A 56,989-nucleotide genomic window follows, 5' to 3' on the forward strand; every position below is an offset into this window, starting at 1 on the left:
TGGCGGCGCGTCTGTTCGTCAGCCGCCAGACCGTCGACTACCACATCGCCCGCATGTTGCGGCAGTTCGGCATGCCGAACCGGGCGGCGCTGATCGCACTCGCCTATTCGACGGGAATGCTGAAGACCGGCACCTGGCCGCCCCGGGTGGCCGACGGTTTCGTCAAGTAGAACCCGTACGCCCCTGCGAGAAGAGCGTTTCGAGCCACTTGAAGAACCAGGTTCGCACGACGCGGTAATTTCCGGTAGACCTCGACGGAGAACTAGTGCATTCACTAGGGCCGAGCGCCGGGCCGGTCGGGACAGAAGGCCGGTGAGCTGGACGTACAGGCCGGCGATTCACTCGTGCGCGAAGGCGACAACGGTGCGTCCGCCCGCGGGATCGTCGAATATACCGGGGATGAACCGCGTTTATGGTCCTGCGTGTGAGACTGAACATCAGCGGTCAGAACGTGCACGCAGAAAGCGGCCGCGGAGTTTTCGGTCATTCGGCTCCGCGGCAGCACGGACCGGACTCTGCTCTGAGGAGGGGTTTGGATGCCCAAGCCACGCGAACAGAAGGACAACCACCTGATCTACGCCGATGCGGTGGGATCACGCGGAAAGTCGGGCGTCTGGTTCGGCGAGCGCGAGGACTTCAAGACCAAGCAGGTCAGCGTCATGGACGCGGTCAAGGAGAAGATCGAGTGGGTGCCCGTCGAGGACGCGGTCATGGCGATCAGCCTGGACCCGCCCGGCATCGTGCTGATGGCGCCCAACCCGTCGCTGCCCGGCATCATCGTCCTCGCTGACGGTGCCACGGCCGAGAACAGTGAGCACCTCAAGAAGCACTACACGGAGATCGTTCAGGGCGTCCTGAAGGACGCGAACATCTCAGAAGAAGAGTAAGAGTAAGAGTCCCGTCCTGTTGCGGTGTTGTCGGCGATCGGCGATGACACCGCAACAGGCCCCTCACCGTGCGGTTCTTTCCGACGCACGGCTGGTTCCGCGCGTTTAGGAGGTCACCATGACCAATGATGCCGATCGGCTCTGGAACAAATACCTGCTTGTGGCCCAGGGCGCAGAGGGTATCGTTTTCGACCCTGTCTCCCTGGTGAGCGCAAGTCTTACCGCCGACGAAATGAAGCGGCTCGACGACTTCGACCCCGAGCTCATGGCGGAGATGAAGCAGCTGGGCTTCTCTCCGGACCCGCCGACCGCGCCGCAGCGTGATCGTGTCCTCGACCGGGTCCGCGGACTGGGCATGACGGGAGCGCCGCCACGGATCAGTGGTTACCGCATCGTGGTGACCGACCGTTGCAACATGACCTGCACGTACTGCTTCGTCGACACCAACACGGGCGCCGACGACATCACCATCCCCGAGCTGCGCGAGGGGCTCGAGTACCTCTTCGAGCAGAACGCCGGCCAGGACGAGGTCACCATCCAGTGGTTCGGCGGAGAGCCGACCACCCGGTTCGACCTGATGAAGTACGGCGACGAGTACGCCCTCGAACTCGCCGAGAAGCACGGTGTCGGACGGGTGCAGTTCACCGTCGTCACCAATGGTGTCCTGATCAAGGAACCCATGATCGAGCACTTCAAGAAGTTCAAGTACGGGGTCGGTGTCTCCTTCGACGGCGCTCCGGACGCCAACAAGATCGAGCGATTCCTGCTGTCGGGGAAGCCGGCCGACGAGCGGATCCACCGGAACATCCAGCGGTTGCGCGAGGCCGGCGTGCACGTGGGGTGCAACCTCACCCCCACGCCGATCAATGTGAGCGATCTTCCGAACACCGTCGAGTACGTGCTGTCGCTCGGCATCAACTTCATCTACGTCAACACACCGATACCGATCTCCGGCCGCTGGCACGTCGACGGCGAGGCCCTGTCCCGCGCGGTCTTCCGTTCGCGGCTGCTGGCCCTGTCCCGCGGCGCCATGCTGTTCTCCTCGCTCGACCGCATCTACCAGGCACTGGATACGCGCCTGCCGAAGCTGTACGAACACATCCAGCAGGACGGCGGCCTCAACGCCGCGCTGCTGTCGCGCGGGCGGATCTCCATCCTCGACCTCAACTGGCGCGACGAGTCGTTCATCTTCCCGATCAGCCAACTCCGCGATCACCCGGAGTTGTTGGCGGGGGCGGGGAAGGACCTGCTGCCGGTCAAGCAGTGCGGGGAGTGCCCTGCCGCTGCCGTCTGCGGTGGTCCGTCCCGCAACGACGTCGCCCTTCGCAAGAACCCCGAGCCCGACCCGCAGATGTGCGACTTCTTCCAGGTGGGCCTCCAACTCGCACTCACCGACCAGACGGGGTTGCAGTGACCGACCGGTATGGGGCATTCCGCGGGGTGCTGATCTCGACGGCCGACAACTGCGCGGTGAACTGCCGGTTCTGCTTCCGGGCCGACGTCGGACGCGACGTGCTGAGCCTCGACACCTACGCCCGGGCCCTGTCCCGTCTGCGCGAGGTCGGCGTCGAGGAGCTGTGCCTGTCGGGTGGTGAACCGACGGACCACCCCGAGTTCGGCCAACTCGTCCGCGTGGCCGTCCAGTTCGGTTTTCGGGCCTCGGCGGTCACCGCCGCCAGGACCGGGCCGCGGCTCGATGCGCTCGCCGAAGTGGCGGGCATGCTCAGTCACATCACCGTTTCCGCCGACAGCCGCAAGGCGGAGGAACTGGGCCGCACCGGCCGGACGATCTCCTCGACTCCTGCGGTCTTCGAGGCGCTGGGGCATCGTCGGGCGAGCCTGCACGTCACCGCCTGCGGCCTGGACGAGGACGATCTGAAGGCGATCGCCGCCGTGGCCGAGGCCGCGGAGGTGCCGGTCGAGGTCAGCCCGCTTCTGCCGTCGCCGACGTTCCGGTTCGAGAATCCCGAACTCGAGCGCGACCTGGAGCTGATTTCCACGTTCTTCGGCATGTCGGAGCAGCTGACCGCGGTGGTGTCGGACTATCACGCGTGGTTGCACGGCGAGGTGGCGCGCTCCTGCGAGTCCGAGCGGCTGTATCTGTCCGCCGACGGGTTCCTGCGCCGTTGCCCCTACGACAGCTCTCGGCAGGTGTCGGTCTTCGCGACGCGACAGGAGATCGGCGCAGCACTCGAGCGGTCGTTCTGCGAACCGCCCACCACCGGGCTCGCCTGCATGGCGATCTGCCGTCCGGAAACTCGCGAGGGATGAGGCGACCATGAACACGACGCAGGACGGGCCGGCAGTCGTCGTCGGCACCATGCGCTGCTCCGGATCGTTCAACGGCCTGATGGTTCTGGGCCGCGACACCGACGAGAGCCGGGACTTCATCGAAGGCGCGATCGCACAGGGGTTCCGTACCTTCGACACCGCTCCCGCGTATGCCCGCGGGAGGGCGGAGGAAGACCTCGGCGTCCACCTTCCCGGTGACGCCTCGGTGTGGACCAAGGTCGGCGTCGACATCACCACGCCCCTGCCCACGCTCGACTACAGCCGTGAGGGGCTGGTCAAGTCCCTGCAGGGAAGCCTGAAGCGGCTGGGGCGCGACCACGTCGAGGTCGCCTTCGTGCACAACCCCGAACCGACCCGGGTCTCGGACATCGACTTCGCCGCGTTCGCCAGGCACTGCTCCGAAACGGGACAGGCGGACCACATCGGCGTCAGTGTGCTCCTGCCGGAGGTGAGTCTGCCTCAGATCGCCGGCCGGCTGCCGGCCGGAAGCCTGATCATGTGCGAGGCGGACCAGCTGGATCCGCAGGACACGAGCACGCTCGCGCTGCTCGCCGACTACCGCCTCGTGATCCGCAGCCTCTTCTCGGGCGGTTCGCGGCTGCACGCCGCACCAGCGGGCAGCGAAGCGGAGTCGATCGCCGCCAGGATCTCCGAGATACACGAGATCTTCGCCCCCGAGGCCGTGGTCATCGGTCCCCGGGACAGGGAGCAGATGCACGACTACGAGCCGGGGCCGCTCTGGACGTCGTTCCCCGGTCAGCGTCCTTCGCCCGGGGGAGCCCATGTCGCCGCGTGAGGTTGAAGTGGCCCGCCAGCTGGCGGTGTTCGGCTTCGCCCACCTCCGCGGCGCCGCCTCGGAAACCGTCGCCGAGCTGCGAACCGCGTTCGACCGGACGATGAGCCTGCCGGCGGACGGCGTACCGGACGAGCGGGTGACGAAGTTCGACGTCCTCGCCGAGATGCCCGAACTCGGGCTGGTCTGCGGGTCGGACCTGGTACGCGGAATCTGCGGGGCGTTCTTCGAGCGCGACCATCAGATCATCACCAGCGACGCCAACATCCTTGTGGGTGACTCGTACTGGCACTCGGACGGGTTCTACGAGACGCCGTTCCTGCGCTTCGTTCTCTACCTCGACGCCACCACGCACGACACGGGAGCGCTGCGCTTCGTCCCGGGATCGCACCGGGCGGACAACGGCTGGCTCGGCGAGCCGACCCGGCACGTCATCCGGCACGAGGAGGATCTCGGCCTCGCCGGCGGTGAGGTTCCCGCGGTGGTGGTCGAGTCCCGGCCCGGTGACGTCATCGTCTTCGACACGAACGTCCTGCACGCGGCCTGGCACGGCAGTGTGCGTCGACAGCTGGCGTTCAACTGTGTCGGTGAGCCGGTGACCGCGGCCGAACAACGCGACACCCGCCGTTACTTCCTCAACCGCTACGTCTCGGGATCGGTGCCCATCGGATGAGCCTCACCACTCTGTCAGTGACGGACGCCGAGGTCGCACGCTTCAGGACGTTCGGGTTCCTGCACCTGCGCGGTGTGCAGAACGACGTCGTGCCGGCGATCTCCGATGCCTTCGAGGACGTCTTCGCGAACTTTCCGGTGGTCGGCCGACAAGGACGCGCGGGCGTCGCCCGGATCGCCGAGCGCAGCGAGGTGCTCCAGGAGCTTCTGCTCGCGGACGGCCGTTGCCCCCGGCTGGCACGCCGGCTGCTGGGCGGCGACGTGGCCTACGTCGGCGGGGACGGGGTCCGGTACGACGGTGCCAGCTACTGGCATCGGGACGGCAACCACCGTGCGCTGCGGCTGCTCAAGATCGTTCAGTACCTGGAACCGCTCGGCAGCGGCACCGGAGCGCTGCGGATCATCCCGGGCACGCACCGGCGGGGCGGGAGCTGGGACACGGTCGCCGCGGAGCTGGCGAATCCGCTCCATTTCCTCGGCTTGGAGAACACCGAGGTGCCTGCTTTCGCCGTCGAGTCCGCCCCGGGTGACCTCATCGCCTTCGACCCGCACTCCTACCACGCGTCGTTCGGTGGTCGCGACCGACGGCGGCAGATCACCACCACCTATGCCGCCGCGCCGGAATCGACCGAGGCGCGCCGGGAGTTGGGCAACTACCTGCTCGCCGACCGGTCGGTGCTCTAGGAGCCCGGCAGTGGGCCGGCTGCCGAAAAACCCATGGACGGGAAAGGATGGACGGAGATGACCGACCCCACGACAGGGGCTGGGGTGATGCCGGCTCGCACGGACCGGGAAGTGTCGCCGATCAAGTGGTTCGACGAACTGCGCGAGTCACACGGTGTGGCCTGGGACGAGAGCACGAGCACCTGGTACGTGACGCGCTATGACGACGTGTACGAGCTGCTTCGCGATCCCCGGCTCGGTGCGCAGGTCGAGACCTACTGCCCACCCGGCCTGACGGAGGAGCAGGAGGACACGTACTGGCGAGTGACGGAGTTCATCGACCGCTGGCCCGTGTTCTCCGACCCGCCGCGGCACACGGGCATGAGGCGTCTGCTCCTGCCCCTGTTCACGTCCGACGCCGTGCAGCAGGTGGTCGCCGCGGTGGCGGAATCCGTCGCGGCGACCGGTTCCGCGGTGGCGCCCGACAGGCTGTTCTCCGCCGTGGTCAGGCCGGCGCTGGAGGCGGGTCTGTGCCGCTTGCTCGACGAGCGGCCGGACGCCTTGGCGGAGCTGGCCGACTGCGCCGGCCGCATTCTGGAGGTCGGGCCGATCGAGACGTACGACACTGCCATCGGACTCCGCGCGGAGAAGGCTCTCGACGAGCTGACCGGGCTCGTCGCGCAACGCTGTCGGGAACCGCGGGGAGTCCTCGCCACGGCACTGAGCCGTGCCCTGTCCGACGGATCCCTGGACCTCCTGGACGCCACCGCGGTGTACGCCCAGCTCGTCAGCGGGGCGCTGGAACCCACCGCCTCGGCTGTCGCCCGCCTGCTGGAGGCGGTGACCGGGCCGGAGGGCGTCGAGATCGACTTCGAGGCGGACTGCGACGGCGCCGTGGACGAGGCGCTGAGGCTGGTCACGCCCTTCCACCTGGCCACGCGACGCGCACTGAACGACATGACCCTCCACGGCCACACCGTACGGGCCGAGTCGCGGGTGGTCCTCGTACTCGTGGCGGCCAACCGCGACCCGAGGAGGTTCGCGGAGCCGGACACGTTCCGCACCGACCGGACCGGGGCTCGCCATGTCGCGTTCGGGCGCGGTCGGCACGCGTGTCTGGGCGCCGCGCTGACCCGCCAGGTGATGACAGAGCTGCTCCTCGCCCTCGCCGCGGCCGGGGTGCTGGAGGGGCTGCCGCCGCTGAGCGCGGTGTGGAAGGGAGACTTCGGGGGCCGCTTCGTCGACGACGTCGTGGTCGCGGGGAGCAGCTGAGACGATCTGAGAGAAGGCGCCGGGCCGGTGCGCGTACGGGACGGGCGGTACGGAACGCGGTTTGTGACCCGCGTCGGAGCAGCCCTGCGGACAGCACCCGGCCCCCGGCTCGCCGGCGTCATGGGCAGATGTTCCGGTCCGCCGTCAGATCACTGACCAGTTCGGCGTCGTCGGCCAGGATCGCCTGGTGCAGCGCCTCCAGCCGGCGTCCCGGAGTGATTCCCAGCTCGTCGGCCAGGAGCTGATACGCCTCGCGGTAGGTGGCGAGCGCGGCGTGGCGCTGCCCGGACCGCCACAGGGCCAGCATGAGATCGGCACGCAGTCGCTCCTGGTAGGGATAGGCGGTGACCGCGGCAAGGAGTTCGGGAATCACTTCGACGTGCTGGTCGTCCGCGAGCTGTGCCTGGAAGTACTTCATCAGCAGGCCGAGCCGGAACTGTTCCAGCCTCGCGGCCTCGGCCTGCATGACCAGGGTCCCGGTGAGGCCGCTGAGGGGCCTGCCCCGCCACAGCTGGATCGCTTCGCGCAAGTGCCCGCGCGCCTGCGTGAGCGCGCCGTTGTCGAAACTCTCCTTGCCGAGCCGCCACAACCGCTGGCACCGCTCCAGGTCCACCTGGCCGGCTTCGGCCGAAAGCTGGTAGCCGTCGCCCGTCGTGACCAGGTGCACGTCGGCCGCGTCCTCGACCTGCCTGCGCAACCGACTGACGTACAGCTGCACGTTCTTCCTCGCGCTCGTCGGCGGCTCCTCCCCCCAGGTGGCCTCGATGATGTTGCTGATCGAGACGTGCCGGTTGGCATGGAGGCACAGGTAGGCGAAAAGGATCTGCGACTTCGCTCCTCCCGGTGACATGGCGACGCCCGACACGTGGATCTCGAGCGGCCCCAGGAGGTTCAGCTGCGTGAGACCGGCCTCGGGGACCGTGCACCGGTCAGCACCCGGACGAGGCGTTCCGCTGTGCGGTCGTGTCCTGTACGCCGACTTCACCCCAACTCCCTCCCTTGAACCGGCGGCATGCCGGGGAAACGGCAACGCGCCGTCGTCATGGACGGTTGGGGGATCTGGCCGGACGAAAAGCTGCGCGGGAGTGTCCATACAGCCACCCAATTCTTAGTGCAATCCATGAATGACATCGGCGGGAAAGCTCACGAGAGAGATCGGCGGCCGAGCGCCCGATGCAGTGAGTCGTGCCACCAACCGGTGGCTCCGCCATAGTGGCTCACGGCGATCAACTGCTGATCAACGGGACATCGATACGCGCCGGACACCGTCCGGTTCCGTCCGGTTCCGTCCGGTGTCACCGGTACCGGACGGAACCGCTCACCGGTCCACCGGTACCGCGATAGGCACGATCGACCCGCGCCCGCCGTCCCGGTGTGGTCCACCGCGCCCGCGCTCCGGTCACACGTCCTGACGAGACATCAAATGCACCGCCCGACCTGCGTATTGATCGCGTATTGACCGCGATCTGCCAGGATGACGCATCGCGGCGGCCTTCCGGCGGCGCGCAGCTCGGAAACGGACAAGAATGGATATTCCCCGTGATCCTTCGCAACTCAGCCATGTCCTTGCGCCTGTGCTTTGTTTTCGCCACGCTGACACTGACGTTCATCCTGAGCGGGCCCCCCGGAAATGCCCTCCCGAACGGAGCGCCGGTCCGTTCGTCCGGCAGCTCCGCACAGCGCCACGCACTGGCCGACGACGCAACGAACTGGAACGGCACGGGGTCGAGCGCGACCCCCGGGTAAGGAAAGCCGTCAGGCCCGCCACCGCACCAGGCCGGTGGCGGGCCCCTGCTCCAGGCGCACGGTGCAGCCGACCGATACTCCGGCCGGGTCAGCCGCCCGGCCTGGCCCCGACCGAGGTAGCCGAAACCGGTCGCTCGATCTGCCGTCAGCGCTGGGGGAGTTGACCGAGGTCGAACTCGGCGGTCACCGGTGCGTGGTCGGACCACCGCTCGGCGTGGGAGGCGGCGCGCTCGACGCGGGCGGAGACGCAGGTGTCCGCAAGTCCCTGACTGGCCATCAGATAGTCGATCCGCCACCCCGAGTCGTTGTCGAAGGCGCGGCCGCGGTAGGACCACCAGCTGTAGGGGCCCTCCTGGTCGGGGTGGAGACGGCGGACCACGTCGACGTAGCCGGCCTCGTCGAGGACGCGGCCGAGCCAGGCGCGTTCCTCGGGCAGGAAGCCGGCGGACTTCTGGTTGGCCTTCCAGTTCTTGAGGTCGGCCTCCCGGTGCGCGATGTTCCAGTCGCCGCAGACCACCACCTCGCGGCCGTCGGCGGCGGCGCGGGCCCGCAGGTCGGTGAGGTGGACGAGGAACTCCGCCATGAAGCGTTCCTTCTCGTCCTGGCGCTCGGTGCCGACCTCGCCGGAGGGCAGGTAGAGGCTGGCGACGGTGAGTCCGGGCAGGTCGATCTCGGCGTACCGGCCGGAGCTGTCGAACTCGGTCGAGCCGAACCCGATCCGGGTGCGCTGCGGCTCGGTGCGCGACAGGACCGCCACGCCGGCCCGGCCCTTGGCCGCGGCCGAGGCCCAGACGGCGTGCCAGCCCGGCAGTTCGCGCAGCTCGGGCGGCAGTTGGCCGCTCTCGGCGCGCACCTCCTGCAGGCAGAGCACGTCCGCCTCGGTGGCGGCGAGCCACTCCAGGAAGCCCTTCTTGGCGGCGGCTCGAATCCCGTTCACATTCACAGTCGTTACCACAGTCACCTGGGCAGCCTACCGGGCGTCGGCAGGGGATCACGGCAGCTTGGGGGAGGGGCGCGGGAGGTGGGGTGGGTGGGGGTCGTGAGGCCTGAGAGTTTGCTGGGTGTTTCGGGCTCGTCAAGGCTTGTCATTGGTCTTGACCATCTCCCGGCGGGCAGCCTAGGGTCGCTTACTGCAAAGACCTTTAATAAAGAAGGACGGATAAAGTCCGCGCCCCCACCTGGTGATACGCGCCGGTGTGGCCGGGGCGCACCCTGTCCTTCAGGATGCCGGCGGTCCCGTCCACAGCGGCCGATCGCGGGCCAGGGTGGAGGACACGGTGGGGACAGCTCAGCTCACGGCGGTACCGGAGCCGAAGTACTGGCACCTGCGCACGGTGCTGCTGCGCGCCATCGACTCGGAGTTCTCCATCGGTGAGGTGATCCCCAACGAGCGCGAGCTGTCCGCCCGTTTCGGCGTGGCCCGGGCCACCCTGCGCCAGGCCCTGGACCAGCTGGAGCTGGAGGGCCGGCTGGTCCGCCGCCGCGGCATCGGCACCCTGGTCGCCGCCCCGCGGGTGGGCGTGCCGGTGAGCCGGCGCGAGGAGGGCTGGCCCGGTGGCAGCCGCGAGCAGTCCTGGCACACGGTCGACTGCGTCAGCGGCCCCGCGGCCGAGCGGCTGGCCAAGGCGCTGGGCGTCCCGGTGGGCGAGACGGTGCACACGGTGCGCCGGGTGCGGGTCGAGCAGGGGCAGACGGTGGCCACCGAGTCCCTGCACGTGCCGGAGTCGGTGCTGGCCCAGCTGCCCGAGATCCGGCTGTCGGGTGCGCCGGCGGAGTCCGAGGACCAGGCCCGTTCGGTGCTGCGCCGGCTGGAGCGGCTCACCATGGACGGCGATTCGCGGGCCGTGGAGCTCGGTGTGGCCGAGGCCGAGGAGGCCGTGCTGCTGCAGCGCCCGCCGGGCACGCCGGTCCTGGTGGTCACCACCCAGTACGCCTCGGGCGGCCGGCTGGCCGCGCTCGCGGTCTCGACCTACCGTGCCGACACCTGCCGGCTGACCTTCGGTGAGACCGGCCTGGTCGAGGTCACCCCGGTGGCGCCGGTGCGCACCGCCTCCTGAACCTCGAAGCTCCATGAGCCTCGAAGCTCCATGAGCGAGGCCCGAGGGCCGGACCCCCCAGGAAGGGGCCCGGCCCTCGGCCGTTCGCGTTCAGCCGCGGGAGGTCGGCTGGTCCACCGCGAAGAGCTGCTCCTCGACCTGGTCCAGCGCCACCCGCAGCGCTCCCAGGGCCACCACGTCCTCGCCCAGCGTGGAGAGCGCCACCTCCGGCGCCCGCAGGCAGTACAGCGCCAGCTGCTCGCGCAGTGGCGAGAGGACGTCGTCCAGCCCGGCCGCCCAGCCGCCGATCACCACCAACTGCGGGTCGATGGCCAGGACCAGGGCCGCGACGTCGTGCACCAGGCGCTGCAGGAAGCGGTCCATCGCCACCTGGGCCACCGCGTCGCCCTCCCGGGCCAGGGCCAGCACCCGGGCCACGGCCGCCTCGTCCAGCGGGTCCAGCGGCTTGGCGCCGGTGGAGAGCAGGCGCTCGGGGGTGGCCTCCTGGCCGAGCAGGTGCAGCGCGCCGATCTCGCCGGCCGCGCCGCCGAAGCCGCGGTGCAGCCGCCCGTTGATCAGCGACCCGGCGCCGGGGCTCAGGCCGGCCAGCACGAAGACCACATCGCCCATGCCGACCGCCGCGCCCTGCCAGTGCTCGGCGATGGCGGCCAGGTTGGCGTCGTTCTCGATCAGCACGGGGCAGCGGAACGAGCGGCGCAGCCGGGCGCCGAGGTCGAGGCCGGTCCAGCCGGGCATCGCGGTGCCCAGGCGCACCGAGCCGTCGCGGTCCACGATGCCGGGGGTGCCCACCCCGACCGCCCACAGGTTGTCGCGCGAGACGCCGGCCTTGCGCAGCACCTCGGCGACGGCGGCGCGGGCGGCGCCCAGGCGCTCCTCGGCGTCGAGCGTCTCGTCGACCAGGCGCGCGAAGGTGCCGATCTGGCGTCCGGTCAGATCGGCCAGCACCACGCGGATGACGTGGACCCCGATCTCGATGCCCAGGATGTGCCCGGCCTCGGCGCGGAACCGGAACCAGCGGGCCGGACGGCCGCGCTGGCGGCCGCTCTCCTGGGCCTGGTCCACCTCGGCGACCAGGCCGGACTCCATCAGGCCCTCGATCACGCCCTCGACGGTCGGCCGGGACAGGCCGGTGTCGCCGACCAGCTGGGTCAGCGTGACGGCCTGCCCGTCGCGCAGCGCGCGCAGGGTGACCGCGGCGTTGATCCGACGCAGCAGCGAGGAGTCCCCTCCGGTGAGCCGATCCGCCAAGTCGCTGCCTTTCCGCGTTCGCGCGACTGCAGGTGGCGCGCGGTGACAAGTGCGCGGTGAGCTCCGTTGCTCCGCGGCACGGGCCGTCCGGCGGCGCCGCTGGGAGCACCGCACGCCGGAGGGCGTCAGCCGGATCGTACCCGCGAGGCATCGTGGTCGCGAGTAAATGCGCAGCTCATGAATGGTTCGGTATCGAAAGTTGACCTAGCGGCCGCCACCGCCCGGGCCGGGCCGGGGCCGTGCGGGAACGGACCGGTGCGGAGCGGGGCTCGACCGGTGCGGAGCGGGGCCGGAGCGGGGCCGGAGCGAGGCCGGAGCGGGGCCGAGTGAGCTGACGGAGCGTCAGGCGATGCGAGGCGAACCCCGGGGTGTGCACTAGGGTCGGCTCAACCGCCGGGCGCCGCCGGGTGAGCGGCACTGCGCAAGCATGTCAGTAGCACGTCACGAGCAGAGGAACGCACCATGTCCGATCTCGTCAGCCCGCCGGCCCAGTGCCCGGAGCAGCCCGCCCTGTGCGCGAACGAGGAGTTCGTGCGCGCACAGACCCGGCTCGGAGTCGTCCCCTTCGTCCCGGAGATCAGCCTGCACATGGCGCAGGAGGCGATCGAGCTGTGGGAGCGGACCGAGTCGGCGCGCGGCCGGATCGGGCTGCCGCCGCCGTTCTGGGCCTTCGCCTGGGCGGGCGGGCTCGGGGTCGCCCGGTACGTGCTCGACCACCCGCAGGCGGTGGCCGGACGGGCGGTGCTCGACCTGGCGGCCGGCTCGGGGCTGGTGGGGGTGGCCGCGGCACGCAGCGGCGCGCGCACCGTGCGGGCCGCGGAGATCGACGCCTACGCGGTGGCGGCGATCGGGCTCAACGCCGCGGCCAACGGTGTGCGGATCGCGGCCGAGTGCGCGGACCTGCTGGACGGGGACGGTGCGCCGGCGGAGGTGGTACTGGCCGGGGACGTCTTCTACGAGCGCGCGATGGCGGCCCGCTTCCTGCCCTTCCTGGAGCGCGCGCACGCCCGGGGCGCGCTGGTGCTGGTCGGCGACCCGGGGCGGGCCTACCTGCCGCGCGAGCGCTTCACGGCCGTCGCCGAGTACGAGGTGCCGGTGCTGGCCGATCTGGAGGACAGCGCGGTCAAGCGCACCACGGTGTGGCGGCTCTCGGAGCCCTCGGGCTGAGTGGCCGGCCCGGACCGGCGCCGTCAGGGCGTCGGCGCCGTGCGGCCCAGGGGCGCGAGGGCGGGTCTACGCCTGGGCTGCCGTGAACGCCGCCGCGTTCCACCGTCCGCCGAGGGCCGGCGCCAGGCAGGCGGCCGCCAGCTCGGTGAAGTCCGCCGCCTGCGGCGCGCCCGTCGGCAGCGCGCCGAGCAGCGGGGCGCCGGCGGCGATCGGCAGGTCGGTGACGTTGCAGCGGGTGGCCAGGTCCGGCTCGCTGGGCCAACTGCCCACCACCACACCGGCGATGGCCAGCTTGCGGGCCCGCACCGCCTCGGCGGTCAGGGTGGTGGTGTTGAGCGTGCCCAGGCCCGGCGAGGCCACCAGGAGCAGCTCGGCGCCGTCCACGGCCTGCGCCAGGTCGGCCAGGGTCAGGCCGTCGGTGTCGTAGCGGACCAGCAGGCCGCCGGCTCCCTCGACCAGCACCAGGTCGTGGGAGGCGGTCAACTCCTCTACTGCCGCGATGAACTGAGGCACCATCAGAAACGGCAGCCCGGACCGCAGCGCGGCCCGTTCCGGGGAGAGCGGCTCGGGGTAGCGGACCAGCTCGCGGATGGTCAGCGGGGCGCCGGTCCCGACCAGGCGTGCCACCTCCTGCGCGTCCCCGGGCTCCTGCGGCGCCACGCCGGTCTGGCCCGGCTTGAGCACCGCGGTGCGCAGCCCGGCGCGCACCGCGAGCGCGGCCACCGCCGCCGTCACCGCGGTCTTGCCGACCTCGGTGCCGGTCCCGGTCACGAACAGCACCCGACTCACTGACCCACCTCGTTCATCCGTCGTGCATTCGGTCGCCGGCCGCTCCGGGCGGTCCGGCCGCTCTGGGCTGTCCGGCTCATCCCGCCACCGCCGCCGCGCGTACCGCCGCGCCGATCCGGGCGAGGTCCTCCTCGCCCGTGATGTAGGGCGGCATGGTGTAGATCAGGTCGCGGAACGGCCGCAGCCACACGCCCTCGCGGGCCGCCGCCTCGGTGGCCGCCCGGACGTCGACCGGGTGGTCGAGCTGGACCACGCCGATCGCCCCGAGCACCCGCACGTCCGCGACGCCGGGCGTCTCGCGGGCCGCTGCCAGGCCCTCCTGGAGGCCGGTCTCGATCCGCTTGACCTCCCGCTGCCAGTCCTGGCCGAGCAGCAGGCCGATCGAGGCGTTCGCCACGGCCGCCGCCAGCGGGTTGCCCATGAAGGTCGGCCCGTGCGCGAGCACCGGCACCTCACCCCGGCTGATCCCGTCGGCCACCCTGCTGGTGCACAGGGTGGCGGCCATGGTCAGGTAGCCGCCGGTCAGCGCCTTGCCCAGGCACATCACGTCGGGGCTGACGCCCGCGTGGTCGGCGGCGAACAGCGCGCCGCTGCGGCCGAAGCCGGTGGCGATCTCGTCGAAGATCAGCAACACGTCGTGCCGGTCGCACAGTTCGCGCAGCAGCCGCAGGTAGCCGGGGGAGTGGAAGCGCATCCCGCCGGCGCCCTGCACGACCGGCTCCACGATCACGGCGGCCAGTTCCCCGGCGTTGCGTTCGATCAGCTCGGCCAGGGCGGCCGCGTAGTGGGGGTCGACCTCGGTGTCGAAGCCGGCCGGCGGCTCGGCGGCGAAGAGCTGACGGGGCAGCACGCCGCCCCACAACTGGTGCATCCCGCCCTCGGGGTCGCAGACCGACATCGGGTGGAAGGTGTCGCCGTGGTAGCCGCCGCGCCAGGTGAGCAGGCGCTGCTTGGCGGGCCGCCCGATCGACTGCCAGTACTGCAGGCACATCTTCATCGCGACCTCGACCGCGACCGAGCCGGAGTCGGCCAGGAAGACGTGCCGCAGCGGCTCGGGGGTGATCTCCACCAGCGTGCCGGCCAGCCGGACGGCGGGCTCATGGGTGAGCCCGCCGAACATCACATGGCTCATCCGGCCCAGCTGCTCGCGGATCGCCTCGTTGAGAACCGGGTGGTTGTAGCCGTGCACCGCCGCCCACCAGGAGGACATCCCGTCCACCAACTCGCGGTGTCCGCCCGCCGGTTCGGCCAGTCGCAGGCGTACGCCCGCGGCCGACTCCACCACGTGGGGCGACTGCGTGCCGGGCATCGGTCCGTAGGGGTGCCAGACGTGCGCCCGGTCGAGGGCGAGCAGGGCAGAGGTGTCCATCACGGCAGGCCTCAGGCGTTCGGGGCGAGCTCGGTGCCCGCGCCACGCAGTCGGACCCGCACCAGGTCGGAGCGGAGCTCGTTCCCGGGTTCGGTCAGTTCGGTCTGCTCGGTCTGCTCGGTCCGCTCGGCCTCCCGGGCGTCCGGCGCGCTCTGCCCGCACGGCCCGCAGCCGCCGCCGGCCGCTTGGCCGTGGCTGCCGCAGCCGCCGCCCGTGGCCGTTGCGTCGTGGCCGCCGCAGCCGCCCGCCGCCGCACCGTGACCGCCGCAGCCGCCGGCCTGCGCGGCCTGTTCGGCCAGCTCGGACCGGTGGCGGGGCAGCGTCCGCTCGCCCTGGCCCTCGACCTCGAAGCCCGCGTCCTTGATCATGTCGAGGTCGGCCTGGCCGGCCTGGCCCTCACTGGTCAGGTAGTCGCCCAGGAAGATCGAGTTGGCGATGTGCAGGCCCAGCGGCTGCAGGGTGCGCAGGTGCAGCTCGCGCCCACCGGCGATCCGCACCTCGGAGTCCGGGTGGACGAAGCGGACCATCGCCAGGATCCGCAGGCAGTGCTGCGGCGTGAGGTGCCACTCCTTGGCCAGCGGGGTGCCCTCGAACGGGATCAGGAAGTTGACCGGCACCGAGTCCGAGCCCAGCTCGCGCAGCGCGAAGACCACGTCGACCAGGTCCTCGGGACTCTCGCCCATGCCCGCGATCAGGCCGGAGCAGGCCGACAGGCCCGCGCCGTGCGCCTTCTGCACGGTGTCCACCCGGTCCGCGTAGGTGTGGGTGGTGGTGATGTCGCCGTAGGTGCCCTCGGAGGTGTTCAGGTTGTGGTTGTAGGCGTCCACACCGGCCGCCCGCAGCCGCTCGGCCTGGTTGTCGGAGAGCAGGCCCAGGCAGGCGCAGATCTCGACGGCCGGCTCCTGCTCCTTGATCGCCGCGATGGTGTTGGTGACCCGGTCGATGTCGCGGTCCGTCGGCCCCCGCCCGCTGGCCACCAGGCAGACCCGCTTGGCGCCGCCCTGGACCCCGGCGGTGGCGGCCTCGGCGGCCTGATCCGGCTTCAGCCAGGTGTACTTGAGGATGCCCGTGTCGGCGCCGAGGCGCTGCGAACAGTACGAGCAGTCCTCGGGGCACAGGCCGCTCTTCAGGTTGACCAGGTAGTTGAGCTTGACCCGGCGGCCGAACCACTGCCGGCGCACCCGACCGGCGGCCGCGACCACGTCGAGCAGTTGGTCGTCGGTGGTGGCCAGGACGGCCAGAGCCTCCTCCCGGGTGGGGAGCTCGCGGTTCAGGCCTTTGGCGATGAGGGTGTCGAGCAGATCCATGGACCTGATCCTGCCCGGACGACCTTGAGCGGCGCCATAGCGAATCGGCCAGAAGATCGCCGTGCGGGTGTGCGAGTTGTCACAGTGGCGCCAAAAGGGATCGTTCGCCCCCGATCACTCGCCCGTGGGCTGCGGGTTTCCTGGCCGGAGGCTGGGAGCGGGCCCGGCGCGGAAGGCCGTGACCCGCCGCCTCCTGAGTGTCCTCCCGGGGACGCCGCCCCGCGCACCGTCAGCTCCGGCGCTCCGCCCTGCTTCTGACGGATCCCCGCTGACCTGCGCGGCCGAGCGGCTGCTTAGAATCTCGCCATGACCACGCAGGGGGACTCCCACCCGATACCCGCCGGCTCCGATGACGCGCCGAGCCGAGTCAGAAGCGGTGTGCGTGGCGGTCCCAGGCGGCTGCTGGTCGGGTCCGTCACGGTGGTCGCGCTCGGCGCCGGCGGTTGGATCGTCTCCACGCCGCACCCCGGCGACTGGCTGCCCGGGCTCGGCCCCTCCAGCAAGGACCTCCCGTCGCCCTCGGTGGTCGGCGGCCCGCTGCCGGCCTCCTCGGAGAACCCCAACCCGTTCGACGTGAACCGCCTCTTCCCGGCGGCCCGGCCGATCGACCTGGAGGCCTACAAGGGCCGGCTCGCCGGGGCCCGGCAGGGTCCGGACTGCGCGCAGGCCCTGCAGGACGCGGCCCAGAACGTCCTGCAGGACCAGAGCTGCCAGGGTTATCTGGCGGTCGAGTTCAGCCGTCAGGACGGCAAGGTGCTGACCAGCTCGACGGTGCTGCGGTTCGCCAGCGACCAGGCCAGCGCCAAGGTGGCCCAGCTGATGCGCGGGCAGGGCAGCGTGGTCAGGTGGGTGCAGGCGGACGGCACCTTCGCCGCGGCCTCGCCCGCTGCCGCCGCACCCGGCTCCGGAACCGCCCCGGCGCCCGGCGGGCCCACGCCCGTCGCCCCGCCGGGGGGCACGGCCAAGGCCGACCAGCCGCCCAAGGTGGAGGCGGTGCGGCACTACGTCACGGTGACCAGCTCCCGCTTCGTGGACGGGCACAGCCCGGTCACCACGCAGGATCAGCAGGACCTCGACCAGGCCACCCACGCGGCCTCCTACACGGTGGACGCCGCCTTCATCTGGAGCTGACCGGCCGGTGCGGCAACGCCGGAGCGGGGGCTGACGGATCGTCAGCCCCCGCTCGGCGTCAGGGCCTCAGCCCAGCCGGTCGACCGCGGTGACCCGCAGCACGGCCCGGCCCTCGGCGTCCGAGCCGAACAGGTCGACCACCGCGCTGATCCCCCAGTCGTGGTCGCCCGCCGGGTCGTCGAAGATCTGCCGCACCCGCCAGCTGCCGTCCGCCTCGTCCTCCTCGATCAGCAGCATCCGGGGACCGCGGGCGTCGGGCCCGGTGCCCAGGTTGTCGTGCTCCTCGTAGTAGGCGTCCATCGCGTCCGCCCAGCGGTCCGCGTCCCAGCCGTCCTCGCCGTCCAACTCGCCCAGTTCCCGGTAGCGTTCGAGCGCGCACAGCTCCACCCGGCGGAACATCTCGTTGCGCACCAGCACCCGGAAGGCGCGCGCGTTGGCGGTGACCGGCAGCGGCCGGCTCTCCACCTCGCGCTCGTCCTCGTCCTCCTCGGTGGGGTTGGCGAGCTGCTCCCACTCGTCCAGCAGGCTGGAGTCGACCTGGCGGACCAGCTCGCCCAGCCAGGCGATCACGTCCTTGAGCGCCTCGGTCTTGCTGTCCTCGGGGACGGTCTGCTCCAACGCCTTGTAGGCGCCGGCCAGGTAGCGCAGCACGATGCCCTCGGTGCGGGCCAGGTCGTAGTGGCCGACGTAGTCGGTGAAGTTCATGGCGCGCTCGAACAGGTCGCGCACCACCGACTTGGGCTGCAGCTGGTAGTCGCCGATCCACGGGTGGGCCCGCCGGTACACCTCGTAGGCGTGGTTGAGCAGCTCCTCCAGCGGCTTGGGATAGGTCACCTCCTGCAGGCGCTCCATCCGCTCCTCGTACTCGATCCCGTCGCGCTTCATCTCCCCGATCGCCTCGCCGCGCGCCTTGTTCTGCTGCGCGGCCAGGATCTGGCGCGGGTCGTCCAGGGTCGCCTCGACCACCGAGACCACGTCCATCGCGTAGCTGGGCGACTCGGTGTCGAGCAGCTCGAAGGAGGCCAGCGCGAAGGTGGACAGCGGCTGGTTGAGCGCGAAGTTCTCCTGCAGGTCGACGGTCAGGCGCACGATCCGCCCGTCGGCGTCCGGCTCGGCCAGCCGCTCCACCACGCCGCCGGCCAGCAGCGAACGGTAGATGGCGATCGTCGAACGGATGTGACGGCGCTGGGCGGAGCGGTCCTCGTGGTTGTCGGTGAGCAGTTTGCGCATCGCCTCGAAGGCGTTGCCGGGGCGGCCGATCACCGCGAGCAGCATCGCGTGGCTGACCCGGAACCGGGAGACCAGCGGTTCGGGCTCGGCGGCGATCAGGCGCTCGAAGGTCTCCTCGGTCCAGCCGACGAAACCTTCCGGCGCCTTCTTGCGCACCACCTTGCGCTTCTTCTTCGGGTCGTCGCCGGCCTTGGCGAGCGCCTTGTCGTTCTCCACCACGTGCTCGGGCGCCTGCGCGACCACCTGGCCCACCGTGTCGAAGCCGGCCCGCCCGGCCCGCCCGGCGATCTGGTGGAACTCCCGGGCCCGCAGCACCCGCACCTTGACCCCGTCGTACTTGGACAGCGCGGTGAACAGCACCGTGCGGATCGGCACGTTGACGCCCACGCCCAGCGTGTCGGTGCCGCAGATCACCTTCAACAGGCCTGCCTGGGCCAGGCGTTCGACCAGCCGGCGATACTTGGGCAGCATCCCCGCGTGGTGCACGCCGATGCCGTGCCGGACGAAGCGCGACAGGTTGCGGCCGAACTTGGTGGTGAAGCGGAAGTTGCCGATCAGCGCGGCGATCGCGTCCTTCTCCGCCTTCGAGCACATGTTGATGCTCATCAGCGACTGGGCCCGCTCCACCGCCTCCTTCTGGGTGAAGTGCACGACGTAGACCGGTGCCTGACCGGTCGTCAGCAACTCCTCCAGGGTGTCGTGCAGGGTGGTGCGCTTGTACTCGTAGAAGAGCGGCACCGGGCGGGTCACCGAGCGCACCACGGTGGTCGGGCGCCCGGTGCGCCGGGTCAGGTCCTCCTCGAACCGGCGCATGTCGCCCAGCGTCGCCGACATCAGCAGGAACTGCACCTGCGGCAGCTCCAGGATCGGGATCTGCCAGGCCCAGCCGCGGTCCGGCTCGGCGTAGAAGTGGAACTCGTCCATCACCACCTGGCCGATGTCGGCCCGGTCGCCGTCGCGCAGCGCGATGTTCGCCAGCACCTCGGCGGTGCAGCAGATGATCGGCGCGGTCGGGTTCACGCTCGCGTCGCCGGTCATCATGCCGACCTGCTCGGTGCCGAAGATCTTGCACAGGTCGAAGAACTTCTCCGAGACCAGTGCCTTGATCGGGGCGGTGTAGAAGGTCCGCTTGCCCTCCGCCAGTGCCGCGAAGTGCGCGCCCGCCGCCACCAGGGACTTGCCGGACCCAGTGGGGGTCGCCAGGATCACGTTCGCGCCGGTGAAGAGCTCGATCAGCGCCTCCTCCTGAGCGGGGTAGAGCGTGATGCCCCGCTCCTCGGCCCACGCGGCGAAGGTGGTGTACAACGCGTCGGGGTCGGCGGGCCTGGGCATCAGATCAAGGAGGGTCACCGCCCTATCTTGCCTGTTGCCTGTCGGGCTGGGCAAAGATCGGGTCCGCGGGCCGGCTGTCGCCACTCCACAGCCACCCGCGCCGTGCTTGTGCGCGGGCGCACATTGCCTGCCTCCCGCACACCGTGCCAGGCTGCCGCACATGATCCAGCACCCCGCCACGGCGAGAAGGACCAGCGCGCCCGCCGCCGTCTTCGACTGGCTCGACGAGGCCGCCGAGCTGCGCGCCCGGGCCGGCCTGACCCGCACACTGCGCGGCCGCCCCGCCCAGGACCCGGTGCTCGACCTGGCCGGCAACGACTACCTCGGCCTGACCCACCACCCCGTGGTGACCCGGGCCGCCGCCGAGGCCGCGCTGCGCTGGGGCGCCGGGGCCACCGGGTCCCGCCTGGTCACCGGCACCACCGAGCTGCACACCGAGCTGGAGGTCGAGCTGGCCGACTTCTACGGCGTGGAGGCCGCCCTGGTCTTCTCCTCCGGCTATGCGGCCAACCTGGCCGCCCTCACCGCGCTCACCGACCCCGACACGCTGATCGTCTCCGACGCCTACAACCACGCCTCGCTGATCGACGGCTGCCGGCTGTCGCGCGCGGACGTGCACCGGGCCCCGCACGCCGACCCCGGCGCGGCGGCCGCGGTGCTCGCCGAGCGCCACCAGCCGCGCGCACTGCTGGTCAGCGACACCGTCTTCTCGGTGGACGGCAACGCCGCCCCGCTGACCGGGCTGGCCGCCGCCGCCCGGGCCCACGGCGCCGCACTGCTGGTGGACGACGCGCACGGCCTCGGGGTGCTGGGCACCGGTGGGCGCGGCGCGCTGACCGCCGCCGGGCTCGCGGGGGAGCCGGACGTGGTGGCCACCGCCACGCTCTCCAAGTCGCTCGGCTCCCAGGGCGGCGTGGTGCTCGGGCCCCGCCGGGTGATCCGGCACCTGGTCGAGACCGCGCGCACCTTCATCTTCGACACCGGGCTCGCCCCCGCCGCCGTCGGCGCGGCGCTGGCCGCGCTGCGCCTGCTGCGCGCCGAGCCGGCCCGCGCCGAGCGCGCCCGCGAGGTCGCGCGGACCCTGGCCGCCCGCCTGACCGACGCGGGCCTGCGGGCGAGCGAGCCGGACGCGGCCGTGGTCTCGGTCCGCGCGCCCGGCCCCGAGCAGGCGGTGGCCTGGGCCGCGGCCTGCCGCGCGGCCGGGCTGGCGGTGGGCTGCTTCCGCCCGCCGTCCGTGCCGGACGGCTACTCCCGGCTGCGCCTGACGGCGCGGGCGGACCTGACGGACGACCAGATCGACCTCGCCGTCCGCACGCTGAGCGTGACCGCGCCCCTGGGCTGACCCGAGGCCCCGGGGTGTCTCACACCCCGGGACCTCAGACCCGCGCCGGCGCCGGCTGCTCGACGGCCGGTGCCGACTGCTCGACGGCCCGCCACCCGCGCCACGCCGGGGCGAGCGCGACCAGCACCAGTGGCGCCGCCGCGCAGGCGAAGCAGAGCGGCAGCGGCAGGCGCCCGGCCAGCGGCCCGGCCGCCGCCGTGCCCAGCGCCGACCCGGCGTTGAAGGCGGTGTTCACCCAGCTCCCCGCCCGGGTCCGCTGCTCGGCCGCCGCCCGCTGGTCCGCCAGCACGTACGCGGTGGCCAGCGTCGGGCTCACCAGCAGACCGACCGCCGCCACCGCCACGGCCACCGCGACCAGTCCGCCGAGGCTCACGGCGCCGCCCGTCAGCACCAGCAGCCCGCCGAGCCCGGCCGCCGTCGCGGTCAGCCGGGCCGCCACAGGGCGCCGCCAGCGCACCGCGCCGTGCGCCAGACCGCCCACCGCGCTGCCCGCCGCCAGCGCCGCCTCCAGCCAGGCGAGCGCGCCCGCCTGCCCGCGCGCGCCGACCGTGACCACCAGCAGCAGGCTGAGCCCGCCCAGCGCGAGCCCGAGCGCCCAGGCCAGCGCCACCGGTCGCCCGATCCCGCGCACCCGCCCGGCCCGGGCTCCGGTGCCCGTGCGCTGTCCCGCGCTCGCCCCGTCCCGCGGCCCGGCCGTGGCCGCCCGCGCCGGGGTGAGCCGGGCCAGCCCCAGCGCACCGCCGACCACCAGCGCGGCGCTCAGCACCAGCCCCGCGCCGCCGCCGACCACCCCGACCAGCAGCGGTCCGCCGACGTACAGCAGCTCCTCGGCCACCGCGTCCAGACTGAAGGCGCGTTCCAACAGCCCGTGCGGGCCCAGCAGTTCACTCCAGCGGGCCCGCAGCACCGGCCCCAGCGGGGGAGCGCACGCCCCGGCCGCCGCCGCCAGCACGACCAGCGCCCGCTCGCCGCTGACCAGCGTCAGCGCGAGCAGCAGCCCGCCGTACGGCAGGCTTAGCGCCGGCAGCATCCGGCGCGCCCCGTGACGGTCGATCAGCGCGGCCCGCACCGGCGCCAGCGCGGCGCAGGTCAGGCCGAAGACGGCCAGCACCACGCCCACGGCGGCGTACGAGCCGGTGCGGTGGCGCACCGTCAGCACCAGGGCGAGCGAGACGGTGCCGTAGGAGAGTCGCCCGACGAGGGCGGTGGCGAAGACGGGCGCGGCGCCGGGTATGCGCAGCAACGCCCGGTAGGAGGACGAAGACATGGGAGTTCCTCAACTCAAGTCGATCTGGGTCAGCGAAGCCTGCGGGAAGGACGAACAGCGAACGCCGAACAGCCACGGCCCGGGGTGACGTCACGGGTGTGGTCGGCGAGGGAGGCTACGCACAGAAGAGGAACATGGCCGCAGACTAGCAGCGCCCGGGCCGCTATCGTCAAGGGTTCACCGCCGTTAACTCATCTGGAGGCCCCGCCATGACACGGTTCGTCACCCTGGAGGTCGCGGACGCCGTCGGCACCATCCGACTGGCCCGCCCGCCGATGAACGCGCTGGACATCGCCATGCAGGACCAGCTGCGCGAGGTCGCGCAGGAGGCCACCGAGCGCCCCGAGGTGCGCGCGGTGGTGATCTGGGGCGGCGAGAAGGTGTTCGCGGCGGGCGCGGACATCAAGGAGATGCAGCGCATGTCGTACACCGACATGGTCGCGCGCGGCGCCGCGCTGCAGCAGGCCTTCACCGCCGTGGCCCGCATCCCCAAGCCGGTGGTGGCCGCGGTCACCGGCTACGCGCTCGGCGGCGGCTGCGAGCTCGCGCTCTGCGCCGACGTCCGGATCGTCGCCGAGAACGTCAAGCTCGGGCAGCCGGAGATCCTGCTCGGCCTGATCCCGGGGGCCGGCGGCACCCAGCGGCTGGCCCGGCTGGTCGGCCCGGCCAAGGCCAAGGACCTGATCTTCACCGGCCGTCAGGTCCGCGCCGAGGAGGCCCTGCGGATCGGGCTGGTCGACCGGGTGGTCCCGGCCGACGAGGTCTATCAGGCCGCCCTGGAGTGGGCCGGCAAGCTCGCCGCCGGCCCCGCCTGGGCGCTGCGCGCGGCCAAGGAGGCGGTGGACCGCGGCCTGGAGAGCGACCTGGACACCGGCCTGGCCCTGGAACGCTCCCTCTTCGCCGGCCTGTTCGCCACCGAGGACCGCGAGACCGGCATGCGCAGCTTCGTCGAGGACGGCCCGGGCAAGGCGAAGTTCCATTAGAGGGTCCCCCCTGCTGGCGGACCCTCTTGGGCGGGCTGACCGGAAAGGGGCCGGCTGAGCAGCACCTCCGCCCCCACAGGCCGGTAGCCCGCCGCCTGGAAGGCTCGCACGCTGGCCGCGTTGCCCGGCGCCTGCTGGGCCCAGATCACCTCGCCCTCGGGCAGCAGGTGGCGGGCGCCGATCGCCAGCGCCCGCCCCAGCCCGCGTCCGGCCGCCTGCGGCTCCACCTCGATCGCCGCCTCCCAGCGCCCGGCCACGCCGACCCCGAGCACCAGCACCCCGCCCGGTACCGTCCACACCCGCACCCCGTCGCGGAACCGCAGGGCCCGCACGACCCTGGGGTGTCCGAGGTCCGTGATCTCCACCAGCGGCAGCGGCGGCGGACCGGGCAGCCGCCCGGCCACCGTCAGCAGGTCGACGTTGCCGATGGTGCGCCCGGTGCGCTCGGCGAGGGCGGTCAGGAAGCCGGGGCTGAGCGGGGCGGCCAGCGGCTCGGCCACCGCCTCGGCGAGGGCCGTGTGCACCCAGGCCGGGTCCTCGGCGGTGAAGACCACCGCGTGCGCGCTGAACGACAGCACCCCCGCCGTCCGCGGCCCGGGCTGCGGCACGATGGTGACCTCGCCGTTCGAGGGCGGGAACCGGCCGCGCGCCGCGTCGGCCAGGAAGTTCGCCAGGGTGCGTCGCTGAGGGTTCGTCATGGAGTGGAGCCTAACGATCTCCCACCATCCGTGATCCCCCGAACGAGTGAGGACCGGCATGGTGCCGGGCCGCCCCGACCCAGCTCGGGCACGATCGTGAAGCCCTGCTGTCGCCGCCGTTAAGAATTCCTCGATGGACCACACCCCCTCCCACCAGGCAGATTGCTCCGTGCCCGGCACGGAATGGCGCCGTCGCCGGGCCTCCACCCTTTTGTCCCACACTGCCCCCTGTTCGTCCTGCACCGCCCCCGATCTCCCCGTCACCCGCGCGCCACCCCATCACCCGCGCGTCCCGCCCGTGCATCAGGAGCCCCGCCGTGAAGGCACTCGTCAAGAAGCAGGCCGAGCCCGGACTGTGGCTGACCGACGTCCCGGAGCCCGAGATCGGCCCCGCCGACGTGCTCATCAAGGTGCTGCGCACCGGCATCTGCGGCACCGACCTGCACATCCGCAAGTGGGACGGCTGGGCGCAGCAGACCATCCGCACCCCGATGACCATCGGCCACGAGTTCGTCGGCGAGGTCGTGGCGCTTGGCCCGGCGGTCGCCGACATCAGCGTCGGTGACCTGGTCAGCGGCGAGGGCCACCTGGTCTGCGGCAAGTGCCGCAACTGCCTGGCCGGCCGCCGTCACCTGTGCCGCAACACGGTGGGCCTGGGCGTCAACCGCGACGGCGCGTTCGCCGAGTACGTCGCGCTGCCCGCCTCCAACGTCTGGGTGCACCGGGTGCCGGTCGACCTGGACGTGGCGGCGATCTTCGACCCGTTCGGCAACGCCGTGCACACCGCGCTCTCCTTCCCGATGGTCGGCGAGGACGTGCTGGTCACCGGCGCGGGCCCGATCGGCATCATGGCCGCGGCCGTCGCCAAGCACGCCGGCGCCCGGCACGTGATGATCACCGACGTCAGCCCGTACCGCCTGGACCTGGCCCGCAAGGTCGGCGTCTCGCTGGCGCTGGACGTCTCGCAGCACACCATCGAGGAGGGCCAGCAGAAGCTCGGCCTGCGCGAGGGCTTCGACGTGGGCCTGGAGATGTCCGGCCGTCCCGAGGCACTGCGCTCGATGATCGACAACATGACGCACGGCGGCAAGATCGCCATGCTCGGCCTGCCCGCCGAGGATTTCGCGATCGACTGGGCGAAGGTGGTCACCTCGATGATCACCATCAAGGGCATCTACGGGCGCGAGATGTTCGAGACCTGGTACGCGATGTCGGTGCTGCTGGAGGGCGGGCTCGACCTGACCCCGGTGATCACCGGGCGGTACGCCGCGCAGGACTTCGAGGCCGCGTTCGACGAGGCGGCCGGCGGCCGCTGCGGCAAGATCATTCTCGACTGGACCTCTTTCTAGGAGCCCCCGTGTTCGACTCCGTACGCGAAGACATCGCCGCCACCCTGGACGAGATCCGCGACGCCGGCCTCTTCAAGCCGGAGCGGGTGATCGGCACCCCGCAGAACGCCGCCGTCACCGTCACCGGCGGCGGCCGCCCGGGGGAGGTGCTCAACTTCTGCGCCAACAACTACCTGGGCCTGGCCGACCACCCCGCCGTGCTCGCCGCCGCCAAGGACGCGCTGGACCGCTGGGGCTACGGCATGGCCTCGGTGCGCTTCATCTGCGGCACCCAGGACGTGCACAAGGAGCTGGAGGCGCGGCTGTCGTCGTTCCTCGGCCAGGAGGACACGATCCTCTACTCGTCCTGCTTCGACGCCAACGGCGGTGTCTTCGAGACCCTGCTGGACGAGCGCGACGCCGTCATCTCGGACGCGCTCAACCACGCGAGCATCATCGACGGCATCCGCCTGTGCAAGGCCACCCGCAAGCGCTACGCCAACCGCGACCTGGCGGAGCTGGAGCAGTGCCTGAAGGAGACCCAGGACGCCCGGCGCCGGCTGATCGTCACCGACGGCGTCTTCTCGATGGACGGCTACCTCGCCCCGCTGCGCGAGATCTGCGACCTGGCGGACCGCTACGACGCCATGGTGATGGTGGACGACTCGCACGCGGTCGGCTTCACCGGCCCGGGCGGTCGCGGCACCCCCGAGCTGCACGGCGTGATGGACCGGGTCGACATCATCACCGGCACCCTGGGCAAGGCGCTCGGCGGCGCCTCCGGCGGCTACGTCGCCGCCCGCCGCGAGATCGTCGCCCTGCTGCGCCAGCGCTCGCGCCCGTACCTGTTCTCCAACTCGCTCGCCCCGGTGATCGCGGCCGCCTCGCTGACCGTGCTCGACCTGATCGAGAACTCGCACGACCTGCGCGAGAAGCTCGCCGCGAACACCGCGCTGTTCCGGTCGAAGATGACCGAGGCCGGCTTCGAGATCCTGCCCGGCGAGCACCCGATCGCGCCGGTGATGATCGGCGACGCGGCCAAGGCCGGCCGGCTCGCCGAACTGCTGCTGGAACGCGGCGTGTACGTGATCGGCTTCTCCTTCCCGGTCGTGCCGCACGGCCAGGCCCGGATCCGGGTCCAGCTGTCGGCGGCGCACTCCACCGAGGACGTCGAGCGGGTGGTCGCCGCCTTCATCGACGCCCGGGCCGCGCTGGAGGCGTGAGCCGGGCCGGGTGAACCGGCCGGGTGACCGAGAGGTGCGTTCGCGCTGGCAGAATGGCTGAGTGATCGATGCCAGACGCCTGCGGACGCTGCGCGCCGTGGCGGACCACCGGACGGTGACCGCCGCGGCCGCGGCGCTCTACCTCACCCCCTCCGCCGTCTCCCAGCAGCTCGCCGCGCTGGAGCAGGAGACCGGGCACGCGCTGCTCGCCCGGGACGGCCGCGGGGTGCGGCTGACGGCGGCCGGCGAGATCCTGCTCAGCCACGCGGACGCCGTGCTCGCCCAGTTGGAACGGGCCGAGGCCGACCTCGCCGCCTACGCGAGCGGCGCGGGCGGCCAGGTCACGGTGGCCTCCTTCGCCACCGGCATCGCCCTGGTGCTGGCGCCGGCCATCAGCACCCTGGCCACGGCCGCGCCGGGGGTGCGGCTCAAGGTGCTGGACGCCGAGGGCGACGCGAGCCTGCCGATGCTGCTCGACGGCCAGGCCGACCTCGCGGTGGCCGTCGAGTACCGCGGCGCGCCCCGCGGTGACGACCAGCGGCTGGCCCGGTTCCCGCTCTACGCCGAGCCCTTCGAGGCGGTCCTGCCGTTGGACCACCGGCTGGCCGGGCTGCCGGGCCCGGTGGCGATGGCCGAGCTGGCCGCCGAGCCGTGGATCGGCCCCTACCCGGGCAACCCCTGCCACGACGTGGTGCTGCTCGCCTGCGAGCACGCCGGCTTCGCGCCGCACCTGGTGCACTCCTCCGACGACTTCAGCGCGGTGGTCGCGCTCGCCTCGGCCGGCGCCGGGGTGGCGCTGGTGCCGCGCTCGGCGCTGCGCGGGGTCGACCTGACGCGGGTGGCGGTGCGCGCGGTGGACAGCGAGCTGGCCACCCGCAAGGTCTTCGCGGCGGTGCGGGGCGGGGCCGAGCACCACCCGCTGATCAGGCCGGTGCTGGAGGCGCTGGCCACGGCCGCCGCCGAGCTGGCCTGAACCGTTGCCCCAGGGGCCCTGCCAGGTGCCGTTGGTGGTCCAGTCGTTGGCGACGTTGCCGTTGCAGCCGCTTCGAAGCCGGCCTCAAGGCAGCTCAGCGGGGGTGGTTGTGGGGCGATGGCCGCCGCGTAGGGTGGATCCGCCTGATGACCGTCCGTCCCGTGGCAGGAGATCCCATGAGTGCGACCGCCGTTCCCGATGCCGTGCTGCCCGTCGGGGTGATCGGGCTCGGTGACATCGCGCAGAAGGCGTACCTGCCGGTTCTCACCGCACTGCCGGGTCTGGACCTGCGGTTGATGACCCGTGACCGGGCCAAGCTCGACCGGATCGGCGACACCCACCGGATCGACCCGGTGCACCGGTTCACCGATCTCGGTGCGCTGATCGGCAGCGGGATCCGGGCGGCGTTCGTGCATGCCGCCACCGACCAGCACGTCCCGATCGTCGAGCAGCTGCTCACCGCCGGCGTCGACGTGTACGTGGACAAGCCGCTGGACTACACCCTGGACGGGTCCCGTCGGCTGGTGGAGCTCGCCGACCGCACGGGGCGCTCACTGATGGTGGGTTTCAATCGCCGCTACGCGCCGGGCTACGTGCAGGCGAAGGAGCGGCCACGTGACCTGATCCTGCTGCAGAAGAACCGCGAGGGCCTGGCGGAGGCACCGCGGCCGATGATCTTCGACGACTTCATCCACGTGGTGGACCTGCTGCGGTTCCTGGTCCCCGGCGAGATCGAGCACGTGGACGTCCGCTCGCGCAGCCGGGCCGGCCTGCTCGAACACCTGGTGCTGACCCTGGCCGGTGACGGCTTCACCGCGCTGGGCGTGATGAACCGGGTGAGCGGCTCGACCGAGGAGGTGCTGGAGGTCTCCGGCGCCGACAGCAAGCGCAGCGTGGTCAACCTCGCCGAGGTGATCGACCACCGCGGCCAGCCGACCGTGCGCCGCCGCGGCGACTGGGTGCCGGTGGCCCGGCAGCGCGGCATCGAACAGATCGTGCTGGCCTTCCTGGACGCGGTGCGGGCCGGGAAGACCATCGACGCCCACGACGCCCTGCGCACCCACGAGTTGTGCGAGCAGATCGTCCAGCGGGTGGCCGAGCAGGCCTGACCCGGCAGGCCGGGGGACGACCCCGCAGACCGGGAAACGACCCGCGGCTCGGGAAACCACCTCGCCCGCCGCACGGCCAGGACGGCCGGGCGGCGGGCGAGTCGCTACTGCCTCGGGTCGTACTGCCGCGGGTGCCTCAGGAGGCGGACGGCGAGGCCGAGGCGGCGTCCGAGGGGGCGCCGGAAGGCTTCGCGGGCAGCAGCGGCGCGCAGGTCTTGTAGGCGGTGGCCGTCGACGGGTCGGCGGTGTTCAGTCCGCGCAGGCCGCCGTTGGCCGGCAGGGTGACGCCGTGGTCCTTCAGGCAGCCGGTGAAGGCCTGCATCGCGGTGCTGTTGTAGCCGCCGGCGCCGCCACCGCGCCCCTGGCCGCCCTGCGGCCGCAGCGAGGCGCAGGCCTGCATCGCGGCCTGGCGGGCCGGGTCGGGCGAGCCGCCGCCGAAGAAGCCGCCACCGCCGCCACCGCCGCCCGGGGCGCCGCTGGGACGCCCGCTCGGGTGACCGCTGGGCCGCCCGGTCGGCATGGTGACACCGTGCTGCTGCAGGCAGGAGGCGTACGCGGCCATCGCCTGCGAGCCCTTGCCGCCGGCGGAGGCGGACGGCGCGGCGGAGGTCGCCGAGGCGGTCGAGGCCGTGGTCGACGACGAGGAGCAGCCGGTCAGCAGCAGTCCGGCGGCGAGCAGAGCGGCGGCGCCGACGGTGCGGATGGTGGTCCGGGACAAGGCCGGTGCCTCCTGATTCGGTGCGGGAAAAGCGAGGGGTGCCGTTGGCGCAGCGGGGGCTTGACGCCAACGGCAGTACTGACTGAACAGCACCGTCGTTTAGGAACCCTGGGCCTTGCTGGGAGCTTCCTCTCACCCACTGCGGTCACAGGGTGGCCGACCGCGCAGACGGGTGGGTGTTCTGTCCGGATTCATCCGCGCTTGTCGCCTGACCGTTGCGCCGTCGCGCACATGGATCTCCCAGCTTCCTCGAAGCCCGCGTAAGGCGAACTCGGTACCGGGGATGGGGTTATTGCGGGACATAACCCCAGTGGGGGTACAAGGGGGTACCCCATCGGCATCCGCCCATGGAGGCGTACGCGATGCCCAAGATCAACGTCTGTCTCTTGCTGAACGGCGGCAGCCCCAACTCCCGCGCCGGCGCCCGGGCCAGGGTGGTCTTCCCGGCTCCCGGAAGTCCGTTCACCAGTACCGTCACCGGCGTGCTCGGAACGGGGGACCTAGAAGCAGTTCGAGTAGCTGGTCCAGTCGCCCGAGCCGTTCGGGGTGCCGCGCCAACGCCAGCAGCCGCTGGACAGGGGGCTCCAGCCGGTGGACGCGTACTGGTAGTAGGGAGCGTCGTCGCCGCCGTCCGGGAAGCCGGTCGGGTCGTAGAGCTCCGCCACGGTCCGGGCCTGGTGGCCGGTCTGGTTCCACGTGTTGACGCAGAGGCTTTTGCCGTCGTACGAGCGGATCAGCCGCGTGCTGAAGCCGTTGGCGTCGTGTCGCGCGACGACGTTCCCGTCGCAGTAGCCGTTCGCCGCCTGGGCGGCGGTCGGCAGGCTGACCGTCAGTGCGGCGGTCACCGCCACCGCAGCGCCGAGCCCGGCCAGCCGTCGTCGTATCGCCTTCAAGGTGGTGCCCCCGTGTCCCCGTGTCCGTGTGGCAGACCCCTGGCGGGGCCCACCCGTGCCGACCACGAAGGCTAGGGGCTCGGGGAGCCGGGCAGCAAGGTGGAATCGGCCGAAGACCCATACGTTTCCGGCCGGCCGGAGCACGGCAGGTGGGAACCGATGTGCCAGAAACCTCCGCGAGGTGACCGTGGGGCTCCCGTCGCCTGCCCGGGAAAAACAAGCACGCACGATTGCTTTTTTCTCCGGGCTGACCCACCATCAATTCCGAGCCACCCGCCACCGCCCGCCCGCGCGACTGAGAAGGCGCCCGCATGCCGCACCCCGGACCGGACTCCACCGCCCCCGCCACCCCGGCGTCGCCGTTGCGCGTGGGCAACGCCTCCGGCTTCTACGGCGACCGCTTCTGCGCCGTGCGCGAGATGCTCACCGGTGGGCCGCTGGACGTGCTCACCGGCGACTATCTGGCCGAGCTGACCATGCTGATCCTGGCCCGCGACCGCCTGAAGGACCCGAAGCTCGGCTACGCCAAGGTGTTCCTGCGCCAGTTGGAGGAGTGCCTGGGCCTGGCGGTGGATCGCGGGGTGCGGATCGTGGTCAACGCCGGCGGGCTGAACCCGGCCCAACTGGCGCAGAACATCGCCGAACTGGCCGCCCGGCAGGGGATCGCGCTGCGCGTCGGGCAGGTTGTCGGGGACGATCTGCTGGCGCGGGCGGGCGAGTTCACCGTGCCTGACGGTCTGCTCGCGGCCAATGCCTACCTGGGGGCCTGGGGGATCGCCGAGTGCCTGCGCGAGGGCGCCGACCTGGTCGTCACCGGGCGGGTGACGGATGCCGCCCTGGTGGCCGGCCCGGCGGCCGCGCACTTCGGCTGGGGGCCGGCCGACCTGGACGCGCTGGCCGGCGCGGTGGTGGCGGGCCACGTGCTGGAGTGCGGCGCGCAGGCGACCGGCGGGAACTACTCCTTCTTCGCCGAACACGACGTCACCCGCCCGGGCTTCCCGCTCGCCGAACTGCACGCCGACGGCAGCAGCGTGATCACCAAGCACCCGGGTACCGGCGGCGCGGTCACCGTCGGCACGGTCACCGCGCAGCTGCTCTACGAGACCGCCGGAGCCCGCTACCTCGGCCCGGACGTGACGGCCCGGCTGGACACCGTGCGCCTGGACCAGCAGGGCCCGGACCGGGTCCGGATCAGCGGGGTGCGCGGCGAGGCGCCGCCGCCCACCCTCAAGGTGGGCCTGAACCGGCTCGGCGGCTGGCGCAACGAGGTGGTCTTCGTCCTCACCGGGCTCGACATCGAGGCCAAGGCGGCCCTGGTCCGCACCCAGCTGGAGCAGGCGCTCGACGAGCCGGGGCGCCGCCCGGCCGGGCTGCGCTGGACCCTGGCCCGCACCGACCGGCCCGACGCCCCGACCGAGCAGCAGGCCAGTGCGCTGCTCCAGCTCACCGTGCGGGACCAGGACCCGGCCAAGGTCGGGCGCGCGGTCAGCGCGGCGGCGGTCGAACTCGGCCTGGCCGGCTACCCGGGTTTCCACCTGACGGCGCCGCCGGGGCCGGGCGCACCGTACGGGGTCTTCGAGGCCGTGCACCTGGACGCCGAGCTGGTGGAGCACTGGGCCGTGCTGCCCGATGGCACCCGCCGCGCGATCCCGCCGGCCGCCACCACGTCACCGGCCACTCCCGAGGAGGCGTCGGAGCTGCCCGAGCCGCTCCCCGCCGGCCCCACCCGCCGCGTCCCGCTGGGCCTGATCGCCGGCGCCCGCAGCGGCGACAAGGGCGGCGACGCCAACCTCGGCGTCTGGGTCCGCAGCGAGCAGGCCTGGCGCTGGCTCGCCCATGAACTGACGGTGCATCGGCTCAAGGAGCTGTTGCCCGAGACCGCCGGCCTGACCGTCACCCGCCACCTGCTGCCCAACCTGCGTGCCGTCAACTTCGTCGTCACCGGCCTGCTCGGCCAGGGAGTGGGCGCCCAGGAGCGGTTCGACCCGCAGGCCAAGGCGCTGGGGGAGTGGCTGCGCTCCCGCATCCTCGACATCCCGGAGGACCTGCTGTGACCCTGCTCGCCACCCGGCTCGACCCGGGGTCGGCGGACCACCTCGCCCACCGCGAGGCGATGCTCGCCAAACTCGCCGAGCTTGCCGCCGAACACGCCAAGGCGCTGGCCGGCGGCGGTCCCAAGTACGTCGAACGCCACCGTGCACGCGGCAAGTTGCTCGCTCGCGAGCGGATCGAGCTGCTGCTCGACCCGGACTCGCCGTTCCTGGAGCTCTCCCCGCTGGCCGCCTGGGGCAGCGACTATCCGGTCGGTGCCGCACTGGTCACCGGGATCGGCACGGTCGAGGGCACCGAGTGCGTGATCACCGCCAACGACCCGACGGTGCGCGGCGGGGCGAGCAATCCGTGGACCCTGCGCAAGGCGCTGCGGGCCAACGAGATCGCGCTGCGCAACCGGCTGCCGCTGATCAATCTGGTCGAGTCGGGCGGCGCCGACCTGCCCAGCCAGAAGGAGATCTTCATCCCGGGTGGCGCGCTCTTCCGCGACCTCACCCGGCTCTCCGCCGCCGGGATCCCCACCATCGCGGTGGTCTTCGGCAACTCCACCGCCGGCGGCGCCTACGTGCCGGGCATGTCCGACCACACCGTGCTGGTCAAGGAGCGGGCCAAGGTCTTCCTCGGCGGCCCGCCGCTGGTCAAGATGGCCACCGGTGAGGAGGCCGACGACGAGTCGCTCGGCGGCGCCGAGATGCACGCCCGGGTCTCCGGCCTGGCCGACCAGTTCGCCGTGGACGAGCCCGACGCGCTGCGGCTGGCCCGCCGGATCGTGCACCGGCTGCACTGGCGCAAGGCCGGGCCCGCGCTCGACCCGGCGGCCCGGCCGCCGGTCTACGACGAGGAGGAACTGCTCGGCATCGTGCCGAGCGACCTCAAGGTGCCCTTCGACCCGCGCGAGGTGATCGCCCGGATCGTCGACGGCTCCGACTTCGACGAGTTCAAGCCGCTCTACGGGTCGAGCCTGGCCACCGGCTGGGCCACGCTGTTCGGCCACCCGGTGGGCATCCTGGCGAACGCGCAGGGCGTGCTGTTCAGTGCGGAGTCCCAGAAGGCCGCCCAGTTCATCCAGTTGGCCAACCAGCGGGACATCCCGCTGCTCTTCCTGCACAACACCACCGGCTACATGGTCGGCAAGGAGTACGAGCAGGGCGGCATCATCAAGCACGGCGCGATGATGATCAACGCGGTGGCCAACAGCACCGTCCCGCACCTGTCCGTCCTGCTCGGCGCCTCCTACGGGGCCGGCCACTACGGCATGTGCGGGCGGGCCTACGACCCGCGCTTCCTGTTCGCCTGGCCCAGCGCCAAGTCCGCCGTGATGGGACCGGCCCAACTGGCCGGGGTGCTCTCGATCGTGGCCCGCCAGTCGGCCGCCGCCAAGGGGCAGCCCTACGACGAGGACGCGGACGCCGCGATCCGTGCCATGGTCGAGCAGCAGATCGAGGCGGAGTCGCTGCCGGCCTTCCTCTCCGGACGGCTCTACGACGACGGGGTGATCGATCCGCGCGACACCCGCACCGTGCTCGGCCTGTGCCTGTCCGCCATCCACAGCGCACCGGTCGAGGGGGCGCGCGGCTATGGCGTCTTCCGGATGTGAGGGCGTGACGGGTGTGCAGGACGTGAGCGAAGAAGTGAAGGACCGTCAGATGATCACCAGCCTGCTCGTCGCCAACCGAGGTGAGATCGCCCGCCGGATCTTCCGCAGCTGCCGCGAACTCGGCATCGCCACCGTGGCGGTGTATGCCGACCCGGACGAGGGAGCGCCGCACGTCCTGGAGGCGGACAGTGCCGTCCGGCTGCCCGGCGCCGCCCCCGCCGACACCTATCTGCGCGCCGATCTGCTGGTGCGGGCCGCCCTCGCGGCCGGTGCGGATGCCGTGCACCCGGGGTACGGCTTCCTCTCCGAGGACCCGGCCTTCGCCCGTGCGGTGCTGGCGGCGGGGCTGACCTGGGTCGGGCCGAGTCCCGAGGCGATGGCCGCGATGGGCTCCAAGAGCGCGGCCAAGCGCCTGATGGCCGCGGCCGGGGTGCCGGTCCTCGAACCCGTACGGCCCGAGTCGGCTACCGAGGCCCAACTGCCGCTGCTGGTCAAGGCGGCCGCCGGTGGTGGCGGCCGCGGCATGCGGGTGGTGCGCCACCTGTCCGAGCTGGCGGGCGAGCTGGCCGCGGCCTCGGTGGAGGCGGCGGCGGCCTTCGGCGACGGCGAGGTCTTCCTGGAGCCGTACCTGCCCAGCGGCCGGCACATCGAGGTGCAACTGCTGGCCGACGCGCACGGCACCGTCTGGGCGCTGGGCGAGCGCGACTGCTCGGTGCAGCGACGGCACCAGAAGGTCCTGGAGGAGACCCCGGCGCCGGGCCTGCCGCCCCAGCTGCGCGCCGAGTTGGCCACCGCGGCCACCGCGGCCGCGCGCGCGATCGACTACACCGGCGCCGGCACGGTGGAGTTCCTGCTCGCCCCGGACGGCCGGTTCTTCTTCCTGGAGATGAACACCCGTCTCCAGGTGGAGCATCCGGTCACCGAGTGCGTCACCGGCCTGGACCTGGTGGCCCTGCAACTGGCCGTGGCCGAGGGCCGGGAGCTGCCGGACGAGCCGCCCACCGCGCGCGGCCACGCGATCGAGGCCCGGCTCTACGCCGAGGATCCGGCGGCCGGCTGGCAGCCGCAGAGCGGCACCCTGCACCGGATCGAGTTCCCCGCCGAGCACCCGGTGGCCGGTACCGAGCGGCACAGCGGCCTGCGGATCGACTCCGGCGTGGTGAACGGCAGCACGGTCGGGGTGCGCTACGACGCGATGCTCGCCAAGGTGATCGCCTGGGCGCCCACCAGGGCCGCCGCCGCGCGCCGCCTGGCCGACGCGCTCAGCCGGGCCACCATCCACGGCCTGACCACCAACCGCGCGCTGCTGGTCCAGGTGCTGCGCCATCCCGCATTCCTGGCCGGGGAGTTGAGCACTGCCTTCCTCACCGAGCACGCGGCGGAGCTGCTGCCCACCGGCGTGGACAAGCGCGAGCTGCTGTCGGCCGCGCTGGCCGCCGCCCTTTCCCAGGCCGCCGCCCACCCGGGCCCGCTGCCCGGCGGCTGGCGCAATCTGCCCTCCCAGCCCCAGGTCAAGCGCTACCGCACCGCCGACGGCCAGGAGTTGACGGTCAGGTATCGCCGCACCAGGGACGGCCTGCTGGCCGAGGAGTACCCCGGGGTGCGGCTGCTCGGCGCCACCATGGAGCAGGTGGTGCTGGAACTCGACGGTGTGCGCCGCACCTTCCGGATCGCCCGCTACGGCGACCTGATCGAGATCGACACGCCGTCGGCATCCGTCACCCTCACCGCCTTGCCGCGTTTCGCCGAACCCGTGGTGGCACCGACCCCGGGCGCGCTGCTCGCCCCGATGCCCGGCACGGTGATCCGGCTGGGCGCCGCCGTCGGCGAGCGGGTGGCGGCCGGCCGGCCGCTGCTCTGGCTGGAGGCGATGAAGATGGAGCACCAGGTGACCGCGCCGGTGGACGGCACGGTGACCGAACTACGCGCCCTGGCCGGGCAGCAGGTCGAGCTGGGGGCCGTGCTGGCCGTCGTCGAGCCCACCCGGCCTGCCGAGCCCACCGAGCCCGCCAGTTCCGTGACCCCGTAGACCGGAGGACCCCGCATGTCCGCACCGAGCACGTCCGAGAGCCCGCTGATCGAGACCCCCGAGCGGATAGCGCTGCGCCGCGCGGTCGGTGACCTCGGCCGCCGCTACGGCTCCGGCTACTTCCTCGCCAAGGCACGGGCCGGTGAGCACACCGACGAACTCTGGTCCGAGGCCGGGAAGTTGGGGTTCCTCGGCGTCAACCTGCCCGAGGAGTACGGCGGTGGCGGCGCCGGTGTCTACGAACTGTCGATCGTCCTGGAGGAGTTGGGCACCGTCGGCTGCCCGCTGCTGATGCTGGTGGTCTCCCCGGCGATCTGCGGCACCATCCTGGCCCGGTTCGGCACCGAGGAGCAGAAGCGCGCCTGGCTGCCGGGCCTGGCCGACGGCAGCCGCCGGATGGCCTTCGCCATCACCGAGCCGGACGCCGGCTCCAACTCGCACAAGCTCTCCACCGTGGCCAAGCGCGATGGCGCGGACTGGGTGCTGAACGGCCGCAAGGTCTTCATCTCCGGCATCGACGGCTCGGACGCCGTGCTGGTGGTCGGCCGCACCGAGGACGCGCGCACCGGCAAGCTCAAGCCCGCGCTGTTCATCGTGCCGCGTCAGGCTCCGGGCTTCGAGTACCGGCCGATCCCGATGGAACTCGTGTCGCCCGAGCGCCAGTTCCAGGTCTTCCTGGACGACGTCCGGCTGCCCGCCGACGCCCTGGTGGGCGACGAGAACGCCGGCCTCCAGCAGTTGTTCGCCGGGCTGAACCCCGAGCGGATCATGACCGCCGCCTTCTCGCTCGGGGTGGCCCGCCAGGCACTGAACACGGCCGTGGAGTACGCCAGGAGCCGCACCGTCTGGGACACCCCGATCGGCGCCCACCAGGGCCTGGCCCACCCGCTGGCGCAGTGCGCCATCGAGGTCGAGCTGGCCCGCCTGATGATGCGCAAGGCCGCCCACCTGTACGACGCGGGCGACGACGTGGCGGCGGGGGAGGCCGCCAACATGGCCAAGTACGCTTCCGGCGAGGCGGCCACCCGCACCGTCGACCAGGCCGTGCAGACGCTGGGCGGCAACGGCCTGACCCAGGAGTACGGCCTGGCGGCGCTGCTCGCCGCCACCCGGGTCGGCCGGGTGGCCCCGGTCAGCCGCGAGATGATCCTCAACTACGTGGCCCAGCACACCCTCGGCCTGCCACGCTCCTACTGAGTACGCACGCGCGCCGGGGCGTGCGCGCCCCGGCACCCGGGTAGCACCTCCGGCACGGCCCCCACCCGGCCGTGAGTCGCCGATCCGCAGGAGTTCCTATGGTGTTCCGCAGCGAGTACCCCGACGTCCCCGCCGTCGACCAGCCGCTCCACGATGTGGTGCTGGCCGGCGCCGCCCGCTACGGCGACCGGCCCGCTCTGGTGGACGGCGTGACCGGTGAGACCCTGAGCTACACCGAACTCGCCACCGCCGTCGGCCGGGTGGCCGCCGGCCTGGCCGAGGCGGGGGTGGCCAAGGGCGACGTGGTCGCGCTGCACAGCCCCAACTCCATCGCCTACCCCGTCGCCGTGTACGCGGCCGGCAAGGCGGGCGCCGTCGTCACCACCGTCTCCTCCCTCGCCACCCCCGAGGAGCTGGCCGGCCAGCTGCGCGACAGCGGCGCCACCTGGATCATCACCTGCTCGCCGCTGCTGCCCGTGTCGCTGGCCGCCGTCGAGGCGGCAGGAGCGGGCGGAAAGGCCGTACGCGAGATTTTCCTGCTCGACCAGGGCGGCCCGGCCGACTACCGCACCCTGGCCGACCTGCGGGCCTCGACCGCCCCCGAACCGCGGGTCGCCATCGACCCGGGCACCGACCTCGCCGCGCTGCCCTACTCCAGCGGCACCACCGGCCTGCCCAAGGGCGTGATGCTCACCCACCGCTCGATCGCCACCAACCTCGCCCAGCTCGACGCGGTCGAGCCCGGTGTGCTGGGCGAGCGGCTGGTCGCGGTTCTCCCATTTTTTCATATCTACGGATTGGTGATCCTTCTTCATCGCCCGCTCCAGGTCGGCGCCACCGTGGTGGTGCTGCCCCGCTTCGACCTGACGCAGTTCCTGCGCACCATCCAGGACCACCGCATCGAGGGCCTGATAGTGGCCCCGCCGATCGTGCTGGCGCTGGCCAAGCACCCGCTGGTCGACGAGTTCGACCTCTCCTCGATCCGCTACGTGCGCAGCGCCGCGGCCCCGCTCGACGCCGACCTCGCGGCGGCCTGCGCCGCCCGGCTCGGCCTCGCCACGGTCCAGCAGGGCTACGGGATGACCGAGCTCTCGCCCGCCACCCATCTCGTCCCGCTGGCCGACCCCGATCCGGCGCCGGGCTCGGTCGGCAAGATGGTGGCCGCCACCGAGCTGCGGGTGCGCTCGCTGGACGGCGGCGGGGACGACCTCGGGGTCGGTGAGCAGGGCGAGATCCTGATCCGCGGCCCGCAGGTGATGAAGGGCTACCTGGGCCGCCCCGCCGAGACCGACACGATGATCGACCCGGACGGCTGGCTGCACACCGGCGACATCGGCTACGTCGACGAGCGCGGCTATCTGTTCATCGTCGACCGGGTGAAGGAGCTGATCAAGTACAAGGGCTACCAGGTGGCGCCCGCCGAGCTGGAGGCGCTGCTGCTGACCCACCCGGGGATCGCGGACGCCGCCGTGATCGGGGTCACCGACGAGGACGGCACCGAGCGGCCGAAGGCCTTCGTGGTGCGGGCCCCGGGCAGCACGCTGACCGAGCCCGAGGTGATGGAGTTCGTCGCCGCCCGGGTGGCGCCGTACAAGAAGGTCCGCGCGGTGGGCTTCCTGGACGCGGTGCCGAAGTCGGCCAGCGGCAAGATCCTGCGCCGGGAGCTGCGCGGCCGCTGACCTGGGATCAGTCCCCGGCCCCGGGTCCCGTCTGGGAGGATGCGGGGGCCGGGGATCCCCCCACCCCGCCACCCGCACCCGGGGACGTTCCCGTCCAGGGCCCCCGCACACCCCGTCCGGAGCCGCACCGCCATGACCACCGCTGCCCGCACCCCGCAGCAGGACCGCAGCCGTGCCACCCGCCGCCGGCTGCTGGAGGCGGCCGTGGACTGCCTGGCCGAGCGCGGCTGGAACGGCAGCACCGTCACCGTGGTGGCCGAACGTGCCGGGGTGACCCGTGGCGCCGCCCAGCACCACTTCCCGACCCGCGAGGACCTCTTCACCGCCGCCGTCGATCACGTCACCGCCGAGCGGCTGGCCGCCGTCCGGGCCGGGACCGGTGAGCTCCCGCCGCCCGGGCCGGCCAGGACCGAGGCCGTGGTGGAGCTGCTGGTCCGCCTCTACACCGGGCCGCTGTTCCGTGCGGCCCTGCACCTGTGGGTGGCCGCCGCGACCGAGCAGCCGCTGCGCGAGCGGATCATCGCCCTGGAGAACCGGGTCGGCCGCGAGTCCCACCGGGCGGCGCTGGACTCGCTCGGGGTGGCCGAGAGCGCGCAGGGCGTGCGCGAGTCGGTCCAGGCCACCCTCGACCTGGCCCGCGGCCTGGGCCTGGCCAACCTGCTCACCGACGACACGGCCCGCCGCACCGGCGTGGTGCGCCAGTGGACCCGGATGCTGCAGACCGCGCTCGACCAGGCGGCCCTCGACCAGGCCGCGCCCGGCCGCGGTCCAGCTGACGACGCGTCGCCCGCCGGGCAGCCGGACGCCTGACGCAACGCCAGGCTCAGGCCCACCAGCGGTCGCCGCCCCGCTGATCAGCGGGCAGTCTGGAACAGTGCACGCACCTCAGACCGGCCCCCCGCCCGAAGGGGGCGCGCAGCCCGGCGGCTCGGGCGGCGTGTCCGGGATCGTCCCGGCGGCCCTGGACGGCCACCGCCTGGTCCCGCTGGCCACCGCCCTGCTGGACGCCGACGGCCTGGTCCTGCACTGGAGCGAGGACGCCGAGCGGCTGCTCGGCTGGCGGGCCGACGAGATCGTCGGGCATTTCGCGGCCCCGCTGCTGGCCACCGCCGAGCACCGGCCCGAGGTGCTGGAGCTGTACGAGCACATCCTGGCCGGGCGCCGCTGGTCCGGGATCTTCCCGGTGCGGCACAAGGACGGCCACGAGGTCGCGCTGGACTTCCGCACCTACGGCATCACCGGGCCGGGCGGCCGCCCGCTGGTCCTGGCCACCGGCTCCGACGTGCGCGCCATCCAGCAGGTGGAGGGCAACCTCGCGGTGCTGGACGGCTTCTTCACCCAGTCGCCGATCGGCATGGCGGTCTACGACACCGAGCTGCGCTACGTGCGGATCAACCCGGCGCTGGCCGCGATGAACGGTCTGCCGGTGGAGGACCACCTGAGCAAGCGGCTCGACGAGGTGCTGCCCGGGATCAACACCACCGAGATCGAGAGCGTGATGCGCGAGGTGCTGGCCACCGGCGAGCCGGTGATCGACGCCCGCTCGCACGGCCGCACACCCGGTGCGCCGGGCCACGACCACGCCTGGTCGGCCTCCTACTTCCGGCTCGCCGACGCCTCGGGGCGGGTGCTCGGCGTCAGCTCCTCGCTCATCGACGTGACCGAGCGCTTCCAGGCCGAGGCCCGCGCCGCCCGAGCCCAGGAGCGGCTGACCCTGCTCGCCGAGGCCAGCGCCCGGATCGGCACCACCCTGGACATGCAGCGCACCGCCGAGGAACTGGTCTCCGCGGTGGTCCCCAAGTTCGCCGACTTCGCCACCGTCGACCTGCTCGACCCGATCCTGCAGGGGGAGGAGCCCGGCCTGCTCGCCCCCGACCAGGGTGTGCTGCTGCGCGCGGTGGCCTCCGGCGAGGCGTACGGGGCAGGGCTGACCAACGTGGCCGACGCGGTGGGCGAGACCACCGCCTACGACTCCAGCCGGATCTACACCAAGAGCCTGCGCAGCGGGCGCCCGATGGTGGTGGCCAAGGTGGACGAGGCGGCGCTGCGCCGGATCGCCCCGCGCGAGGAGCGGGTGGAGCCGGGCCTGGCGGCCGGGATCCACTCCTACCTGCTGGTGCCGCTGCTGGCCCGCGGCATGGTGCTCGGCGGCGCGGAGTTCGTCCGTACCCGTAACCCCGAGTCGTTCAGCGAGTCGGATGTGGCGCTGGCCGAGGAACTGGTGGCCCGCACCGCCGTCTGCATCGACAACGCCCGCCTCTACCGCCGCGAGCGCGACACCGCCCTGACCCTGCAGCGCAGCCTGCTCCCGCAGGAGATCCACCGCACCCTGGGCCTGGAGATCGCCTACCGCTACCTGCCCAGCAGCGTGGTCAGCGAGGTCGGCGGCGACTGGTTCGACGTGGTGCCGCTCTCCTGCGGCCGGGTGGCGCTGGTGGTCGGCGATGTGATGGGCCATGGGATCAGGGCGGCGGCGACGATGGGTCAGCTGCGTACGGTGGCCCGCACCCTGGCCACCCTGGACATGCCGCCGGCCCAGGTGCTCGCCCGCCTGGACGAGACCGCCACCGGTATCGGCGAGGGCCAGTTCGCCACCTGCGTCTGCGCCGTCTACGACCCGGTGGACCGCAGCTGCACGGTGGCCAGCGCCGGTCACCTGCCGCCGGTGGTGATGGGCACGGACGGGGTGGCCCGGGTGCTGGACGTGCCGCCGGGGGTGCCGCTGGGGGTGGGCGGGGTCTCGTTCGAGAACGTCGACTTCACCCTGCCCGAGGGCAGCGTGCTGACCCTCTACACCGACGGCCTGGTGGAGCGCCGCGGCGAGGACATCGACCGCGGCATCAACGAGCTGTGCGCCACCCTCGCCGCCCGCGGCCGCACCCTGGAGGCGCACTGCGACGCGGTGGTCTCCGCCCTGGTGCGCGGTGACAGCGAGGACGACGTGGCGATGATCATGGCCAGGGCGCTGCCGCTGCCCAGCGACCGGATGGCCACCCTGCAGCTCACCGGCCAGGGCCCGATGCCCGCGCGGGCCCGCCGATTCACCCGTGGCACGCTCGCCGCCTGGGGCCTGGGCCCGCTCGCCGACTCCGCCGAACTGCTGGTCAGCGAGCTGGTCACGAACGCCCTGGTGCACGCCCAGGAGCCACAGCGGCTGCGGCTGTTCCGGGACCGGATGCTCACCCTGGAGGTGGCCGACTCCGGGCGCCAGGCCCCCCGGCTGCGCCCCTCCGGCTCGCAGGACGAGGGCGGGCGCGGCATGCACCTGGTCAACGAGCTGGCCCAGCGCTGGGGCAGCCGGCCCACCCGCAGCGGCAAGGTGGTCTGGGCGGAGCTGGAACTGCCGCTGGGCAGCTGACGGCCGCCCGGCGCAGCGCCCGGGCCGTCGGCTGCCCAGCGGTCGTCGGCTTCCCCGGCGGTCGTCAGATCCGGCGCAGCAGACGCCACGCCAGGCCGGCGCCCAGCAGCACCAGCACCGCGGCGAGCACCGCCGCCAGGCTCATGCCCCGCACGAACGCCTCCCGCGCCGCGCTCGCCAGCGCCTGGCCGGCCTCGCCCGGCAGGTGCTGGGCGGCCGCCACCGCGGCACCCAGCGACTCCTTCGCCTCGGTGGCCGTGGCGGCGTCGACCCCGGGCAGGGCGCCGATGCCACCGGGGTAGACGGCGGTGAGCACCGAGCCGAAGAGCGCGATCCCCAGCGCCGTGCCCAGCTCGTAGGCGGTCTCCGAGACGGCGGAGGCCGCGCCGGACTTGGCCGCCGGCGCGGCCGTCAGCACCAGGTCGGCGGAGAGCGTGTACACCAGGCCCTCGGCCGCGCCGACCGCGAGGAAGACCACGGCCAGCAGCAGGAAGGAGGTGTCCTGGCGCAGCAGGCCCAGGGCGCCCAGCGCCAGCCCCAGCACCGCCATGCCGCCGACCAGCGCGGCCCTGGCCCCGGCCGAGCGGGTCAGCCGGGCGGTCAGGATCGAGGCCACGGCGGCGCCGGCGAAGGCGGGCAGCTCGGCCAGCCCGGCCGTCAGCGGCGAGAGCCCGCGCACCAGCTGGAGGTACTGCGACATGAAGAAGACCACGCCGGCCAGCCCGAAGACCGCGATCAGCGCGCCCAGCACGGCGGCGGTGAACCGGCGGTCGGCGAACAGCCGCACGTCCAGCAGCGGGTTGTCGAGCAGCAGCTGCCGGCGCACGAAGAGCCACAGCCCCAGGACGCCCAGCACGGCCGCCACCGGCACCTGCCACTGGGTCACGCCGTGCGCGGCGGCCTCGGTGATCGCGTAGACCAGCGCGATCAGGCCGGTCATCGAGCAGAGCACGCTGAGCAGGTCCAGGCGGCCCGGCCTGGGGTCCTTGGACTCCGGCAGCAGCCAGCCGCCCAGCACCAGCAGGAGCGCCACGATGGGCAGGTTCATCAGGAAGACCGAGCCCCACCAGAAGTGCTCCAGCAGCACCCCGCCGACCAGCGGCCCGGCGGCGGCCCCGGCGGTGGCGGCCGCGCCCCAGATCCCGATGGCCCTGGCCCGCTCGCGGGCCTCGGGGAAGAGCGCGCGGATCAGCGACAGCGTGGAGGGCATGATGGTCGCCCCGGCCACGCCCAGCAGCGCCCGGGCGGCGATCAGCCAGCCGGGGCCGGGCGCGTAGGCGGCCAGCAGCGAGGCCGCGCCGAAGGCGGCGGCGCCGATCAGCAGCAGCCGCTTGCGCCCGATCCGGTCGCTGAGCGCGCCCATGCTGACCAGCAGCCCGGCCAGCACGAAGGAGTAGCTGTCGCCGATCCACAGCAGCGCGGTGGAGCTGGGGGCGAGGGTCTCGGTGATCGAGGGGATCGCCAGCACCAGCACGGTGGCGTCGACGACGACCAGCAGCACGCCCAGGACCAGGACGGCCAGCCCCGACCAGCGCCGGCGGTCGCCGGTCATGGCGGGGCGGCCGGTGGTGGATCCGGTCGCGGTCAGGGCGGTGTCCAGGGTGCGGGTCATGAGGTTCCGGTCCTCCGCAGGGCCCCGCCGAGGAAGAGCTCGGTCAGGGCGAAGGCGCTGTCACGGGGGGCGAGCCGGCCGTCCTGGACGGCCCAGCCCACGCCGGCCAGCAGGTCGAAGAAGGCTTCACTGAGCCAGCCGGCCGCCAGTTCGATCCGGAAGACCCCCTCCTGCTGGCCGCGCAGGAAGAAGGCCCGGACCCGGGCGTCCTGCTCCTCCCAGAGCGCGCACAGCTCGGGGTCGTCGAAGAGCTGGTTCTCGCCGGCCAGGAAGGCGCAGAGCGCGGCGTCGGGCACCAGCAGGTCGACCAGACGGCGCAGCGCCTCGGCGGTGTCGCCGGTCTCGATGGCGGCGTCGTCCAGCGCGCTGTTGTAGCGGCGCAGACCGAGCAGGCCGACCTCGCGGATCAGCGCCTCGCGGCCGGGGAAGATCCGGTGCAGCGAGGCCCGGCTGATCCCGGCGGCGCGGGCGATCTCGTCCAGGTGGGCGGTCGGCTGCCGGGAGAGCACGCCGACGGCTGCCTTGAGGACCGCGTCACGATCGATTGCCATGAGAACAGAATAGCTCAGCTGAGACATCCACGTCTCAGCTGAGACTTCTGATCGCAACTGACGGCTGGCTGCGGGCAGCAAAAAACCGGAGGCGGCCTCTGCCGTCTCCGGTCTGCGCTGATCCGGGTCAGTGCCCGGTGTCCCCGGTCAGCTCTGGTTGTAGAAGCCGCTGTCGTCCAGCGGCCGGTCGATCACCATCACCTCGACCTGCGGTGGCGTGAGCAGGAACACCCGGCGGGCGATCCGCTCGATGCCGCCGCGCGTGCCGAAGATCAGGCCCGAGGCGAAGTCGACCATCCGCTTGGCCTCGCCGTCGTCCATCTCGGTCACGTCCATCACCACCGGGGTGCCCGAGCGGATGTGCTCGCCCACCACCCTGGCGGACTCGAAGCCGGTGGGCTTCACCGAGACGATCTTGGTCGGATTCGGCAGCACCGGGATCGTGTCGGCGGTCGCCCACGACTCCTCCTCGTACACCGCGGCGGGGTAGCTCCCCGAGGGCATCAGCCACCCGTGGTGCTCGTCGCGAAGTGCTCCCATGCCGCGCCTCCCTGTCCTGTCCCCGTCTGGTTCCGGGCGTCACTGCGGCCAACTGACGCGTCATCCACTGCCCGGAACTGTCCGAGTATCGCACTGATCACCGTCCCGGCGCCCGCCCTGGCACGCCGTTCGGGTGGTGGCGCCTGCCGGTGGCACGCGCCGTCCTCATCAGGAGCGGACGCAACCCTCCCCTGCCGCGGTTGCGGGAGGTTCCCGGGATCACCCGAGCGGCCTTGCCGCAGCGGGGAATTGACGTCGGCTCATGCTCCGGTGGTGCCGGCTCATTCCCCGGTGGCACCGTCGATGGCCTCGCGCAGCAGGTCCGCGTGGCCGTTGTGGCGGGCGTACTCCTCGATCAGATGGACCTGGATCCAACGCAGCGTCACCCGCTCGCGGCCCTTCTGCTGGACGGCCGCGACGGTGTCCAGCGACAGTCCGGCCACGGCCTGGTCGGCGAGCTCGACCTCCCGGCGCCAGATGGCGAAGTCGGCGGCCGGGTCGGCCCGGTCCACCCCGTTGAAGTCGAGGTCCCGGTCCTCGTCGGTGCAGTAGAGCGGGGTCGGGTCACCGTCGAGCAGGATCACCTGGTACCAGTAGTGCTCCACCTCGGCCAGGTGCCGGACCAGGCCCAGCAGCGAGAGCGAGGAGGGAGTCACCGAGCGCAGCCGCAGCTGCTCGTCCGTCAGTCCCGAGGTCTTGAGGGCCAGAGTCTTGCGGTGGAAGTCGAGCCAGGCGGCGAGCATGGTCGCCTCGGTCGCGGCGTTCGGCGGTTCGATCCGCTCAATGGTGTCAGTCATGGGCGCCATCTTGGCCCGGGCAGGGGGTCGGTGGCGAGCCGAATTCCAGGCGTTAGGCTCCCATCGATCACGTCGGGCACAAAGGGCCGCCATGCCCTCAGGAGCACTACGGAGGGGCACATGTCACGACCCGTCACCCTGGTGACCGGCGGCAGCCGCGGCATCGGCGCGGCGATCTGCGAGCGGCTGGCGGCCGACGGCCACGACCTGGCGATCGGCTACCGGCGCGACGCCGAGGCCGCCGAGGAGGTCGCCCGGCAGGCCCGCGCGGCGGGAGCCACGGCGCTGGCCATCCAGCTGGACACTGCCGAGGAGGCCCAGGTGGAGCGCTTCTTCGACCTGGCCGCCGAGCGGCTGGGCCCGGCCACCGGGCTGGTCAACAACGCCGGGGTGACCAGCGCGCGCGGACCGCTGGCCGACCTGCGCACCGAGGACCTGCGCAAGGTGGTGGACGTCAACCTGGTCGGCTACTTCCTCTGCGCCCGCCGTGCCGCGCGCGACTTCGGCCGCGGCGCGGTGATCGTCAACATCTCCTCGGGCGCCGCCACCCTGGGCAGCCCCGGCGAGTACATCCACTACGCGGCGACCAAGGCCGCCACCGACACGCTGACCATCGGGCTGGCCAAGGAGCTGGGCCCGGCCGGTATCCGGGTCAACGCGGTCTCGCCCGGCACCATCGAGACCGAGATCCACGAGCTCAGCGGCGAGCCGGGCAGGCCCGCCCGGGTCGCCCCCATGGTCCCGCTGCGCCGGGCCGGGCGGCCCGAGGAGATCGCCGGCGCGGTCGCCTGGCTGCTCTCGCCGGACGCCTCCTACACCTCGGGCGCGATCCTGCGGGTGGCCGGCGGGATGTGACCGTGCCCGGCCTGCGCCGTCGGTGCCATCGGCCCGGTCGGCGCGGCCCGGCGCCTGGCCCGCCAGGCGCCGGCCAGGCTGAGCACGCCGAGGCCCACGATCACCGCCCCCGAGACGAGGAAGGCGGGCGAGGTGGGCGAGCCGGCGCAGGCGCCGGCCACCACGTAGGCCGCCGTGCCGGGCAGCACGCCCAGCACGGTGGCCGCCAGGTAGGGCCGCACCCGCACCCCGGAGAGCGCCGCGCCCAGGTTCACCGCCTGGAACGGCACGCCGGGCACCAGCCGCAGCAGCAGCACGCTGCGGAACCCGTGCTCGGTCAGCCCGCGGTCCAGTGCCAGCAGCGCCCGCCCGCGCAGCAGCGGCCGCAGCGCCCGCTGACCGAGGCCGCGCCCGAGGCCGAAGGCGAGCACCGCGCCCGCCGTGGTGCCCAGCACCGCCAGCGGCACGCCCCAGCGGGCGCCGAAGAGCACCCCGGCCGCCACATTGAGGGCCGGCTTGGGCAGGAAGGCGAGGGTGCCGAAGGCGAAGAGCGCCACGAACGCGGGCGCCCGCCAGGCGCCGGGGACCGCGGTGGCCACCTGCCGCGGGTCCCAGCAGAGCAGCGAGGCGGCGGCCCCGGCGAGGATCAGCACCAGCAGCGCGAGCCGGGCCCAGGGTGCACGCGCGGCACGGCTCAGGTTCATGCGGGGGAGTTTAGTCAGCTCAGGGGTATCCCCGCGGCCTGCTCCCCGGCGGCCGCCGGGGCCGATGCGGGTTCGACGGCCCGTGCCGCCCGCAGCGTGCCCGCGGTGCAGGTCAGGGCCGCGGCCAGCGCCGTCACCAGGGCGAAGGAGACCCGCAGGGAGCTGGCCTGGGCGATGGTGCCCACGATCGCGGGCGCGATCAGCCCCGAGGTGTAGGTGACGGTGGCGACACCCGCGATCGCCTGGCTCGGGTTGGGGCCGGCGTGCCCGGCCGCCGCGAAGGCCAGCGGGATCACCACCGCGATGCCTGTGCCGAGCAGCGCGAACCCCGGGATCGCCACCGCGGGGCTGCCCGCGACCACCACCAGCACCCCGCCGGTCGCCGCCACCGCCCCGCCCAGCCGCACGGTGGGCACCGGGCCGAGCCGGCGCACCACCGCGTCGCCGGCCAGCCGGGCCGCGGTCATGGTGAAGGCGAAGGCGGTGTAGGAGACCGCCGCGGTGCCGGCCGCGGCCCCGGTCAGGTCGCGCAGGTAGACGCCCGACCAGTCGCCGCCCGCCCCCTCGGCGAAGACCGCGCAGAAGCCGACCAGCCCGATCGCCAGCGCCGAGCGCGGCGGCAGCGCGAACCGCGGTGGCGCCTCGGCCCGCGCCGCGGGGCGCACGTCCAGCAGGCCTCCGCTGACCAGCCGGCCGAGGACCAGCAGCACCGCCGCGGCGATCGCCAGGTGGACCCGCGCGTCCAGGTGCGTCCGGGCCGCCAGCGCGCCGAAGGCGGAGGCGACCAGGCCGCCCAGGCTCCACATGCCGTGCAGTCCGGACATGATCGACTTGCCCAGTCGCTGTTCGACCTCCACCCCCTCGGCGTTCATCGCCACGTCGGCCATCCCCGAGGTGGCCCCGTAGACCAGCAGCGCCAGGCAGAGCCAGGGCAGGCCGGGGGCGAGCGCCGGCAGCGCGAGGGCCGCGCACCACAGTGCCAGCAGCAGCCGGATCGCCGCCCGGGTGCCGAGCCGGTGGGCGATCCGCCCGGCCAGCGGCATCGCCAGCGAGGCCCCGATGGCGGGCATCACCAGGGCCAGGCCCAGCTCGCCCGCGCTCAGATGCAGCCGGTCCTGGAACGCGGGGATCCGGGTGGCGAAACTGCCGGTGACCGCGCCGTGCACGGCGAAGACCAGCGCGATGCTGACCCTGGCCCGGCGCAGGGGTCGAGCGGCGGGTGGAGTGGATGACGGCATGGCTGGGTCCTCCCCGTTCGGGCGGCGCGCGACGCGGCACGCGAGCTGGTGTGTGGTGCGGGCGTGCGGTCCGATAAATTATCAGGAAGGATCCCTGATTAATAGATCTGGAAGGATGCGTGCCCATGACCATCGCGCGCACGGCCACTCCCAGCACCGCCCGTGCGATCAACGACCGGCTGGCCCTGGAACTGCTGCTCAGCCACGGACCGCTGACCGCCACCGAGCTGCGGGAACTGACCGGCCTCTCCCGTCCCACCATCGCCGACCTGCTGGAACGCCTGCAGCGAGGCGGCCTGGTGGCCATGGTGGGCGAGCGCGGTGAGCAGCGGCGCGGGCCCAACGCACGGGTCTACGCACTGCGCGCCGACCGCGCCCATGTGGCCGGCATCGACGTGCGCACGGTCGGGGTCACCCTGACCGTCGCCGACCTGACCGGCCGGAGCCTGGCGCAGGCCGCGCTGCCGGTCGACCCCGCCGGGCCGCCACCGGACTTCGCCGACCAGGTGCTGCGCACCCTGCTGGCCTGCGCCGAGCGGGTCGGCGCGCGCGAACTGCACACCGTCGCGGTCGGCGCGCCCGGCCTGGTCGATCCGGCCACCGGCGAGCTCAGCACCACCTCGCGACTGCAGAGCTGGCACGGCGAGCTGGTCACCGCGCTGCGGGCGGGGCTCGGCGGGGAGGTGATCCTGGAGAACGAGGTCAACCTGGCCGGCCTCGCGGAGCACCGGGTCGGCGCCGCCACCGACCGCGACACCTTCGTGCTGCTCTGGCTCGGTCACGGCACCGGCGCCGCCGTGGTGCTGGACGGCCGGCTGCGCCGCGGCTTCTCCGGTGGCGCCGGTGAGATCGGCTTCCTGCCGGTGCCCGGCACCGGGGGCCTGCCCGGTACCAGCAGCTGCGACGGCGGCTTCCACAGCCTCGCCAGTGGCCGGGCCGTCTGCGAGCTGGCCCGGGCGCACGGGCTGGTGGCCGGCCCGGGCGGGCAGGACGCCCCCGCCGCCGAGGCGGCCGTGCTGGCGGCGATCGCGGCCGGTCCGGCGGGCGAGCCGTTCCTGGACGAGCTGGCGGAGCGGGTCGCCCTCGGTGCCTCGGCGGTCACCGTGCTGTTGGACCCGGGCTGCGTGGTGCTGGGCGGCGAGGTCGGCCGGGCCGGTGGCCGTGCGCTGGCCGAGCGGGTCGCCGCCCGCCTGGCCCGGCTCTCGCCGGTGCGCACCGAGGTCCGGGCCGGCACGGCGGGCGGCGGCGCGGTGCTCAGCGGCGCGGTGCTGACCGCCTCGGACGCGGTCCGCCGCGACCTGTTCGGCGGCCGCTGAGCAGCCACTGAGCACGGTCACAGCACCCACACGTTCCCGTGTGACCGGAGCGTAGCCCTTCACCGGGGCGGGTCGCGTTCACAGAAGTGGATCATGTCTTCACCTGGGGCTGGGTGCCTGCTGATCACTCCATGAGGTTTTGGTGAGCAAATGCCCGATTCTTCGTGGTCGCGCTCCGTGAGCACCTACGCTCAGTTGCGGGATAGGACCAAACGGGTGGGAGCGGGGCAATGTGCAACCGCTCGTCGCGGAACCGCGTTTCCAGACGCGCGGCCGGAAGACCCCCATCCGTGCCTGACCCGCAACTGATCCGGCGAGAGCAAGGTACATGGAAGCAGTAGAAGACCGAGGCGCCCACCTGCGCCCATCCTGGGGGGACGTATCCGGCGAGACCGCCGGCGCACTGTGGCCGCTGGCCCCCGCCCCGCCCGTGCGCACGCTGGTGGACATCCTGGAAGCCGCCGCCCGCGCCTGTCCGCAGGTGCCCGCGTTGGAGGCGGACGGCCGGACCTTCGACTACGGAGCGTTGCTGGCCGCGGTCGACGGCCTGGCCGGGAGACTGGCCGCGGCCGGGATCGGCCGCGGTGACCGGGTCGGTGTGCGCGTGCCGTCGGGCACCACCGACCTCTACCTCGCGATCCTCGCCGTGCTGCGGGTCGGTGCCGCCTACGTCCCGGTCGACTTCGACGACCCCGACGAGCGCGCCGAGCTGATCTGGAGCGACGCCGCGGTCTGCGCTGTGATCGGCGCGGGCTGCGAGGTCCGGCCGAACCCGGCGGTGGCCCCCGGCGGGCGCCCGGGACGGCCGGCCCCCGAGGACGACGCCTGGATCATCTTCACCTCCGGCACCACCGGACGCCCCAAGGGCGTGGCGGTCAGCCACCGCTCGGCGGCCGCCTTCGTGGACGCCGAGGCGGGCCTGTTCCTGCGCGAGGACCGCCTGCGCCCCGGTGACCGGGTGCTGGCCGGCCTGTCGGTGGCCTTCGACGCCTCCTGCGAGGAGATGTGGCTGGCCTGGCGGCACGCGGCCTGCCTGGTGCCCGCCCCCCGTTCGCTGGTCAAGGCCGGCACCGATCTGGGCCCCTGGCTGGTGGAGCGCCGGATCACGGTGATCTCCACCGTGCCGACCCTGCTCGCGCTCTGGCCCGCCGAGTGCCTCGACGCGGTCCGGCTGGTCATCGTCGGCGGCGAGGCCTGCCCGGCCGAGCTGGTCGAGCGGATCGCCGTGCCGGGGCGGGAGTTCTGGAACACCTACGGTCCCACCGAGACCACGGTCGTCGCCACGGCCGCCCAGCTGCTGCCCGGTCAGCCGGTGCGGATCGGCGGCCCGCTGGACGGCTGGGAGATCGCCGTCGTCAACAGCGAGGGCCGGCCGGTGGCCTGGCACGAGACCGGTGAGCTGCTGATCGGCGGTGTCGGTACCGCCCGCTACCTGGATCCGGCCAAGGACGCCGAGAAGTTCCGCCCGCACCCCGCGCTGCGCGGCTCGCGGGTCTACCGCAGCGGTGACCTGGTGCGCGCCGAGCCCGAGGGGCTGATCTTCGTCGGCCGGGCCGACGAGCAGGTCAAGCTGGCCGGGCGCCGGGTCGAGCTCGGCGAGATCGACGCCGCGCTGCAGGCGCTGCCCGGCGTGCGGGCCGCGGCCGCGGCCGTGCGCAGGACCGCCGGCGGCGGCGAGGTGCTGGTCGGCTACCTGGTGGCCGAGCGGCCCGAGGTGCCGTTCGGCCTCGATGCCGCCCGCGCGCTGCTGCTGGAGCGGCTGCCGCAGTCGCTGGTCCCGGTGCTGGCCCTGGTGGCCGACCTGCCCACCCGCACCTCCGGCAAGGTGGACCGCAACGCGCTGCCCTGGCCGCTGGCCGGTGCGGCGGACGAGGCCGGCGCCGAGGACCCGAGGCTGACCGGCACGGCGGGCTGGCTGGCCGCGCGCTGGCGCGAGCTGCTGGGCCTGCCGGTGACCGGGGAGAGCGACTTCTTCGCGCTCGGCGGCACCAGCCTGGCCGCCGCCAAGCTGGTCTCCCTGCTGCGCGCGCGCTGCCCCGGCGTCTCGGTCGCCGACCTCTACGGCCACCCGACGCTGCTGGCCATGGCCGCCCGCCTGGACGAGCTGACCGGCGCCGGCGCCGGCCATGCCGCGCCGGAGCAGGCCGCGGCGGCCGCCCCGAGCGGGCCGACCCAGGCCCGTCCGGTGCGCCCCACCCCGCGCCGGGCCGGGCTGATCCAGCTGCTCGTGCTCACCGTCGCCTACACGATCAGCGGCCTGCGCTGGGTGCTGGCGCTGGCCGCGCTCGACAACCTGACCGGGCGGGTGCCGTGGGCGCCGCACGCCCCGTGGTGGCTGATCATCACCGGCTGGCTGGTGCTCTCCAGCGCCGCGGGCCGCCTGGTGCTCGGTTCGGCCGCCGCCCGGCTGCTGACCGCGGGCATCAAGCCCGGCAGCTACCCGCGCGGCGGCTCGGTCCACCTGCGGCTGTGGACGGCCGAACGGGCGGTGGCGGTCTTCAACCTGGCCTCGCTGCTCGGCACCCCCTGGGCCCGGCACTACGCCCGCGCGCTGGGCTGCCGGGTCGGGCGCGGTGCCGACCTGCACACCATGCCGCCGGTCAGCGGCCTGGGCCGGTTCGGCCCCGGCTGTTCGCTGGAGCCCGAGGCGGACGTGGCCGGCTGGTGGCTGGACGGCGACCAGCTGCACCTGGGCACGGTCGAGGTCGGCGCCGGTGCCCGGGTCGGCACCCGCTCCATGCTGATGCCCGGCGCCCGGCTGGGCGACGGCGCGGACCTGGCGCCCGGCGCCTGCCTGTTCGGCGAGCTGCCCGCCGGTGAGCGCTGGCACGGCTCGCCCGCCCGCCCGCTGGACGGCGCCGGGGTGGCCCGGGCCGGCGAGGGCTGGCCCGCTCCGGCACACGGGCGCTCGCGCGGCTGGAACCTGGCCTACGCGCTGGCCCTGCCGCTGCTCAGCCTGCTGCCGGTGCTCGCCGCAGCCCCCGCCCTGCTGGTGGTCTTCCAACTGGTCGACCAGGACCGCTCGCTGGGCGCGGTGCTGGTCCAGCTGCTGACCGTCTCCCCGCTGGCGGCGCTGGCCTCGATGGTCTGCTACGCGGGCCTGCTGGTGCTGGTGGTGCGGCTGCTGAGCATGCCGATCAAGCCGGGGTTCCACCCCGCGCACGGCAAGGCCGCCTGGTGCACCTGGGTGGTCAGCCGTCTGATGGCCACCGCCCGTGGCGCGCTCTTCCCGCTCTACGCGAGCCTGTTCACCCCCGTGTGGCTGCGGCTGCTCGGCGCCCGGATCGGACGCCGGGTGGAGGCCTCCACGGTGCTCACGCTGCCCGGCCTGATGCGGGTGGACGACGGCGCCTTCCTCGCCGACGACACCCTGATCGCGCCCTTCGAGGTGCGCGGCGGCTGGCTGCGCCTGGGCCCCTCCGAGGTCGGCCGCCGGGCCTTCGTCGGCAACTCCGGCATCGTCGGCCCCGACCGCAGGCTGCCCGACGACGCGCTGGTCGGCGTCCTGTCGGACACCCCGCCAGGGGCCGAACCGGGCTCCTCCTGGCTGGGCCGCCCGGGTCTGGCCCTGCCCCGGGTCACCGAGGGCGGCGACCTGAGCCGCACCTACGACCCGCCCCGGCGCCTGATGCTGGCCCGCGCGGCCGTGGAGCTGTGCCGGGTGCTGCCGGTGCTCTGCGCCGTGGTGCTGGGTGACCTGGCGGTGGTGGCGATGCAGGAACTGGTGGACAGCCAGGGCCTGGTCCTGGGCGCCGCACTGGTCGGCCCGGTGCTGATCGGCGCGGGCGTGGCCGCCTGCCTGGTCACCACCGCGGCCAAGTGGCTGCTGGTGGGCCGCTTCCGCAGCGGGGAGCACCCGCTCTGGTCCTCCTTCGTGTGGCGCAACGAGCTCTACGACACCTTCGTGGAGGAGCTGGCGATGCCGTGGCTGGGCCAGACCCTGGTCGGCACCCCGTTCCTCAACATCTGGCTGCGCTCGCTGGGCGCGCGGATCGGGCGCGGTGTCTGGTGCGAGACGCACTGGCTGCCGGAGACCGACCTGGTCCGGGTCGAGGACGGGACGAGCGTCAACCGGGGCTGCGTGCTGCAGACCCACCTCTTCCACGACCGGGTGATGCGGCTGGACACGGTGCACCTGGGCGCCGGGGCGACGCTGGGCCCGCACTCCATCGTGCTGCCCGGCTCCACGGTCGGCGACGGCGCGGCGGTGGGGGCCTCCTCGTTGGTCATGCGCGGTGAGGCGATGCCGGCCGGGACCCGCTGGGCGGGCAACCCGGTGGCGGCCTGGCCCACCGGCCACCGCACCGGCCACCCGGCCCGCCGGCACCCGGTGCCGGGGCGGCACCGTGCCGCTCCCCGCCGCATGGCCTCGCCGGGGCGCCAGCGCTGACGAGGCGGACCCTTTAGAAGAGGCCCGAGGGGCCGGTCCGGGCGGCACCAGCCGCCGGGGCCGGCCCCTCGGTCTTCTGTCGGGGGGCCGCCGGTGTGTGGCGGGGTGCGGTCGATGGGGCAGGATGGGAGACCGCTGTCGATCATCACGAGCCCCGGGGAGTGCCATGGGTCAGCCCGCCCGCCCGGTCCACCAGTACCGCATCGGCGAGGCCGCGGCCATGCTCGCTGTCAGCGCCGACACCATGCGCCGCTGGGTCGACGCCGGGCGGCTGCCCGCCGAGCGGGACGAGCACGGCCACCGGATCATCGCCGGCGAGCAACTCGCCGCCTTCGCGCGTGAGCTGGCCAAGCCCGGCGCGGCCGAGGCCGAGGGCCGGCTGTCCTCGGCGCGCAACCGGTTCCCCGGCATCGTGACCCATGTCGTGCTCGGCGATGTGGCCGCGCAGGTGGAGATCCAGGCCGGGCCGTTCCGGGTGGTGTCGCTGATCAGCCGGGAGTCGGCCGAGGAGCTGGCGCTGGCCCCCGGAGCCCGGGCGACCGCGGTCATCAAGTCGACCAATGTGATGATCGAAGGCAGCTGACCCGCGAGTCGACCCATCCGCACTGGAGGAGAGCCGTGTCCCGAGCCGTTCTGCCCACCACCCAGGCCGCGGTGGCGGCCGCCACCGCGGTGGCCGAACGCCACGGCCGTCAGGTGACGGCCACGCACGACATCGGTGACGACCGGACGTTCGCCGGCCTCTCCCGCCCGGGCGCCTGCGGGGGACCGGTGAGCGGCACCGACTGGACGCACCAGGACCTGGCCCGCGTGCCGCACGAGGCGCTGCTGGAGTTCGGCGGCGTGCCGGAGATCTCGGTCCGCCTCTTCGACCACGACGAGGTCACCGTCACCGTCGAGGGCGTGGCCTTCGAGGACGTCGCGCGTGACAGCCTGCCGCCCTTCCTGGACGCCGTCTGGTCCGGGCTGGCGCACACCAGGATCCACCGCTTCCCGCCCGGGCTGACGCTGAAGGTCGCCGTGCCCGGCGAGCCGACCTACAGCGAGCACGTGCTGCGGACGACGGCCTGGATCAACGGGATCGCCCGATGAGCGCCCGCCAGTCGGGCGCCGCCCCGGCCCGTGCCTCCTCGCCCGGCGATGCCCGGCCCCGTCCGCTGGCCGTGGCACACCGCGGCGACCCGTACCGGTTCCGGGAGAACACCCTGCCCTCGGTCGCCGCCGCGCTCGCCGCCGGGGCCGACGCGGTGGAGGTGGACGTCCAGCTCACCCGCGACGGCGTCCCGGTGCTGCTGCACGACCCGACTCTCAAGCGCCTGTGGGGGCTGGACCGCCCGGTGCGCGCGCTCACCGCCGAGCGGCTGGCGGCGCAGCGCTTCGAGGGCGGCCGGCGGGTCCCCGCGCTGGCCGAGGCACTGGGGCTGCTGGCCGAGCACCCCGCGGCCAGGCTGCTGATCGACCTGGACGAACCGACCCCGGCCGCAGCCGCCTGGCGGGCCGTCACCGAGGCGGGCGCCGAGGAGCGGGCGCTCTTCTGCGGCCCGGCGTCGGCCATGTTCGCGGTGCGCGAGCTGGCCCCCGAGGTGCCGCTCGCGCTCACCTGGAAGCAGCCCGGGCTGCCGGTGGCCGCGCTGCTGGCGGACCTGCGCCCGCGCTACCTCAACCCGCCCTTCGGCCTGGTGGACCGGGCGCTGGTCGAACGGGCCGCCGACGCGGGCCTGGCGGTCAGTACCTGGACGGTGGACCGGCGCAGCACCATGCGCCGGATGAGCGCGCTGGGTGTCGCCTCGCTGACCTCCAACCGGATCGGGCTGCTGCGCTCGGTCCTCGGGCCGGGCGGCGGCCGCTGATGCCCGAGGTGCTGGACCGGCGGGCGCTGAACCGCGCGCTGCTGGCCCGTCAGCACCTGCTGGCACCGGCCGCCATGACACCGGAACAGCTGGTCGGGCACCTGGTCGGGCTCCAGGCGCAGGCCACCGACCCGCCCTACTACGGCCTGTGGTCCCGGCTGGCGGACTTCACCCCCGAGCAGCTCGGCGGGCTGCTGGAGCGGCGCGCGGTGGTCCGGCTCGGCCTGCAGCGCGGCACCATCCACCTGGTCACCGCCGAGGACTGCCTGACCCTGCGGCCACTGCTGCAGAGCGTCCTGGACCAGGGGCTGCGCGGCGCGTACGGCAGCAGGCTGGCGGGCCTGGACCTGGCGGCGCTGACCGAGCGGGGCCGCCGCCTGGTCGAGGAGCGCCCGCGCACCTTCCAGGAGCTGGGCGCCCTGCTCGGCGCCGAGTACCCCGAGCGCGATCCGGCCGCGCTCGCCCAGGTGCTGCGGGCCCGGCTGGCGCTGGTCCAGGTCCCGCCGCGGGGCCTGTGGCGCAGCTCCGGCGCTGCCGCGCACACCACGGCCGAGCAGTGGCTGGGCCGCCCGCTCGCCGAGCCGGCCGACCCCGCCGATCTGGCCGCGCGGCACGAGCGGCTGGTGCTGCGCTACTTGGCCGTCTTCGGCCCGGCGAGCGTGGCGGACCTGCAGAAGTGGTCCGGGCTGACCCGGCTCTCGGCCGTGGTCCGGCGGCTGCGCCCGCGGCTGGCGGAGTTCCGCGACGAGGCGGGCC

Annotated in this window: 48 protein-coding genes (2 of these 48 cut by a window edge); 31 read left to right on the forward strand and 17 right to left on the reverse strand. The window is 73.2% G+C overall.

Translation table 11 applies throughout. The features are described from left to right. The 8 genes from ACFZB9_RS27170 to ACFZB9_RS27205 all read left to right on the forward strand — a co-directional run. Positions 1-170, forward strand: the 3' portion of a protein-coding gene (locus ACFZB9_RS27170) for a LuxR C-terminal-related transcriptional regulator (protein WP_391451367.1). The gene continues 436 nt to the left of window position 1, outside the view; only the last 170 of its 606 coding nucleotides appear in the window; its start codon lies beyond the left edge, outside the window; it ends in the stop codon at positions 168-170. Between the two features lie 366 nt (positions 171-536). Next, positions 537-887 carry a hypothetical protein gene (locus ACFZB9_RS27175; protein ID WP_391451369.1) on the forward strand — a complete coding sequence of 117 codons (351 nt, stop codon included), beginning with the start codon at positions 537-539 and terminating at the stop codon, positions 885-887. A 118-nt stretch (positions 888-1,005) separates the two neighbouring features. Next, on the forward strand, positions 1,006-2,301 hold the full coding sequence (locus tag ACFZB9_RS27180; RefSeq protein WP_391451370.1) for a radical SAM protein: 1,296 nt from the start codon (positions 1,006-1,008) through the stop codon (positions 2,299-2,301). Further along, positions 2,298-3,158, forward strand: a complete 861-nt coding sequence (locus ACFZB9_RS27185; RefSeq protein ID WP_391451372.1) for a radical SAM protein — start codon at positions 2,298-2,300, stop codon at positions 3,156-3,158. Before ACFZB9_RS27180 ends, ACFZB9_RS27185 begins: the two co-directional genes overlap by 4 nt. Before the next feature lie 7 nt (positions 3,159-3,165). Continuing rightward, complete coding sequence (locus ACFZB9_RS27190; protein WP_391451374.1) at positions 3,166-3,975, forward strand: aldo/keto reductase; 810 nt, start codon at positions 3,166-3,168, stop codon at positions 3,973-3,975. Beyond that, a complete protein-coding gene (locus ACFZB9_RS27195) occupies positions 3,962-4,645 on the forward strand; it encodes a phytanoyl-CoA dioxygenase family protein (protein WP_391451376.1) in 684 nt (227 codons plus the stop codon). The genes ACFZB9_RS27190 and ACFZB9_RS27195 overlap by 14 nt, the downstream gene beginning before the upstream one ends. After that, complete coding sequence (locus ACFZB9_RS27200; protein ID WP_391451378.1) at positions 4,642-5,328, forward strand: phytanoyl-CoA dioxygenase family protein; 687 nt, start codon at positions 4,642-4,644, stop codon at positions 5,326-5,328. The genes ACFZB9_RS27195 and ACFZB9_RS27200 overlap by 4 nt, the downstream gene beginning before the upstream one ends. Before the next feature lie 57 nt (positions 5,329-5,385). Further along, positions 5,386-6,579 carry a cytochrome P450 gene (locus ACFZB9_RS27205; RefSeq protein ID WP_391451380.1) on the forward strand — a complete coding sequence of 398 codons (1,194 nt, stop codon included), beginning with the start codon at positions 5,386-5,388 and terminating at the stop codon, positions 6,577-6,579. A 118-nt stretch (positions 6,580-6,697) separates the two neighbouring features. Here the strand turns inward: ACFZB9_RS27205 and ACFZB9_RS27210 are convergent, their stop codons facing one another. Both ACFZB9_RS27210 and ACFZB9_RS27215 read right to left on the reverse strand, forming a co-directional pair. Then, positions 6,698-7,564, reverse strand: a complete 867-nt coding sequence (locus ACFZB9_RS27210; RefSeq protein WP_391451382.1) for a BTAD domain-containing putative transcriptional regulator — start codon at positions 7,562-7,564, stop codon at positions 6,698-6,700. 906 nt (positions 7,565-8,470) lie between these two features. Next, positions 8,471-9,286 carry an exodeoxyribonuclease III gene (locus tag ACFZB9_RS27215; RefSeq protein WP_391451384.1) on the reverse strand — a complete coding sequence of 272 codons (816 nt, stop codon included), beginning with the start codon at positions 9,284-9,286 and terminating at the stop codon, positions 8,471-8,473. Positions 9,287-9,602: 316 nt separating this feature from the next. On the opposite strand from ACFZB9_RS27215, the gene ACFZB9_RS27220 reads away from it, so the two are divergent. Beyond that, positions 9,603-10,382, forward strand: coding sequence for a GntR family transcriptional regulator (locus tag ACFZB9_RS27220; RefSeq protein WP_391451386.1), 780 nt, complete (start codon positions 9,603-9,605; stop codon positions 10,380-10,382). Positions 10,383-10,472: 90 nt separating this feature from the next. Here ACFZB9_RS27220 and ACFZB9_RS27225 read toward each other — a convergent pair whose 3' ends face one another. Further along, positions 10,473-11,630: an ROK family protein gene (locus ACFZB9_RS27225; RefSeq protein WP_391451388.1), complete on the reverse strand. Its 1,158-nt coding sequence runs from the start codon at positions 11,628-11,630 to the stop codon at positions 10,473-10,475. A gap of 462 nt (positions 11,631-12,092) precedes the next feature. On the opposite strand from ACFZB9_RS27225, the gene ACFZB9_RS27230 reads away from it, so the two are divergent. After that, a complete protein-coding gene (locus ACFZB9_RS27230) occupies positions 12,093-12,797 on the forward strand; it encodes a class I SAM-dependent methyltransferase (protein ID WP_391451390.1) in 705 nt (234 codons plus the stop codon). Positions 12,798-12,863: 66 nt separating this feature from the next. Here the strand turns inward: ACFZB9_RS27230 and bioD are convergent, their stop codons facing one another. From bioD to bioB, 3 genes are all read right to left on the reverse strand, one after another. Then, complete coding sequence (gene bioD, locus ACFZB9_RS27235) at positions 12,864-13,586, reverse strand: dethiobiotin synthase (protein ID WP_391451391.1); 723 nt, start codon at positions 13,584-13,586, stop codon at positions 12,864-12,866. A gap of 76 nt (positions 13,587-13,662) precedes the next feature. Continuing rightward, positions 13,663-14,955, reverse strand: a complete 1,293-nt coding sequence (locus ACFZB9_RS27240; RefSeq protein ID WP_391451393.1) for an adenosylmethionine--8-amino-7-oxononanoate transaminase — start codon at positions 14,953-14,955, stop codon at positions 13,663-13,665. Between the two features lie 11 nt (positions 14,956-14,966). Further along, on the reverse strand, positions 14,967-16,262 hold the full coding sequence (gene bioB / locus ACFZB9_RS27245; RefSeq protein ID WP_391451395.1) for a biotin synthase BioB: 1,296 nt from the start codon (positions 16,260-16,262) through the stop codon (positions 14,967-14,969). A 306-nt stretch (positions 16,263-16,568) separates the two neighbouring features. Here bioB and ACFZB9_RS27250 point away from each other — a divergent pair, with 306 nt between their 5' ends. Next, positions 16,569-17,393 (forward strand): hypothetical protein, encoded by an 825-nt coding sequence (locus ACFZB9_RS27250; RefSeq protein WP_391451397.1) that lies wholly within the window; start codon positions 16,569-16,571, stop codon positions 17,391-17,393. Positions 17,394-17,459: 66 nt separating this feature from the next. Here ACFZB9_RS27250 and ACFZB9_RS27255 read toward each other — a convergent pair whose 3' ends face one another. Next, entirely contained in the window at positions 17,460-19,955 is a 2,496-nt protein-coding gene (locus tag ACFZB9_RS27255) for a DEAD/DEAH box helicase (protein WP_391451512.1), read from the reverse strand. A gap of 160 nt (positions 19,956-20,115) precedes the next feature. On the opposite strand from ACFZB9_RS27255, the gene ACFZB9_RS27260 reads away from it, so the two are divergent. Continuing rightward, entirely contained in the window at positions 20,116-21,297 is a 1,182-nt protein-coding gene (locus ACFZB9_RS27260; RefSeq protein ID WP_391451398.1) for an 8-amino-7-oxononanoate synthase, read from the forward strand. Positions 21,298-21,331: 34 nt separating this feature from the next. On the opposite strand, the gene ACFZB9_RS27265 is transcribed toward ACFZB9_RS27260, so the two are convergent. Further along, on the reverse strand, positions 21,332-22,564 hold the full coding sequence (locus ACFZB9_RS27265) for an MFS transporter (RefSeq protein WP_391451400.1): 1,233 nt from the start codon (positions 22,562-22,564) through the stop codon (positions 21,332-21,334). 209 nt (positions 22,565-22,773) lie between these two features. On the opposite strand from ACFZB9_RS27265, the gene ACFZB9_RS27270 reads away from it, so the two are divergent. Continuing rightward, positions 22,774-23,547 carry an enoyl-CoA hydratase/isomerase family protein gene (locus ACFZB9_RS27270; RefSeq protein ID WP_391451401.1) on the forward strand — a complete coding sequence of 258 codons (774 nt, stop codon included), beginning with the start codon at positions 22,774-22,776 and terminating at the stop codon, positions 23,545-23,547. On the opposite strand, the gene ACFZB9_RS27275 is transcribed toward ACFZB9_RS27270, so the two are convergent. Beyond that, positions 23,544-24,245 carry a GNAT family N-acetyltransferase gene (locus ACFZB9_RS27275; protein ID WP_391451403.1) on the reverse strand — a complete coding sequence of 234 codons (702 nt, stop codon included), beginning with the start codon at positions 24,243-24,245 and terminating at the stop codon, positions 23,544-23,546. The genes ACFZB9_RS27270 and ACFZB9_RS27275 overlap by 4 nt on opposite strands. Before the next feature lie 317 nt (positions 24,246-24,562). On the opposite strand from ACFZB9_RS27275, the gene tdh reads away from it, so the two are divergent. From tdh to ACFZB9_RS27295, 4 genes are all read left to right on the forward strand, one after another. Continuing rightward, positions 24,563-25,594: an L-threonine 3-dehydrogenase gene (gene tdh, locus ACFZB9_RS27280; protein ID WP_391451405.1), complete on the forward strand. Its 1,032-nt coding sequence runs from the start codon at positions 24,563-24,565 to the stop codon at positions 25,592-25,594. 8 nt (positions 25,595-25,602) lie between these two features. After that, positions 25,603-26,796: a glycine C-acetyltransferase gene (locus ACFZB9_RS27285; protein ID WP_391451407.1), complete on the forward strand. Its 1,194-nt coding sequence runs from the start codon at positions 25,603-25,605 to the stop codon at positions 26,794-26,796. Positions 26,797-26,857: 61 nt separating this feature from the next. Then, positions 26,858-27,769, forward strand: a complete 912-nt coding sequence (locus ACFZB9_RS27290) for a LysR family transcriptional regulator (protein ID WP_391451409.1) — start codon at positions 26,858-26,860, stop codon at positions 27,767-27,769. Between the two features lie 206 nt (positions 27,770-27,975). Continuing rightward, positions 27,976-28,878 carry a Gfo/Idh/MocA family protein gene (locus ACFZB9_RS27295; protein ID WP_391451514.1) on the forward strand — a complete coding sequence of 301 codons (903 nt, stop codon included), beginning with the start codon at positions 27,976-27,978 and terminating at the stop codon, positions 28,876-28,878. A 136-nt stretch (positions 28,879-29,014) separates the two neighbouring features. On the opposite strand, the gene ACFZB9_RS27300 is transcribed toward ACFZB9_RS27295, so the two are convergent. Further along, positions 29,015-29,596 (reverse strand): hypothetical protein, encoded by a 582-nt coding sequence (locus tag ACFZB9_RS27300; RefSeq protein ID WP_391451411.1) that lies wholly within the window; start codon positions 29,594-29,596, stop codon positions 29,015-29,017. A 500-nt stretch (positions 29,597-30,096) separates the two neighbouring features. Beyond that, positions 30,097-30,489: a hypothetical protein gene (locus tag ACFZB9_RS27305; RefSeq protein WP_391451412.1), complete on the reverse strand. Its 393-nt coding sequence runs from the start codon at positions 30,487-30,489 to the stop codon at positions 30,097-30,099. Between the two features lie 311 nt (positions 30,490-30,800). Here ACFZB9_RS27305 and ACFZB9_RS27310 point away from each other — a divergent pair, with 311 nt between their 5' ends. The 7 genes from ACFZB9_RS27310 to ACFZB9_RS27340 all read left to right on the forward strand — a co-directional run bounded on the left by ACFZB9_RS27310 (position 30,801) and on the right by ACFZB9_RS27340 (position 42,401). After that, on the forward strand, positions 30,801-32,543 hold the full coding sequence (locus tag ACFZB9_RS27310; RefSeq protein ID WP_391451414.1) for an acyclic terpene utilization AtuA family protein: 1,743 nt from the start codon (positions 30,801-30,803) through the stop codon (positions 32,541-32,543). Next, entirely contained in the window at positions 32,540-34,138 is a 1,599-nt protein-coding gene (locus ACFZB9_RS27315) for an acyl-CoA carboxylase subunit beta (RefSeq protein WP_391451416.1), read from the forward strand. Before ACFZB9_RS27310 ends, ACFZB9_RS27315 begins: the two co-directional genes overlap by 4 nt. A 49-nt stretch (positions 34,139-34,187) precedes the next feature. Then, entirely contained in the window at positions 34,188-36,167 is a 1,980-nt protein-coding gene (locus ACFZB9_RS27320; RefSeq protein ID WP_391451417.1) for an acetyl/propionyl/methylcrotonyl-CoA carboxylase subunit alpha, read from the forward strand. A 15-nt stretch (positions 36,168-36,182) separates the two neighbouring features. After that, positions 36,183-37,364: an acyl-CoA dehydrogenase family protein gene (locus ACFZB9_RS27325; protein ID WP_391451419.1), complete on the forward strand. Its 1,182-nt coding sequence runs from the start codon at positions 36,183-36,185 to the stop codon at positions 37,362-37,364. A gap of 101 nt (positions 37,365-37,465) precedes the next feature. Then, positions 37,466-39,043 carry an AMP-binding protein gene (locus ACFZB9_RS27330; RefSeq protein ID WP_391451516.1) on the forward strand — a complete coding sequence of 526 codons (1,578 nt, stop codon included), beginning with the start codon at positions 37,466-37,468 and terminating at the stop codon, positions 39,041-39,043. A gap of 132 nt (positions 39,044-39,175) precedes the next feature. Then, complete coding sequence (locus tag ACFZB9_RS27335) at positions 39,176-39,853, forward strand: TetR/AcrR family transcriptional regulator (protein ID WP_391451421.1); 678 nt, start codon at positions 39,176-39,178, stop codon at positions 39,851-39,853. A gap of 64 nt (positions 39,854-39,917) precedes the next feature. Then, entirely contained in the window at positions 39,918-42,401 is a 2,484-nt protein-coding gene (locus tag ACFZB9_RS27340; protein WP_391451422.1) for a SpoIIE family protein phosphatase, read from the forward strand. Between the two features lie 64 nt (positions 42,402-42,465). Here the strand turns inward: ACFZB9_RS27340 and ACFZB9_RS27345 are convergent, their stop codons facing one another. The 4 genes from ACFZB9_RS27345 to ACFZB9_RS27360 form a co-directional block, all read right to left on the reverse strand. Further along, positions 42,466-44,013, reverse strand: a complete 1,548-nt coding sequence (locus ACFZB9_RS27345) for an MFS transporter (protein WP_391451424.1) — start codon at positions 44,011-44,013, stop codon at positions 42,466-42,468. Then, positions 44,010-44,564, reverse strand: coding sequence for a TetR/AcrR family transcriptional regulator (locus ACFZB9_RS27350; protein WP_391451426.1), 555 nt, complete (start codon positions 44,562-44,564; stop codon positions 44,010-44,012). Before ACFZB9_RS27350 ends, ACFZB9_RS27345 begins: the two co-directional genes overlap by 4 nt. 147 nt (positions 44,565-44,711) lie before the next feature. Beyond that, positions 44,712-45,104, reverse strand: a complete 393-nt coding sequence (locus tag ACFZB9_RS27355; RefSeq protein WP_391451428.1) for a cell division protein SepF — start codon at positions 45,102-45,104, stop codon at positions 44,712-44,714. Between the two features lie 281 nt (positions 45,105-45,385). After that, a complete protein-coding gene (locus ACFZB9_RS27360) occupies positions 45,386-45,901 on the reverse strand; it encodes a DinB family protein (protein ID WP_391451430.1) in 516 nt (171 codons plus the stop codon). Between the two features lie 120 nt (positions 45,902-46,021). On the opposite strand from ACFZB9_RS27360, the gene ACFZB9_RS27365 reads away from it, so the two are divergent. Further along, positions 46,022-46,756, forward strand: coding sequence for an SDR family NAD(P)-dependent oxidoreductase (locus ACFZB9_RS27365; RefSeq protein ID WP_391451432.1), 735 nt, complete (start codon positions 46,022-46,024; stop codon positions 46,754-46,756). Here the strand turns inward: ACFZB9_RS27365 and ACFZB9_RS27370 are convergent. Both ACFZB9_RS27370 and ACFZB9_RS27375 read right to left on the reverse strand, forming a co-directional pair. After that, positions 46,714-47,439, reverse strand: coding sequence for a TVP38/TMEM64 family protein (locus tag ACFZB9_RS27370; RefSeq protein WP_391451434.1), 726 nt, complete (start codon positions 47,437-47,439; stop codon positions 46,714-46,716). The two genes, ACFZB9_RS27365 and ACFZB9_RS27370, sit on opposite strands and share 43 nt — an antisense overlap. Positions 47,440-47,453: 14 nt before the next feature. Continuing rightward, on the reverse strand, positions 47,454-48,677 hold the full coding sequence (locus ACFZB9_RS27375; protein ID WP_391451436.1) for an MFS transporter: 1,224 nt from the start codon (positions 48,675-48,677) through the stop codon (positions 47,454-47,456). A gap of 125 nt (positions 48,678-48,802) precedes the next feature. On the opposite strand from ACFZB9_RS27375, the gene ACFZB9_RS27380 reads away from it, so the two are divergent. The 6 genes from ACFZB9_RS27380 to ACFZB9_RS27405 form a co-directional block, all read left to right on the forward strand. Next, a complete protein-coding gene (locus ACFZB9_RS27380) occupies positions 48,803-49,993 on the forward strand; it encodes an ROK family transcriptional regulator (protein WP_391451438.1) in 1,191 nt (396 codons plus the stop codon). Between the two features lie 328 nt (positions 49,994-50,321). Further along, positions 50,322-54,383, forward strand: a complete 4,062-nt coding sequence (locus ACFZB9_RS27385) for a Pls/PosA family non-ribosomal peptide synthetase (RefSeq protein ID WP_391451440.1) — start codon at positions 50,322-50,324, stop codon at positions 54,381-54,383. Positions 54,384-54,549: 166 nt separating this feature from the next. Further along, the gene (locus ACFZB9_RS27390; protein WP_391451441.1) at positions 54,550-54,966 is read left to right on the forward strand and encodes a molybdopterin-binding protein; all 417 of its coding nucleotides are present in this window, start codon (positions 54,550-54,552) and stop codon (positions 54,964-54,966) included. Between the two features lie 35 nt (positions 54,967-55,001). Next, positions 55,002-55,475, forward strand: coding sequence for a hypothetical protein (locus tag ACFZB9_RS27395; RefSeq protein WP_391451443.1), 474 nt, complete (start codon positions 55,002-55,004; stop codon positions 55,473-55,475). Further along, complete coding sequence (locus ACFZB9_RS27400; RefSeq protein WP_391451444.1) at positions 55,472-56,233, forward strand: glycerophosphodiester phosphodiesterase; 762 nt, start codon at positions 55,472-55,474, stop codon at positions 56,231-56,233. Before ACFZB9_RS27395 ends, ACFZB9_RS27400 begins: the two co-directional genes overlap by 4 nt. After that, on the forward strand, positions 56,233-56,989 hold the 5' portion of the coding sequence (locus ACFZB9_RS27405; RefSeq protein ID WP_391451446.1) for a winged helix DNA-binding domain-containing protein. It continues 407 nt past the right edge of the window; only the first 757 of its 1,164 coding nucleotides appear in the window; its start codon is at positions 56,233-56,235; its stop codon lies beyond the right edge, outside the window. Before ACFZB9_RS27400 ends, ACFZB9_RS27405 begins: the two co-directional genes overlap by 1 nt.

Origin of the sequence: Kitasatospora sp. NPDC008050 (assembly GCF_042957465.1) — a bacterium.
Taxonomy (GTDB): Bacteria; Actinomycetota; Actinomycetes; order Streptomycetales; family Streptomycetaceae; genus Kitasatospora.

Bases quoted from the DNA above. Each gene is read 5' to 3' on its own strand.
- ACFZB9_RS27175 (WP_391451369.1), top strand. From the start codon at position 537: ATGCCCAAGCCACGCGAACAGAAGGACAACCACCTGATCTACGCCGAT.
- ACFZB9_RS27180 (WP_391451370.1), top strand. From the start codon at position 1,006: ATGACCAATGATGCCGATCGGCTCTGGAACAAATACCTGCTTGTGGCC.
- ACFZB9_RS27190 (WP_391451374.1), top strand. From the start codon at position 3,166: ATGAACACGACGCAGGACGGGCCGGCAGTCGTCGTCGGCACCATGCGC.
- ACFZB9_RS27195 (WP_391451376.1), top strand. From the start codon at position 3,962: ATGTCGCCGCGTGAGGTTGAAGTGGCCCGCCAGCTGGCGGTGTTCGGC.
- ACFZB9_RS27200 (WP_391451378.1), top strand. From the start codon at position 4,642: ATGAGCCTCACCACTCTGTCAGTGACGGACGCCGAGGTCGCACGCTTC.
- ACFZB9_RS27205 (WP_391451380.1), top strand. From the start codon at position 5,386: ATGACCGACCCCACGACAGGGGCTGGGGTGATGCCGGCTCGCACGGAC.
- ACFZB9_RS27230 (WP_391451390.1), top strand. From the start codon at position 12,093: ATGTCCGATCTCGTCAGCCCGCCGGCCCAGTGCCCGGAGCAGCCCGCC.
- ACFZB9_RS27240 (WP_391451393.1), bottom strand. From the start codon at position 14,955: ATGGACACCTCTGCCCTGCTCGCCCTCGACCGGGCGCACGTCTGGCAC.
- bioB (WP_391451395.1), bottom strand. From the start codon at position 16,262: ATGGATCTGCTCGACACCCTCATCGCCAAAGGCCTGAACCGCGAGCTC.
- ACFZB9_RS27250 (WP_391451397.1), top strand. From the start codon at position 16,569: ATGACCACGCAGGGGGACTCCCACCCGATACCCGCCGGCTCCGATGAC.
- ACFZB9_RS27255 (WP_391451512.1), bottom strand. From the start codon at position 19,955: ATGCCCAGGCCCGCCGACCCCGACGCGTTGTACACCACCTTCGCCGCG.
- ACFZB9_RS27260 (WP_391451398.1), top strand. From the start codon at position 20,116: ATGATCCAGCACCCCGCCACGGCGAGAAGGACCAGCGCGCCCGCCGCC.
- ACFZB9_RS27265 (WP_391451400.1), bottom strand. From the start codon at position 22,564: ATGTCTTCGTCCTCCTACCGGGCGTTGCTGCGCATACCCGGCGCCGCG.
- ACFZB9_RS27270 (WP_391451401.1), top strand. From the start codon at position 22,774: ATGACACGGTTCGTCACCCTGGAGGTCGCGGACGCCGTCGGCACCATC.
- ACFZB9_RS27275 (WP_391451403.1), bottom strand. From the start codon at position 24,245: ATGACGAACCCTCAGCGACGCACCCTGGCGAACTTCCTGGCCGACGCG.
- ACFZB9_RS27310 (WP_391451414.1), top strand. From the start codon at position 30,801: ATGCCGCACCCCGGACCGGACTCCACCGCCCCCGCCACCCCGGCGTCG.
- ACFZB9_RS27320 (WP_391451417.1), top strand. From the start codon at position 34,188: ATGATCACCAGCCTGCTCGTCGCCAACCGAGGTGAGATCGCCCGCCGG.
- ACFZB9_RS27325 (WP_391451419.1), top strand. From the start codon at position 36,183: ATGTCCGCACCGAGCACGTCCGAGAGCCCGCTGATCGAGACCCCCGAG.
- ACFZB9_RS27335 (WP_391451421.1), top strand. From the start codon at position 39,176: ATGACCACCGCTGCCCGCACCCCGCAGCAGGACCGCAGCCGTGCCACC.
- ACFZB9_RS27345 (WP_391451424.1), bottom strand. From the start codon at position 44,013: ATGACCCGCACCCTGGACACCGCCCTGACCGCGACCGGATCCACCACC.
- ACFZB9_RS27350 (WP_391451426.1), bottom strand. From the start codon at position 44,564: ATGGCAATCGATCGTGACGCGGTCCTCAAGGCAGCCGTCGGCGTGCTC.
- ACFZB9_RS27355 (WP_391451428.1), bottom strand. From the start codon at position 45,104: ATGGGAGCACTTCGCGACGAGCACCACGGGTGGCTGATGCCCTCGGGG.
- ACFZB9_RS27360 (WP_391451430.1), bottom strand. From the start codon at position 45,901: ATGACTGACACCATTGAGCGGATCGAACCGCCGAACGCCGCGACCGAG.
- ACFZB9_RS27365 (WP_391451432.1), top strand. From the start codon at position 46,022: ATGTCACGACCCGTCACCCTGGTGACCGGCGGCAGCCGCGGCATCGGC.
- ACFZB9_RS27370 (WP_391451434.1), bottom strand. From the start codon at position 47,439: ATGAACCTGAGCCGTGCCGCGCGTGCACCCTGGGCCCGGCTCGCGCTG.
- ACFZB9_RS27375 (WP_391451436.1), bottom strand. From the start codon at position 48,677: ATGCCGTCATCCACTCCACCCGCCGCTCGACCCCTGCGCCGGGCCAGG.
- ACFZB9_RS27380 (WP_391451438.1), top strand. From the start codon at position 48,803: ATGACCATCGCGCGCACGGCCACTCCCAGCACCGCCCGTGCGATCAAC.
- ACFZB9_RS27385 (WP_391451440.1), top strand. From the start codon at position 50,322: ATGGAAGCAGTAGAAGACCGAGGCGCCCACCTGCGCCCATCCTGGGGG.
- ACFZB9_RS27390 (WP_391451441.1), top strand. From the start codon at position 54,550: ATGGGTCAGCCCGCCCGCCCGGTCCACCAGTACCGCATCGGCGAGGCC.
- ACFZB9_RS27400 (WP_391451444.1), top strand. From the start codon at position 55,472: ATGAGCGCCCGCCAGTCGGGCGCCGCCCCGGCCCGTGCCTCCTCGCCC.